We start from the raw sequence: 49,621 nt of genomic DNA on the forward strand, positions 1-49,621 counted from the left end.
TTTGCAGGTTCAGATTCTGGTCATCTGTTGAAAATTCGGGCATAACCTATTAACATACTTTGAACCCTTAACAAGTACATATACTCGTTACTTAACAGGGTATGTTGACTTTGATATAATTACCGAGTTTCGTTACTAAACTTGATTCGGTTTCTGGTTTGCAATCTGGGTGGTCATAACAGTTAAAAAACGACCGTTTATTTGACCTTATAGTTGCAATTAATTCTGGTTCAAATTTTAATATATTTTTGTAAAGTTGAAGCAGTTTTTAAGTAAACTCCCAAACTCCTGTTTGACAGGACTTTGGCTTAGTTGCAAATAATCCTGGTTGAAACCGATGATTGCAGGTTGGTTGCAGTTAATCCTGGCTCAGTTGCAATTAATCCTGGTTGAAGTGTAATTATAGTTGCAAATAATCCTGGTTTGGAAATGCGTTGATTGCAGGTTTGAGTGATTAGTATTGCAGGTTATTACACCTAGCCTCGCTTTTTCAAGACGGACTGGAGATTTCTGCTGCTCCCGTGCTGGGAACCAGCAACCGCTCGCAACATCTAGAAAAAGTCTACGAACCAATTTTAGCGACCAAAGGCGAAGAAATTGAAAAAGGAGCAACACATCCAGCATGGCGTTGGTTTAGTCCAGTCTGCCCCTTATTAGCGTTAGTGCAATCAGAGGATAAGTGGGAGTTTGGTGAGGAACCTTGTCACAATCTTTACCAAAAACAAGCCACTACTACCAAAAATGGCAACGACCGTATTGACGATGATGAGGAATTGGATGCTTTGGAGGAGGGCGAAACTGAAGATAAATATACCTGTCCCTTGTATTACAAATGTCCGCGTCATCAATTAGAACGAGACATTGCTACAGCTTTGGTGTGGGTGTTAACCCCAGCCAGCTTCATCCATACCCGCGTCCCCCCTCAAGTTTTTGCAGAAAAACTTACTTTTGCAGAAGCTGTTTACCGCGAATGTGACTTTCTGTTCGTTGATGAAGCCGATAGGGTACAGGTGCAGTTTGACGAAGCTTGCGCCCCAGATGAAGTTTTAGTCGATGCCTCTGGAAACTCCTTATTAAATAAGCTAGGACTAAAATTCGCCACATCTTTTTACAATTCAGATCGTCGCAGCATGGCAGTTGAACTCGTAGCAGCAGCAAAAAAAGCCAACGACTACGCTCAAATTGCCACCGACCTGATTCTCCCTCGACTCTACAACCACCCAAAACTTGTGGAATGGTTGGGACAAAATCCCTTTACAGGTCGTTCCCTTTTCGCCCATATTATCCGCGACATTTTGGAAACACCGGAAACAGAAGACGACGAACTATCTCCAAAACTCACCCGTGCCAAACGCAGTCAGGAAAGACGCAAGCGGATTGAGGCAGGTTTACCCCCTGAAGAGGAACGCCAACGCCGCAAAATAATCATGCAAACGCTCTCAGGATTTTTGCAGGCTCCCCTCAATCCTCGGAAGGGAAAAGAACTTTCAGAGCTTGCCCTTACGCTACTGAGTGCCGACTCGGATGCAAGGGCATTAGCTGATGTTGCTGATTGGTTACGCAGATGGTTGGAATCTCTGGGAATATCGCTTGCTGATAAAGCTAAGTTTGATGAAGCCACGCACCATATATATTTGGCAATTCTCGTGACGGTACTCAACGATAGACTGGGTTTTCTGGTGGACAACCTAAACGCACTCATGCGAACCCGCGTTCTCGACCTACACGACACCAGTCTTGCTCTTGTGTATCGTCCACCCCGCGATTATCTTCCGGTTGTGCCATCCTCCCCAGTAGGAAATATTTTGGGCTTCAAATATACACGCGATGGGCGTAGCCCCTTAGGAGGCGATCGCACTAACAAATTTGGTGGCAAGCTGGAGTATTTTCGCTATGTTGGGGTTGGTCGCTATTTACTCCTTAATTTCCCCAATCTCTTTGCGGTTGATGGTTGGGATGGTCCCCATACAGTACTGATTTCAGGAACCAGCTACGCTCCTGGCACACCCGCTTATCATATCCGGAAAAACCCTACTATTTTACTAGAATCTGCTAGCAATAATCACACGGCAGGCGATGCCGGAATTGGCGAAAGTGATTTTTTCTTCAGTCCCCAGCGTAATGAGAAAGGAAAGTACATTGCTTTATCAGGAAAGCCACCAGATGAGAGAAGAAAAGCTGCTGACGAGATGGTCAAAGCTATTTGTCACAGTCCAGGACAAGCCAAAAGCTTTCTTACTGAATTATTTGATACTTTAAAAGACCTACAACAGAAAGACCCAGAAAGATGGGGCGATCGCCAACGCTTGCTGCTAATTACTAACAGCTACGACGAAGCCGAATTGGTTGAGTCAATTTTGAAACCTCTTTACCGCGTAGAACATCTGGATGGCATTGCCACCCTGCGCCGTGACAACGCTCCAGCTCACTTTGATGGCATTGCCACCCTGCGCCGTGACAATGCTCCAGCTCACTTAAGCGGTATTCGTCGGGGTAAAATCCGTGACATCGGTAAACTCCCAACCCAAATTGTTATAGTTCCTCTGATGGCACTGGAAAGGGGTCACAATATTCTGAACGAGAACCGGATAGCAGCATTTGGAGCAGCAGTGTTCTTAAGCCGACCGATGCCAGTTCCCGACGATTGGCAAACTACCGTCCAGCAACTCAACAATTGGGCACTGGAAAAATCTTCAGATTTTAGTCTTTATGAAGCACTACAAAAACGAGGCGACGCTCTGACGCTAACGAAGGTAGAAAACGAATTTTATCAGTATGCGGTAGCAAAAATGCTTGACTTGAACTGTCGGGCGATGTCCTTCAAGCAACTGACCTCGGACGAACGTTCTGTACTCTGTTGGACTCAGTTGGTGAGTATTTGGCAAATTATCGGACGTTTGGTACGGGGTGGCGTACCCTGCATTGTCCATTTTCTCGATGTTAAGTTTGCACTCCTATCAGTCGAAAGCAAACTCGACAGCGAAGTCACCTCACTTTTAGTTGGCATTATCAAGGAACTGCAAATCGCTATCGAGGCTGAAGGGAAACAACCTTGGGAAACAACAAGTGCGCGATCGCTTTACGGCGCTTTCTTCAACGCACTCAAACAAACAAAGGAATTACGCTATGAGCTTTAAATATATTCTTCCTGGAGCTTGGGAACTAACTGCTGACATCCAATACGAGCTATTTTCTCTGCTTGTTCCTACTGCATGGCAGCAAGTTGCTAAATCTCTCGCTCAAAAACGAGTCAAGCTCTTAGGCAGGGGTTATCCCTCCGTTCCCGTTTACTCCCTCGACTCCATCATCGGTGGTAGCTTTCCAAGAATTATTAAGACAGAGCGTAACGGTTGGCAACGTACTGGTGTGCCTTGGTTGCTAGCGACAGAACGCGCCGACCTTTCTGATTTACCACATTTTATCAAAGATTGGTTGCGTGAGGAATTTAGCAGTTGTTTGGGAGATGATGAAGTCGAGTCCATTCTGGAAAAGCTTGACAATGATGCTTGGGAGTGGGAAGAAAAACCAATAATCTATCCGTTACGACTTCAAACAAAAAACCCGAACAACATAGATATTCGCTTTCAAGCGATACCAGATTTCCTGGCTTTTGAATTTCTCAAAAAACCACAAATCAATTTTGGCGCTAATAATCAGTACCAACTAACTTTTTACCAAGTGGTCAGCCTCAACAAAGGAGCCGAACTGATGTCGTGGCCTCCCTATCCGGTTCCACTTATTAAATATAAAAAACAAGTCGGTACAGCAGACATCTCGTTTGTCATCCGTTTCAAATTGCAAACAGTTTCTTGGCGCAATGAACCGATAATTTACCACCAACTTTCAATTCGGCGATGGGTCGCCGAGCCTATGGAACGCCTACCATACCGAGGTGCTACTGCTTTTATTGGCGATAATCGACGCTGGTTGGATGGCAAAAATCAACCATTTTGCTTTATTCCTCTTGATATGAAACGTCCCGGAAGGGAAGCAAAATGGCCTAAAGCCATTAGCGAATTACTTAAAATTAACGACTCCCCACTCCCTGACCCTAACACCTTAGCTGGTGAACCACTTTATAACTGGTCAGCAATTGGTGAAGACCCTAGTAGGATACAAGCAGCTATCGCCTACGACTCTCGACATCGTGGTGCTGTACCTTGCCTTCCCGGTGTTAGCCCGCTAGATTTAGCCAGTTTAGATAGGGCTATTCAAAATAATATAGAGCAAGAAAATTGCCCTGTTCGCAGAGTTGGTGAAGCAGTAAAAAAATCAGGTTATGTGCCTTTTTGGGAACCAGGGAAGCCACAAAAGAAAGGTAGTAAAGAAGCTAAAAACCGTGACGATTTATCTACACCAATGCAGCGATCTAAAATCGCTGCACCCGCGACATTTCGTGTTCTTAATAAACAAGCAGGGGAGCCACTTGCACTCAACGAGGAAACCTCTGCAAAGCAGTGGCGTGGAGCAGGGGAAGCAAGAAAAATAGGGGAAGCTAGGAAAGTTGTTTCTTTCAATAATGACGAAGTAGCGGAAGCAGGGGAAGTTAGCAGAGTTACTTCTTTTAATAATGATGAAGCCACTCTTTCCCCTTCATCAGATGTTCCTAAGAATTCTCCAAACACAATACTGATTTTGTGGGAAACCCAAAAATGTCGGGATGAACTGATTGCTGAAATTTGCGAGTTACTTTTATTGTCACAAAAAGGAGAAACAAAAACATATACAACCCCTAGTGAGGTACAAGGAGAAGAAACTATTTACAAAGGTTCTTATGGTTGCCTGTGTATCAAAACTCAGCACGTCTTAGACCTTACACAAATATTCGATTTCGATAATCCTTCTGTAGAAGGCAATAGCCGACAGCAAAAACGCATTAATTGCATGGATCAGCGCATTGATCAAATTGTCTCATCCTTACCCAAACCACAAGAACTGAGTGGTGCCTTAATCGAAATTAAGCCCAAACCCTTAATATCAGAGTCCGACCCCAAGCTAGCATTGCGAATTGGAGCAATGAGAGCTGGCTATGTCAATCAACACATCCACGCTTTAACAAAGATTAAAAAGGACGGCGAAGAATATGTAACCAAAGATGCTCCCAATCGAGTACAAAAAGCTGTATCCGACTTGCTGCGTCAATTTGGGATTTTACCTGCTCCTTTAATCGACCCCGAAAAGGATGGCATTAATTCTGATACTTGGCTGACCTGCTTTCACGTATTACGCCGAACCCGAAAAACAACTGCCAGTAATGCTCCTTCCATTGTAGCGCTGATGATACGAGTTAACCCAGTGATAGGAACAGTGCAGGTTACTACCCCTTCCTTATTTAACACACAAGGCTGGGTATCGTATCCAAAAGCTCTAGGGCACCTGCTTACAGAAAAATGGAACCCTGATTCCTTGAAGAATGAAACCATTGGTGACATTGGCGACCAACAACAGTCGAGCGATATCAAAAACGAACAACAGTTACTCAATAAATTTATTACCGATTGCTTACGCGATTGCTTGAGTACCCCCATTGAAGGGGAAAAACCTCCGCGAGTGCTATTTATGGCAGAAGCACAAAACGCTCGCAGTATGCTGACGTGGCTGAAAAACCCCGAACTACCAGCTAACGATTTACCTGATGCACTAAAACGGCACATGACAGAATCAGAAATAAATCGTTTGTTGGTTGTGCGGTTGCGAGTTGCTGGTGATAGAAGCGAAGTTCCTGTAGCCATTGTCAAAGATTCTCCTGGTAGCAGAACCAATGGTTTATTCTGTTGGCAGGATGTTTGTGATGATAAGGCAATAGCACTTTACTTAAGCATTAGAAAGCTGTTAAATACAGAACCAGGTACAAGCACATTACAACGGAAAGAATCCCGGCTCGATAATGGTAGCTTGCAAGCAGGGAACCCCAAACCATTAGAAATAGCTGTTATTCATCACCCAGGAATTGACCGCGATAAGTTGGCTTGTTTTGTTCATCATCTCAGAGATCGGTGGCCTTATTTTGCAAACGAAGTTTCTTTACCGTTACCTTTCTCGTTTGCAACCTTAGCCAAAGAGTATGCGGTTAGTGCCAAGGATGTAGCGGAATCAGAAGATTTAGAAGAGTCGGACTCGGAGTAAGGAATCTCTTGACTGACACTTAGACTTCCCTGACTTTTTGATGGGATTTACACGCTTTACTCTCTTTAGTACATATGTATTAAAGAGAGTGGTAAATTAATTAAGCCGGAATTGGAGTAGCAGGCAATGACAGACCTAGAAAAAGCTCAACACGCAGCATCCGTATTCGCCAATTACGAATTTCAGGGCATTGCGGTATGGATGATTGAAGAAACTCAAACAAATTACCAGGTGTTTGGTCAACCTTCCTCACCAATTGACCTAGACAGGATTAGCCACAAGAGCAAGCAGAAGTACATTGTAAATGTTGTAGGCGGTCTAGGTACGCGGTATACAGCGGAAGAAGCTTACTTGATGGCGCGTTCTCTAGAGAGAGGTGATTAAACAATATCAACTACCCTGTCCTAAAATGGGACGGGGTATCTTCAGCAGTTTAATAAAAAAGTAATTTGAGTAGAATTTATTCTTCTTCTTGTTCCTCCTGTAAAATATTTAATTGGCTCTGATAATTAATGTATTCTTCATGATATTCTCGCTGCTTTAGTAGGCTTCCTACTCCATCAAGATTAATATGGAGTAGGATATCTCTCGCTTCTTTCATTCCTTTTTTAGTCATGGTGAGAGTTTTTCTCGTTGTTGAAAGTTCTAATAATCCTTCTGCCTCTAAACGATTAACTATCTCAAAATTAAATCCGTTCCAAAAGCTAATTCCGACAAAATTATCTTTGCAGTGTTTATTCTTGGGGTTGACAAGATAAGGATTATATTCATCCCAACCAGAAAGATATATAAGCATTAGATATAAAGGTTTTATAACTTTATAATTTTCCATAAATAGTCTTAATTGGTCTTGCCTTATTTCAAATTCATCTACAAGGCTACAGGCTTGACTATAGGAATCACCAGCAGTATTTGAAAAATAGGTAGTCTGTTGCAATTCTGCTTCTTTAGTGCATTGTGCAACAAATTTATTTCCGTATTTATCTGATTCTGGAAGCTCAAAAACAGTAATTGTCCATCCTTGCCTATTTTTACTGTAAAGTTCTTTCTTGTTTGCTAGTAGTCTTTCTCTTTCTGCTTGTTTTATCGCTTTTTCTTCTGCTAATTTTCGTTCTTTTTCTGCTTGTTCCCTAGCCTGTTTTATTTCATAAGCATCATCAGTAACGTTTAGCTTTTTGTTGACAAGACGCCATAATTCATCGTGTTTGGCGTATATGCCTTTGACTGTTAAACTATCAATAAAATCTTGACCGCAGAGTTGAATAGCATTTTTTTTCAAAGCTGGTAAGGAGCGTGAATGCTTCAAAATTTTTCTTCTCCATTTTTAATTCCAAACATCTTAACTAAAAAGTTACCACGGTTCATGAGTCGTGAGCGTTTAATTCCGAGATAAGATAACTTGGTTTTAATTTATTCTATCCAACCCGATGTTGTATATCATGCAGATGGTTATGAATAAACCAAGAAGTATTTTGACATGCATTCTTCTGTGGAAGTAGATTAATTTGATTACTGCTTAATTACCTTTACCCCGCCCACTGTAAGGTACATCCAACAAATCAACCGCCCGTTTCTTCGCCGCTTCCCCACGCCGATCGTACTTACTCGTAGTGTTTGGCGACGCATGACCTGCAAGGTGAGCTACAGTGACAATATCCGCCCCTGCATCTAATAAATTACCAATAAAAGTTCTTCTAAAATCGTGGGGCGTAAACCCCTCCACACCCGCACGTTCCCCACGTCGTTGCAAAGCCCGCAATACCCCTTGCTCGCTCATGCGTCTTGGTATAATTTTATGTCCCTTGTCCAACGGATAAAACAACGCTCCCGCCTCTTTCCCCCTGATAAGTAACCAATCTTGCACAGCCCGTACACTAGCTAATGGTAAGTATACAATTCGCTCCGAACGCCCCTTAGCTTCGCGGATAGTCAGCGATCGACTGCGCGGCTTAAAATCGGTCAAATCAAGGTGCGCGATTTCACTACGGCGCAACCCAACCGTCAAAACCCCCAGCAGCGCCGCATCCCTCGCCCCTAAATTTGAGTTATCCCGTATACAATCATCCCATAATGCAGTAATTTCCTCCGGATCGAGCGATCGCCCTTTCAGCAAACTCTTCCCCCGCACAGATTCAATATCAGTCGCTCGTCCATACTCATCCGTGGACATCAACCCCAACCGCCATGCCTCTTTTAGCGTTCGTCGCAACGCACATAACATCTTGTTCGCCATCGCCGGACTGTATTTTTCCATCAGCACCGACCTAACCGCAGCCGTGTGTTGGTATCTTAGTTTCGACCAATCAATAGTTGTTGCATCGCAAGCATCGTTAGTGAGGAGTTTCGCTATATTATTGAGAGCTTCGCGCATCGTGCGTCGGGAACCTTCACCTAGCGATCGCAAGTAAACCTCAGCTGGGTGTAAAGTTAGCGGTACCGGTAAGGGATACGCCAGCGATTCAGGAGAAAAATTGGAATTTGCGTAGACACTTTGCGGCTTGTCGTCAGACATCGCATCTTTTGGTCACGAACGAATTGGGCGGAGTTACTTAACATATCCTCCACCAAATGAAGCACCCAAGAGCAATAATTCTGTAGGTGAATAAAACAATTAGACAACTATAGCATCTCAAACCCTTAAGATTATCGTACATAGCTTTTATTAAACAATTTATAAAAAGCCTTTTGTCGCAATATTTTAGTTCTAGAGAGCCGATCCACTAATATATGTTGACAAAAACAAACATTTTATGCACTATTTCAAAATGTCCATTTTAGCCTCAATACCTAAGGGATGATTTTTAGCGATGTTCCATAGAAACCGCTACATCGCCCAAGCGCGTTGCAATCTTTGTGTCCGCCCTTCCCTTTTTCTCCCAGGCGATCGTAGCGATAAGCCATTCGGCTTAAGGGCTTTGCCCTATCGCATTTAAACTTCGGCTTAAATGTTGCGAAGCCGGGCACACACATATTCCACATGTGAACGTCAACTCCTTCTACTGGGCTGGCTCTCTAGTTTGTCATCCACTAGTTCATAGCGGTTATCAGTGATATATTAGTACAAAAGAACTATTACCCGAGTTTGCAATTTCTGCTTTCCTGCAACAGTCATTAATAAGAACGCACTCGTTTTCCTCCGTCGCTTTCATCCGCACAGTTTCCAAACTTCATGAGAGGTCTAGATGACAAATTCTGATTCCCTACTTTCTGGTTATCAAGCATTGGTGCAAAATCATGCCTTTTCGTTCGACCCAGAAATTACAGCCCTCAAACAGCTAGTAGAAGCACGAATGCAAGAACTTCGTTCAAGAGAACAGGCACTGGTGTCAGCACAGGCAATAGAACTGAAACGCATCACCGATGCCCTGGCTACGGATGCGAGGTGTTTGCTGCCAACACCAGAATTGAGCGCGTTTGTGCAGGAGTTCAAGCGAATGTCTCGCCCTTGGTACTCTCAGAAACCAGAGTCTCCCATCGCAGACGACCCAACTACTTGGTTATTGGCAACACTCTCACTACCGATAAGTTTAAGCAACTACCAGACCTCTGTTGACCCTAACGCCTATGATGACGAACGCACCCATATCCTGTACAGCTATTCTCTGTCTTTGAGGTTAGGCAATGCTGAACGTGTTGTTGAGATACCTTACAAACGTACCTACAACCTCAACGAACACAGAGATTTTTCTCTAAAAGAACAAATTGATTTCTACATCGCAGGTGATGTGGATGACTTGCTCAGAGAGATAAAGCACCCAGAAGCAGAAATAAATCAATTGACGGCTGAATTAAGCGCTTTGGTGGGGTATGCCACTTCATTGTTTGCCCTCACGCCGAGAACTGCAAACTTTGAATATACATCAACGCAGGAGGACTAATGGAGTTGTATCTCAGTTTGTCTGCTTACGGTGGAGTGTCAACCCGTGAAGCATTGACGGTGTTTTGGGAAGCAGGAATTCGGCATGTTGAACTGGCAATCGGTCCCTTGCCCGATACCGATGCAGTGCAGGCAATCCAGGATTTTAGGCAACAAGGAATGGTCTATCGAGCGCACCATGCCTTCGTCTGGGGCGATCGCCACTATCCTTTTAATTTAGCGCGTTCACAAGACTGGGATTATTTCGAGCGACTAACAGACTTCTTAGCTTATGAAGGCATCACAGCTTATTCAGTGCATGGTGGGAATTTTCCAACGGTCAGCGATCGCGCCAAAGCCTATGCAACATTTCTCGAAAACGTCCATTGCCTCCACCAGCTTTGCCAAACGCGAGGCATTGTTCTCGGTGTCGAAACGATGTATCCCACACTCCCTACTAGCACTAAAGAGAACCTTTTGGACAATGCCTCGGAAGTTGCCCAGTTTTGCCAAGATGCCCCTCAAATCAAGATAGTTGTTGACTTAGCACACCTCAATATTTGGCATCACCACAGCAATTCTTCAAAACTACAATGGTTGAAACTCCCACGCCTAAGACTTTTAGAGATTCACATCTCCGACAATGACGGGCGGCATGACACCCACTCCCGCATTACACAAAAAACTTGGTGGGTATCGCAGATTACTCAATTCCCAACGGTCGTTCCGCTTGTGCTAGAGAGTCGATTGAATCGGTTGCCTGTGTCGGTTGTGCAGCAAGAGTATGGTCGCATTGCTGCCCTGATTAGAGCCGCGCACTTTGAGGGCGGACGATGGAATATTTGAATCAAAACTCCTGGAAGCAATTTGAAGATATGTTGTGAGAATACCTTTTCTCTCCACCCATTTGGGGTAAAAGTCTCGTAGCGCTGAAATTTTGGAAAGAAGAAGTGAAATCGGCACTTGCCTCCACGAGATAGTTTATAAGCAGGCAACTTAAAATAAACAAGTGGTATCGGTTAGGCTGCTTTCACTCCACTTATATTTACTGAGTAAATCTTTGCACAACCCGCTTGCTGCAAGGCATCCATCAACTCTCGGTTATACCCCAATCAACTCTAGTAACGCCTCTGTCGATATCTTGCCACTGATATCAGTACCTTCCAGCAGACTGTCTGCCAAATCTCGCTTGTGCTGATGCAAGTCCACAATCTTATCTTCAATAGTATCTTTCGCTACTAGGCGATAGATAGTCACCGGGCGTTGTTGACCGATGCGATGGGCACGGTCTGAGGCTTGGTCTTCGACGGCGGGATTCCACCAGGGGTCCATGTGAATGACGTAATCAGCGGCAGTAAGATTGAGACCAGTACCGCCCGCCTTCAGGCTAATCAAAAACACATCTCCTGACCCAGCCTGGAAAGCATCCACCCGTTTTTTACGCTCTGGAGCTGGGGTACTGCCGTCTAAGTATTGATAATTAATACCTTGCTTATCCAGATAATCGCGGATGATGTGCAAATGGTCAACAAACTGACTAAACACAAGGGCCTTATGGCGATTCTCCAGTAAATCTCCTAGCACCTCAGCAAAAAGGTGCAATTTCGAGCTGGATAGTTCAGTGTCAGGCATAACCAAACTAGGATTACAACAAGCACGGCGCAGTCTCATAATTTCTGCCAGCACTTGCAGGTGTTTGTGACCAGCAGTTGCCTCACTTTCGGTCAGTTTAGATATTGCCTCACGGCGCAACGCTTCATAGAAAGCCATTTCCTCCCGACTTAACTCCACATGTAACAGAATTTCGGTACGATTCGGCAATTCTTCCAGCACCTGATTTTTCAGACGCCGCAACAGAAATGGTTGAATGAGTTTTTTCAGTTTGTTGCGTGCAAGTTTATCTTGAAATTTCTCAATGGGGATAGCAAAGCGTTGATTGAAGCTTTCAAAGGAACCCAGTAACCCAGGATTAATAAAGCGGAACAAATTCCACAGTTCGCCGAGGTGGTTCTCAATCGGAGTCCCGGTGGTAATCAGTTTGAAACTACCTTTGAGGTTCATTGCAGCCTGAGAACGTTTGGTAGTCATATTTTTGATTGCCTGGGCTTCATCCAGCACAATTGTTTGCCACTGCACCTGGGATAGCATTTGGGATACTTCTTCCTGTTGCAACAGACCGTAGCTGCACACCAACATATCAAATGGTTGCAAGTTGTTAAGTAATTGCTGGCGACTCCCCGTAGACGATGCTTCTTTACGGGAGGTTTCTCTACGAGAGGTTTCACCAACACCAACGCGATCGCTCCCACCAAATTGAATAATATTAAGAGTAGGAGCGAACCTCTGCGCTTCACTCACCCAATTCATGCACACCGAAGTGGGGGCAACAATCAGGGTTGGCCCCTCATGAGCGTTTCTGAGGATAACAGCCAATGCCTGCACGGTCTTACCGAGTCCCATTTGGTCTGCCAAACAAGCTCCCACACCCCAATGAGCTAACCGCGCCAGCCAACTAAACCCCTCCATCTGGTAATCACGGAGTTCTGCTTGAAACGTAGATGGAAGTTCCGGTTGGAGGCTTTGCACTTCCTTGAGACGCTCGATGTGTGCCTTCCAGTGTTTGTCTGCTTTCTGGATGCCTACCTCCTCTACCAAATCCTCTAAGCCTAATGTTGCCAAGGGGTGAAAGCGTATACCTTTACTATGTTTTTCTGAAAATGCCCGCAATTCATCAAGGCGTTTGCGAAACGCTTGGGTTAAAGCCAGGAATTGACCGTCACCAAGAGGGATAAAACGACTTGGGGTTTTATCCAATAGTTCTAGTAGTTGCTGCATATCCAGCACTAAATCTTTATCCAATTTCAACTCGCCAGTAGCAGCAAACCAATCTTGCTGGCGTTGAATGGACATCTGAAAATCTTTGAGGTCAGCTTGGTGCTTGACACGCAGTTTTTCTCCTTCCGGCCATTCCAGTACTACAGTGTCCAAGAGTGCTTGGAGTTCTAGCAGCAGTTCCAAACAGTCTTCTGGGTCTTCTATGAGCCATTCACCATCTTGTGCTTCAGCACGAGTCAAGGTGGGACAGGCTTTTATGGCGGCATTGGCAAGTTGCTTTTCTTCATGCAGATTTCGTCTGGTTTGCAGACGCTTGCCGTCAATCTCTGCAATCACAGTTTCGCCCCCCGCACCAGGACGGTAGTAGGGGCCACCTTGGGCAAAGGGACGAGATAGCAGGGATACTTTCAATCCGGCATTGGCAGGCAACAGGTGAATATGGGGTATAGTCTGGGCTGGTACTTCTTCAGATCCGGCCATTCCACCACCGATATCAGAATGCACGGTGACGATTCCAGAGACAGCATTGATGGCGGCTAAGACTTGCTTAGAGGCAGTAGCGGGTACGTTGAGCCGATTTTCTTTACCGATAATCTCGGCAATGCGTCGGTGTTCGGCACTAATTTCAATCACTTTGATGCGGGTTGGGGTTTCCTTGACAGCGAGGATATTCTGTGATGCCTCTAGTTTGGGAGAAAATTCCAAAGTTAAGCGTTCTCGCTTGCCTTTTTTAACAATTAGTTCTGGTTCTCCCTTGACAATTTCCACGCGGGTGGTTGGTGCATCTTCCCAAAATACCAAGGGATGTCCAATTAACGCAGAGATTGCCTTGGCGCTGAAAGTATACTCAGTTTTGCCGTGATATCCGTAGTCGTAAGAAGTAAATGTTTCAATGCAGCCACATACCCGGATATCCTGGGGCGTGAGATAATCAAACTCACCCAGATTGCCGCTTAAACGCTTGATGGCTATCGGGCGACCCTTACTCCACTCACCTTTGGCGTTAACCTTTTGCTCGCGGGGTTGCAGGATACATTTGCTGGGATAGAAAGTAATAAACCATGCCAAGCGCAGTTCTGCTTCAGCTTTTACAGCTGCTTGGGGTTCCTTCTGGAGATTTGCCAGTGCGTTTAAGCACATCTCCCAAGGTTCTTGTGGCTGCATTACGTCAATAATGCTGTCGATACCGATATCTTCGCCCAGGATTTCTGCCTGGGTTTCATAGCTGCTGTTCGGTTTGAGTCGGGACAAGAGTTCTGCACTCTCCATCGCCAACCAGTGATAACCAGATGTTACAGCTTGCTGGTAAAATTCCTCTAACAATCTGGGCAGGTGCTTTTTGGCTCTGTCGGCATCTACCCAGTAATGGCACAGAGCGAAAAACAGGGTTTCTAGGCTGTTGTGTTCTTCAGGGAATAAGATACGGTTGCTGAGGATGAATTCTTTTTGCGCGATGTCGCCTAATTGGACTTGCAGCAAGATTTTCAACTGTGCATAAATCGACCTCAGCCAATGGTCTGACTGACGTGCAAGCAGACTGGTGTAATCAAGTGCTTCTTGGAGACTGTCCCGCGAACCATCTTTTAACAGTGCCAAAATAAAAAACAAGCCGCCCATAGTGCTAAAATACACTTGACGCTTGCCTGTGGCTTTTTTGAGGGCTTTGAGACCAGCAGTGTAATTTGCGATCGCTTGCTGATTATTGCCACGTAAAAAATTCAACCAACCCTTGTATACGGCGGCTTCCGCTTGATAATCGTCGGATATGCACTCCAAACTCTCTTGTGCTTCTTGTATACAACCTCGTAGCAGCAGTTGTTCTGTCAAAATTAGGTGCAAGTAATCTGAGGAATGTCCACTCGAAGTAGCGCATTCTTCTTGAAGTAGGGCAAAGGCAACATCTGCGGGAGAACATAAGAGCGCTGCATTGATGAGGATGATAGATATGCAGCTGTCATACAATTCTTGTGGCAGGGTGCGAAACCAATCTGCATCGAATGGGTTAGTGCATACTTGCTCGAAGATATTTTCTATGGATATCTTGTCTTTGCTGTTATTGTATCTGTTGTAATCTTCAATCTGTTTGTTAATGAAACTGAGGTTCTGGCTGTAAAGACCAATGCGGATTTCTCGGATAAATTGGCTCGCGCTCTGGAAATACAGTGGCCCATCTTGCCAACGAGCTTTTACTCCTAACTTATCATGCACGGTTTTTGCCATGACTTCAAAACATCCGGCTTTCACTGCCGAGCGAGTAGCAATCTCTACCAGTAACGGATGGCACTGAGGCCCCTGTCCTTGTTCTTGAACCAGCAAGCCTGCTGCTAGCAATCCATCAATATAGGGCTTTAATGTAGCGTTAACGAAAGGCTTGTAGTTGCGATCGCGCGCACCGATGTAATTCAAACAGTCTAAGAACGAAGTTCTGTTGATCGGTTCGTAAATTACCGAGAACAATTGGACAATCTTTTCTTCCAGTGGTAGTAGCTGACGGTACGTTTGGGCGAGTTGCGTTTGTAGTTTTTGGTTATCAGCCTCAGAATCGGTCATGGTAATCATCGGGCGCGTTACATCCACTCATGATAAATTTTTGTACCGTTAGGGTATTTTACATCCATAACGTACCAGTTGTTCTTAGGCGATCGCAAAACGATATCCGCATCACCACACTTTTTGAGCTAGACATTTTAGGGAAAACCGTACCCAATAAATTCGTATTGTTACTACCTTTTATTCAGTCAAAATTTAGGTGCGGTAATCCTGAATTTAATAAGTGCGATTAACCGTATTTCCAGTCATGATAATTCGCAATATACTAATAATCAAAGCAATGATCAAGCCTGAATAAAGTAAAGAAAGACTTACAAATTGGAGAGAGTTCTGGTATTAGTACGCTACAAACCCTGGCAATAATTGAACGCACTGCAACGTCAAATCGACTCCTTATTTGAAGATTTCCAAGCACCCACTTTGGCTAGAGCCATAGCAGCCGAACTGCTTTAGTTGTGAAATTTCCGGCAACAGGCTTAACCCAAGGCTACCAAACTTCAGATCCAAACTGAATTTCCCAACAAATAGGTACTAGATAACTTTTCAGTACCTATTTAATAGGTATCGTACCTATTTATTCCGCCAACGCGCATCCGGACCTCGCCCCAAACATTATCGGCTTTGTGATGATTTTTACATGGCTCTAAAGCTTTATTGGTAATGATTTGAGCCTTTTCATCTTTTTCGATCACGTACAATTTTTGCTAAATGTTACGTTCTCTCCTTTTTCAGCAGTCACGTTGCCAATAACGTTATTGGCAAATTCACTCTTCATTCAGTAATTTGATGGCGATAATTGCCAATAACGTTATTGGCAGCTGAAAATGCATGAAGTGATTTGATAAGGATGGGGTGGTCAAGGGACGGACACATGGTGGACTACACATGGTGGACTAAAAGAATTACGAACTCACGGAAGGAATGAAATTTTCTCTAACGAGCCTTTTTCCATAACCGCATCCTTCTTCTAGGCTCCACTCCTCTTGATTTCAATAAGTTCCAGCTTTAATGGGTAGCTGTAGCGATGCCTTAGTTGTGCGTCGGCTTCACTTCTCAATCGCGGAGACGCTGCGCTCTCCTGGACGCTCCTTGATGTGCCAACGGCGGTAGTCTCCCTGACCATCGCCTGCTGGCGCCTGAACATCCAACAACCCATTAAAGCTCCATTCCCCCACCACCAATAGATTTCTGTTTCTGTTGCGCTTGTCTATTCATCTGCTCTCGAACTTGCTGTTGACTAATTCGTAGCTGCTCATTCCAAGTTTCACCCTGTTGGGGTTTAACTCTGGTTGCTTCAGGCAGTTGCTCCATCACTTGTTGAGCTAGCTTTTCCCCCGACTCACCAGCACCATAAGCCACAAAGATTTCACCGCCACGCTCCATTGAGGAGTGCATTAACTCCATTGGCAGGGCATCAGTTCCATTTGTTGCCAAATAGAGAGTGGGGACTTTGGGATTGGGATACAAGGAAACTATTGACAAAACCTCAATAGGAGACTCTACTAGTGCAATTCTTTGTAAGTCTCCCTGACCTAATCCTACCCCAAACCAGCCTTCGTCTCGACTTGAACCGAGTGCTAACCCATTAAAGCCACTTCCCTTCATACTGGCTCCCGTGACACTACCGCGCCTAAGTTGTCCATCAGTGCAGTGCATAGCCTGTTGCAAGAATACAGCATTTCCTTGGGCATCAGCATAGATGCGCCCTACCGAGTGCGTCTTGTCCACCAAGTTTTCTCTCAGTCCACAAGTCTCGACCAGGTGGTGTCTCAAGAGCGACCACTTATCTTCATCCGGTGCTGGTGGTTCAAACTGTGGAACTCTTTTGGTGGCAATAATATCCTCTGCTTGTCGTTGGGACTTAGCTGTAGTGGCAGCGATCGCTTTTGTCTCCCCAAATCTATCAGCTAACCAAGCAACACTTGAGGGGTAGTCATAGTCCATAACGTGCTGCACCAGTTCTATCGCACCCTCACCATTGGTTTGTGTCCCAGAGTCGGAGAACTTAGTTGCGTTTATTTCCAGCACAATCCCTGCACCAATCCAGCGATTCTCCAAATCATTATTGCCTGACAACCCAAGTTCATAAGCCACATCTTCTAGAGGGATGTCTTGCAGCTGTTCTGATTGTTGTGCCAGTTGCTTCTTGAGCTTGCGAATTTGTAATTGCAACCGCTGGTTTTGTTGCCTCAATCGGTCAGCTGACGCTTGTGCTGCCTTAGCAGTAGCTTCCATCTCCCTACGCTGACGTTCGGCTCTATCCCTGTCTCTGGCTTTGTCGAGCAGCACGTCCATATCCAACGTATGGTCAGCGTTAATATTGCTGTAATATTGCTGGATGTCGATGTGCGTAGCCTTACTGCCTCGTATCCCCCGTTCTAAACCGAGTGGCTGCATGGCTTCAGCATAATCATCTTGCCATTTCCTCAAAATTTTGGGAGAGCCAAAGATGCCATTACAGTTGAGCTTGCCTTTTTCATCAATGGGAACCAAGTGAGCCTGAATATGGGGAGTGGCTTCATCTCGGTGCAGGACAGCGGACACAATGCGATCGCCAAATCGCTCACTCAACCACTGCTCGTTCAGCTTCACCCAGGCTTCTAATTTGTCATCCTCATATAACCCTGCTTCCGCTACACTGTCGTGACGAAAATATTCTGGAGAAGCAGCCAGTAACATATCTACACAAAGCACTGCATTCTTGCGAATCGTTTGCTCATTTATGCGATCGCGCACAGCCTGTACTAAATCCTGTTTAGGATTGCCAATCAGCCAGATATTTTCTTGATTGGGGTTAGCATTAGGTGTTTCTCTGGTACGCTGGGCGTGACTGGCACTGCCAGCGATTTGTCCCCAAGTTTTTTGCTTTTCAATGCGAAAGATTGCGTAAGCCATCGGCTTGTCCTTTATCAATCTCTCCTGTTTAATTGTGCTTTGGAGGAGTGTAAAAGCTGAATGATTTTACAAATTCCGTAGTAAGTATATTTATTATATTTTAATTGCTTCTTGGATAAGCCTTTCTTTAACTGACACGTCCCCACAATCGGGGTGCGCTCACGGGAACGAGCGAATTTCTCCATGCTGCCGAATATGCTCTACTAACATCTTGGTGTGACCACCTCCTTGCTCCAGATGCTCTAAATTCCCCACCAAAATAAATAATTCCCTAGCACGACTCACAGCCACATTCAGCAGATTCGGTCGGCGATTAATAAACCACAGCGAATCTTCTTTACGGCACTGGCGAGTGGATAGGAGAATCACCGATTTCTCGCCCCCTTGAAAGGTGTGAATTGTCCCAATGCTGTTATTGCTAAAATCTTTCCAGCGTGAGCATAAACGAGACCCAAGGGCGTTGGCTTGACGACGATAAGGCGAAATTACCCCAATTGTTTTTTCCGAGTCAGGCGAATCAATGCAGTAACCATACTTAAGCAGCTCCTCAATAATCGCTTCGACGGCTCTCGTTTCTTCAGGGTTTGTGTGGGATTCGTACTTGCCTTCGACGTGGTAAGCAATCAAGTTGGAACCAAGTGCAGAAGCTTTGTCGGGGGTTTTGATGATTAAGCCATAGTTACAGAGGCGATCTGAAAAAGTGATAATGGGTGGAACACAGCGGTGGTGTTCTTTGAGAATAATTCCGTTGCCCAAGTCTCCCGATTGACCACTAGCTCCTGCTGCTCGGTGATACGCGGTTGCTGTGTCGCAAGCTGTGGGACTGTAACGGTCATAGTCTGACTCGCTCAGTCCCCGTTTGAAAAAAGCCTGCGTGCAATATTGTTCTAGAGTTTGTTTGCTAAAGCTAATAACTGGCTCCAACTGCAAGGGGTCGCCCACCACAAGAGCCTTTTTGCAGCGCACGAGGGCAGGAAATAGCTGATGGACGGGAATCATCCCGGCTTCATCGACAATCAGCTGGTCAATGCAGCCACTGTCAGGATAGGGCAGTAGATTGCGGACAGAGTGCAGCGTTGAAGTGATAACTGGAAACAGCAGGCTGAGGTCAGAGTAAATATTTCGCCAGTCACGCCCAAAGGAGCGGTAAGCCTCCCATTCGCCACTCAAAACACTAATGTAAGTCTTTAAAGAGGCAATAACTTCATGCTTGCGTTGTAGTGCTTGGAGTTGCAGATACTGCCAAGACCACTCAAATAATTGCACAGAAAGCGGGTGGTGTTCGGTGTAGAAGCGAGTGTAAAAATCTTGAGTGGGATAGCCAGCCAACCGTTTTTCAACTTGTTGTTTCTCAGCAACAAGGTCATCTTGACGGCGTTGGAGCGAGTCTAAATGGGTTTGAGTGTCAGCCAATTTCTGAAATTTGGCGTGCCACTGGTGTGCTGCTTCTAGTTGTAAAGCGACAGAGGAGCAAGCAGCAGACAGAGATTCCCTGGTGAGAGGAATTTGAAAGGGAAAGGGTGTTGCTAGGGTAGCCAGAATCGGAGCTGAAATCTGTTTGTGCAACTTTCGTAGGATGTGTGCCTCAGTGGTTCTGGTCAGCTTTTGCCAGAATCTCGTGAGCCAGTGCCGCAATCGCACCCACCAATTACCATTTTTACGATTAAATTGGGAGCGGTCTACATGTGGAAGCGATCGCTTGGCATTGTCCAAATGCGGTTTGATTATCTGGTAGGCTTCTAGGGGGAATTGGGAGTAGTCGGGTTCGGAATATGGTAGCTGTTGTTGAAGTTGCTGCTTAATCTGAGGCGTTTCTATCTCAACAGACAGAGCTTCGATATTCTCAACAAGCTCTCGAAGCAGTTGTTCATCCTCTGCCCGTTGTTGAAGTTGTCTTTGGTCAAACTCTAGTTGAGAATGCAGTTGGTTGACTCCTGCCAACAATTTTTCCGACACTTCCTGGCATTCGGTTTCGTTAAAAGTCTCCTTCTGTAACCAGTCAATGGCAGCTTGTAGTTTGGGTATAACAAGTTTTGTGATTAACTCTTTGGAGCCTCCTGATAAGTAAAATCGGTCGGTTGGAAAGTCTTGAGCTAATCGTTGCTCAACATTGGAGACAGCCCGATTATTCGTACTGGTAACAAGGGTCAGATTACTTTCATCTTGTCCCGTTTGCGCCAACTGCACAGCCCGCTTAACGACTTGCTGGGCTATTTTGTGCAACAGCAAGGTAGTCTTGCCATTTCCCGGAGGACCAATAACGGCAGTGATGGGGTTCTCTTGGGAGGGTCTTTCCGTAGACTCCGGTGGACAGCCTTGTTTTGTAGATCCGCGATTCCCCACGACATTTTTTGATGTTCGCGCTTGCGTCTTAGAAGGAGAAGGCTGTCCACCGGAGTCAAGGATTGGTGTAGCGGTGTGTTTGAGAGCCACTGCTTGAGAGTCAGTGGGGGGATGAGTTGGAAAAGCTCCCAGAAACAGTATCTCGTGGTGTTGTGGTTGGGGTTGCCCGAACAGATATTCACAAGCGGGATGACCATCATCTGCCCACTCCCACTGCGGCTGCTCTAATATTTTCTGTAAGTCTTTTTTGAGATTGTAATTGTAAGCAACGAAGTCGAAGTGCAGCAGATAGGGAGCGCGTTTGGTTGTGTAAGGTTTGACTGGCAAGTCAACAAGGTCAATAAAGTCTTGCAGATTGGTGAAAGATTGCTTAAAGGTGGTTTCTAAGAAGACCTTGAGACCTTCTTTTATGACTAAGGCTTCGATTTCTTCTTCGTCAAGCTGATACAATTCCATCAAGTTTGGGGGAACGGGTTGGAACTCAAAAGAAGTCAAATCCCAACCTTTAGCGCGGTAGTTGCCTTGAAAGATGCTAGAAATATCAATCTTGAATAGGGGATAAAATCGGCGACTGCCTTCAATTGCCCGCCAAATCTGAGGCAAAGCTACAGCCATTTGAAAGTCATTATTTTTCCCTTTCTTCTTGAGCGCAAGGAATTGTTGTTTGAGTTGTTTAAATAAGGATTCTTCTATAAGCAGATTATCGCCGACCAGGGAGATGCCTTTGTCAAAGATTTGGTTATCATCGTCGGCAGCATCAACTTCAGCATGGGAGAGGTTTTCCAGATAAAAGAAATCCAACCAAGCGTTCAGTAGCTGATCAATCTTATGCTTATCTAGCATTGTCAGGAAAGGGCGATCGACTTTGGCTTTAAATGCTAGTGTAGTTTATTAATTTTGCTTTTGTGGTTTGTTATACACTCTCGAATACAGCAATGGTAAGGGTTTTACGGATTATGGGTGTTGTTTTTAGTGGCGTTTAATCGAGAGTGAGAAGCCTTAAGGGAGAATACTTCCTCAAAGGTAAAACGACGTAGGTTTTAGTGGCGTTTAATCGAGAGTGAGAAGGGTTTCCGGTTCAGCCAGGTTCGTAGTTGCTTATACACTGTACAATGCACTAAGGGTAAGGGTTTTACGGATTATGGGTGTTGTTTTTAGTGGCGTTTAATTTTCAGTAAGAAGGGTTTCCAGTTCAGCCAGAAGTGTTTCTAGACGAGTTTGCTTGTTGGGGTCATCCCAAATCCGGGCTTTCTTCACCTGACGGATTGTGGCATCTAGACGAGACTTGAGAGGCGTTGGTGGTGGCGTAGTGGGTGATAGAGTTTGGATGTGTTCTTTAATTTGCGATAGCGACCAGTTATTGGCAACGGCTTTTTCTAAGACGGTTTGCCGTGTCAAATCTTCTTTAATTTGGGCAATGACTTTGGCTTTGGTGTAGGCAATTTGTCCAGAGCGCAGCACATTGAGGATGTCTTCTGGGAGGTTTAGTAGAGGCAGGCGATTATTGACGAAGGACTCCCAGGTCATTGTCCCTAAGCCGGTAAATACTTCTTCAATAATTTTCAAATCTGGGTTGACACTTAAATTCGGGTTAGGGGATGGCGATGAACCATCCGATTCATTCTTGCCAATAACGTTATTGGCAGAGTCTGATTCCTCCGATTCATTCTTGCCAATAACGTTATTGGCAGATTTACCCTCATCAGATTCATTCTTGCCAATAATGTTATTGGCAGATTCCGGTTCATCATCCGATTCATTCTTGCCAATAATGTTATTGGCAGATTCCGGTTCATCATCCGATTCATTCTTGCCAATAACGTTATTGGCAGCGTCTGGATCTGACTCAGTTTTGCCAATAACGTTATTGGCAGATTCCATCTCATCTGATTCCCTCTTCCCAATAACGTTATTGGCAGAGTCTAATTCATTATCCGATGCTTCACTTTTGCCAATAACGTTATTGGCAGATTCCGGTTTATCCGATTCATTATCGGCAGTGTCAGGTTCATCCAAGTCATTCTTGCCAATAACGTTATTGGCAGAGTTTTGAGCCGATGCTTCACTTTTGCCAATAACGTTATTGGCAAGTTTGGCGGCTTCTTTTTGTTCGCGTTGCAGGCGATGCAGTAAGGTTGGAACTGACTCAACATTGCGCTTTAATCTGACTGCCAACAGTTGTAGGATGCCTTCAGTTTCCTCCACTGGGTTAAGGTCTTCTCGAAGCAAGTTTTCTATTAGTGCCAGTTGAAAAGCATCTTCGTTACTTAACTCGCGGACAACGACGGGGACTTTTTCAAGTCCACAATCTTTTGCGGCGCGGTAGCGTCGTTCCCCTGCCACTAATTCGTATTTACCCTCATCAATGGGGCGCACTAATAAGGGTTGCAGGATGCCATGCTGTTTGACTGAGGAGATTAACTCGTTTAGAGCTTGGGGGTCAAAGTAACGCCTGGGTTGCTGCTGGGGGAGACTTATCTGCTCTAATGGCACGTTGTGGGTGGACTCGGCGGCAGCGTTGGGAGATAAATCGCTTCTGGGGTCCCAAGGCACTTCAATTTGACTTTTGAGAGGTTGGTTACGTTTGCGGATCATTTCAAGGACTCCATGCTGCTAGCTAACTGTTTAAGGACAGCAACAGCTGGATGCTTTGGCTCATACACGGCTAAGGGCATTCGGTCTTCTGTTGCATCAACAAAGGTAGTGGAACGAGGAATGGGGGGAAAGACTTTTCCTGCGAGAGAGAGTTGTTCTTGAATTGCTCCCAAGGTGCGAGTGTCTTGGGAATTACGGGAATCGTATTTTGTAGGAACGAAACCAGCTATCTCAAGATGACGGTTGACTTTGGTGCGAATCCTGGCGACGGTTTTCAGGAGTTCGTTTGTTCCTTCAAAGGCTTTGAAATGGGTTTCGATGGGGACAAGGACATGAGTAGCGGCTACAAGAGAAATGTAACTTAGCAGTCCTAGACTGGGAGGGCAGTCTATTAAGATGAAGTCGTAATCGTCCCGGATTGGCTCAATAGCTTCTTTGAGGCGAAAGTCGCGCAGTTCGGCATTGACCAATAGCATTTCCGCTGTACTAAGGGTGGTGTTGGTGGGGGCTAAGTCCATGCCATGAATTCCCTGATGAATCGGCAGGGGTTGTTCTTCGACTATGGCATCATAGACGGTTTTGTTTAAAACTCTAGGAACTAAACCCATAAAGATTGTTAAGGAGCCTTGAGGGTCCATGTCGATGAGGAGGACACGATGTTTGAGTTGTGCTAAATGATAGCCCAAGTTTTGGGTAAGAGTTGACTTGGCGACACCACCCGCTTGATTAAATATTGCAATTATTCGGCTCATAAGTGAGTTGATTGGCTCTGCCCCATATAGAGGTAAGATAACTCAATTAGTGCTGTTAAATTGTGTTTGTCTCGTAAAAAGACTTGATGGCGTTCTTAAGAAGCGATCGCAGAGTCAAGAAGTGCGATCGCTTCTTTAGCCCTATCCCCGAATTGCCTTTCAGAGGATTCTAGCCAAGTGGAGCTTGGCTGGAACACAGAGATCCGTTTGGGGTTGGGGGACATACGGGCGATGGTCTCTTATAGTACCGCCGTTGGCGTAAAGCCTTCTCTACGAGACGCTACGCGAACGGCATAGCTGAGTCCTTCGGACACGCTACGCGAACGCTTACGGCGGAGCCTCTCGTAGAGAAGCCGACGCACAACTAAGGCATCGCTCGAAAGCTCGGCACCGCTCCAGAACGTGCTTCAAGCGCTGCCGGGAGCGCAAGTACTCTATGCCGCCCCTGAATGTTGAGTGATGCGCGGAAAATTCCGTAGTAAGTATTATTTATATTCTCAAGTGTAAAGTTGCTAGCTGTATGTGAAGATGTATCGTTTATCAATCACTGTGTCATCAAAAACTAGATATGCATTATCACTTACTTGGATAATATCTTTAACATTATCCCAAAGCAAGCGTGGGGGAGCGCTTTTCATTTTTGAGATAGCGGTTAATTAAATCAATTGCTAATCTGCTCTAAATGCTCTGCCAAATTTGTCAGAGTATAATTAATTTGACTGCTTAGTAAGTATTGGCAATAGTTAAGTTTAGTAAATCTCATTGCTAAACAAGTTTTTTGATCCACCCTCTATTAATTTTCTCATAAAATTTTCCAGTCAACTTTCCACAATTGATTAGTATTACTAATTTAAGCTTGAGGCGATCACTGAAATTCTTTCTTAGAAGACAAATGTAATACTAGATAGCGATCGCCCTGTACCAGTTACGTCAGATATGCTAATACAAAGGTACTACTAAATGGCGATCGCCTGTGCCAGTTGCGTAAGTCCTGTAACCTAAATAACCAACCAAAGCGAAATAAATCGTACTATAACAATTCACATTTGTGAGCGTTGACAACATTCAGGGGCTGAGAAAAAGTTTCTATAAATTCCACCACAACTATTTGCCATTCACTTATGAGCCAGTATATTCTCAGTAGTCTTACAGATGATGAAGAACTTAATTTTTCTGAAGAAGCAGAGGTTTTCGTTTTTCCCACTTCTTTCGCTCAACAGCGATTGTGGTTTCTTGACCAGTTAGCACCGGGCAATCCATTTTACAACGTGTCAACAGCACTTCGCCTGACAGGTTCCTTCAACTTCACCGCCTTAAAGAAGACATTTAACGAAATTGTACGTCGCCACGAAACCTTACGCACTACGTTTGTTATGGTAGAGCAGCAACCAGTGCAGGCGATCGCACCCAGTTTAACCATACCTCTTCCCCTAATAGACCTACGCCATTTCGAGAGCCAAGAACGCGACACACAAGTGCAGCAAATCGTAAACCAAGAGGCTCAACGTCCTTTCAACCTCACCACTGGCCCATTGCTGCGAGTAAAGCTGCTACAAATGGATGAAGCAGAATATCTGCTGCTGCTAAATCTACATCACATTGTTGCCGATGGCTGGTCAATTGGAGTGCTAATTAAAGAATTGGGGTTATTATACAAAGCCTTTGCAGAGGATAAGCGATGTCTGACGACAAGCGACTCCGTGTCTACGCCCCTGCCAGAACTACCCATTCAATATGCAGATTTCGCCGAATGGCAAGGGAAGTGGCTGCAAGCAGTAGGAGCAAACGGCTGTTCGCCCCTACAAACCCAGTTAGCTTATTGGCAAAAGCAATTAGACGGGATTTCGGTATTGAATCTCCCCACCGACCGACTCAGACCAGCAGTTCCTACCTACAGGGGTGCAAAACAATTTCTAGAGTTACCACACTCCTTAACTCAAGCGCTAGAAGCACTGAGTTACCAAGAAGGCGTTACCTTGTTCATGACAATGCTTGCCGCGTTTCAGACTTTGCTCTATCGCTACACGCAGCAAGAGGATATTGTAATAGGTTCACCTATTGCTAATCGCAATCGTAGCGAGCTAGAAGGATTAATTGGTTTTTTTGTCAATAGCTTGGTGTTACGTACAGATTTCTCAGGCAAGGCGACGTTTCGAGAATTGTTGAATCGAGTGCGAGAGATAACTTTAGAAGCATACAGTCATCAGGACTTGCCTTTTGAAAAGTTGGTGGAGGAACTTCACCCAGAGCGAGATTTGAGCTATCATCCTTTTTTTCAGGTTGTATTTAGCTTACAAAACACTCCTATCGAAACGCTAGAATTACCTGGGTTAACACTTTCGCTATTTGAGTTCGATAGCAAAACTGCAAAGCTTGATTTAGAATTCCATTTGTGGCAAGACTTGGAAAGTTTGAAAGGACAAATGGTTTATAGCACCGATTTATTTGATGACAAAACCATTACGCGAATGCTAGGACATTTCCAAACGCTGCTAGAAAGCATTGTTGCAAATCCAGAACAGCGGATTTCAGATTTGTCTTTGCTTACTGTGCAAGAACGACAAGAGTTATTAATTGATTGGAATGACACTAAACGAGACTATCCAGAGAACAAGTGTTTTCACCAATTATTTGAAGCACAAGTGCAGGAAACTCCCGATGCGATTGCGTTAAACGCACGCTCCGCGAACGCACTAGTTTTTGACGATGAACAACTCAGCTACAAAGAGTTAAATATACGCAGCAACCAACTTGCACATTATCTGAAAAAATTGGGGGTAGTCCCTAACGTTTTAGTAGGTATTTGCGTAGAGCGATCGCTAGAGATGATCGTCACATTATTAGCCATCCTCAAAGCGGGTGGAGCATACCTGCCTTTAGATCCGAGCCTACCTCAAGAACGTCTTAACTTCATCCTAGAAGATGCACAAGTTTCAATCTTGCTGACACAAGAAAAGTTACTCAAGCATTTTGAAGACTTCTCGAATCCAATTATTTACATAGATAAAGATTGGGAAACTATTACACAACACAGCCAAGAAAACCCAACTAACTGCGTAATATTTGACAACCTAGCTTATGTTATCTACACCTCTGGCTCAACAGGAAAGCCTAAAGGCGTTTTGCTCCAGCATCGAGGATTATCTAACTTAGCAAAAGCTCAGATTGAAATTTTCAACTTACAACCGAATAACCGCGTTCTGCAATTCGCATCATTAAGCTTCGATGCCTCAATTTTTGAGATTGTTATGGCACTACAAACAGGAGCAACTCTTTATTTAGCAAACAAAGAATCCCTTCTACCCGGACAACCTTTGCTCAAATTCTTGCGCGAAAAAGCTATTACTCACGTCACCCTTCCACCAGCAGTCTTAGCAGTCTTACCTACAGAATCACTGCCGACATTGCAAACTATTATCTGTGCAGGCGAATCCTGTACCGATGATATTGTAAAACGTTGGTGTAACTCTCAGCGTCGGTTTTTTAATGCTTATGGCCCTACTGAAGCAACAGTTTGGTCAACTGTTGCAGAGATTAGTACTATGAGTAAAAAACCGCCCATCGGTCGCCCTATTGCTAACACTCAAATTTATATATTAGATAAGTATTTACAACCTCTACCAATTGGGATTCCTGGCGAATTATACATAGAAGGTGAAGGATTGGCACAAGGCTATATTAACCGTCCAGAATTAACTACTGAAAAATTTCTTCCCAATCCTTTTAATAATAAAAAGGGAGCGCGACTTTACAAGACGGGTGATTTAGCTCGGTATCGACCAGACGGTAATATTGAATTTTTAGGACGCATCGATAATCAAGTAAAAATTCGGGGATTTCGCATTGAGTTGTCAGAAATTGAAACAGTGCTGAGTCAGCATGAAAGTGTCAAAAAAGCAGTAGTAATTGTTAAAGAGAACATATCTGGTGATAAGTATTTAGTGGCTTATATTGTTACCAATGTAGAGACGCAACGGCAGTCGCTACAACGGGGAGCCACTCCGTTGGACGGGTTCCCCGGCTTGAAGGAAGTGGCGTGGGAACCCCCGCAACGCGCTGCCTCAAATTTTGCGTCTCTACTACGCAAATTCTTAAAAGAAAAATTACCCGAATACATGGTGCCAAAAGCTTTTGTAGTCCTGGATTCTCTGCCGCTAACAGTTAGTGGCAAAGTGGATCGTTTGGCGCTAACAGCACTCGACAGTCCCGCTAGCCGCTTAATAGATAAAGCATTTATCGCTCCTCGTACTCCAACTGAGTCAACCTTGGCAAAAATTTGGGCTGAAGTCCTTAATGTTGAGCGTGTAGGTATTCACGATAACTTCTTCGACTTGGGAGGAGATTCGCTTTTAACTGTACGCCTCCTGAAGCAAATACACAAGCAGTTTGAGAACGAATTAGCGTTATCTACCTTATTTTTAAATCCGACAATTGAAAGTTTAGCAACTGCTCTATCCTCAAAAGCAGATTCTCTCCCGTGGTCTCCCTTAGTTCCGATTCAACCTGCTGGTTCAAATCCACCTTTTTTCTGCGTCCATCCAATTTTTGGTGTTGTTTTTCCTTATTACGAATTAGCTGCTAATTTGGGAAAAAATCAACCATTTTATGGGCTACAACCCATTGGACTTGACGGGAAAACTCCTCCACTAACTCGCATTGAGGATATGGCTACCCACTACATTGAAGCATTGCGGAGAGTGCAGCCGAAAGGCCCTTATTTTTTGGGAGGTTGGTCTTTTGGAGGTTGGGTTGCTTTTGAAATGGCTCAACAACTCCAAAAGTCTGGGGAAGAAATGGCTTTACTCGCTGTGCTTGACACTTTAGCGCCAATTCCAGGCAATATACCTTCTTTGGGTAGTGGTTTCAAGTTTATGCTGACGACAGTGGCGCGATATATATGGCCCTTTTTCCTCGATTATTTTTATCTGATTATTGCGATCGCCAATAACAGAATTAACAGTTTAACTTCTGGGTTAACTAATTTTAATAAAATTGTGCAAAATTCTGTTTGGGAGTCGCTAACGCGATCGCTCCAAACAAATCTATTCTCCAACTTCATCCTAAAAGAGGATGCCACAGTCAACCTTATATCTGAAGAATCCAAGTTAAGACTTTTAAGCGAGTTAGCAATTCGTCCAATGTTTCGCGTTTTTTATGCCAATAGCCAAGCAGTTCTTAACTACGTTCCCCAAGCTTACCCTAAACGAATTAATCTTTTCAGAACAAAGGTTCAATCAAGCATTGCCAAGGAAGATCCGAGTATGGGTTGGGATCAGCTAATTGTGGGAGGAACGGAAATTCATCATATTCCTGGCAATCACCTAACTATGCTCAGAAAACCCCATATCCAAATTCTCGCCGCACAGCTAAGAGCTTGTATTGAGAAAGCACAGAATTTAAAATAAGGATCGTTATGTCTTCTGAAGAAGTCTTCGTTTTTCCAGCATCTTTTGCTCAACAACGGCTATGGTTTCTCGACCAGTTGATCCCCGACAATGGTATCTACAATGTGCCGACAGTAATTCGTTTGACCGGTTCGCTGAAATTAGCCGCACTAAAACAGACTTTTAACGAAATCGTGCGTCGCCACGAAACTTTACGCACAACTTTTATTGTGTCGGATGGGCAACCCCTACAGGCTATTGCACCCAGCTTAACAATACCTCTTTCTGTATTAGACCTCCAGCAATTGCCAGATGATGAACAAGAGGTTAAAGCAAAGTGTATTATTACCGCAGAGATAGAACATCCTTTCGATTTATCCTCCGGGCCATTGCTGCGAGTAATACTCCTCGTCCTTTCTGAGACAGAACATATTCTATTATTGAATATGCACCACATTATCTGCGACGATTGGTCTATGGGGGTACTGATTCGGGAACTGGGAACGCTGTATGCAGCTTTTGCACAAAACCAGCCTTCTCCTCTATTAGAACTGCCTCTTCAGTATGCCGATTTTGCTCACTGGCAGCGCGAGTGGTTGCAAGGAGAAGTACTCCAAACCCAGTTAGCTTACTGGCGGGAGCAATTAAACGGTATTTCCATACTGCATCTGCCTACTGACAAACCAAGACCAGCTATACAAAGCTATCAAGGATCAACGCAATTTCTAGAATTACCGAAAAAGCTAATTGATGCACTAGAAAAGCTGTCACAGCAAGAAGGTGTTACCTTATTTATGACATTGGTGGCAGCATTTCAAACATTACTTTACCGCTACACACACCAAGAAGATATCGCGGTAGGTTCGCCAATTGCTAATCGTAACCGCAGCGAAATAGAAGGGATAATTGGTTTTTTTGTCAATAGTTTGGTGCTACGTAGCAACTTATCTGGAAACCCCACCTTTCGGGAACTACTAGGCAGAGTACGCGAAGTAACATTAGGAGCATACAGCCACCAAGATTTGCCCTTTGAAAAGTTAGTTGAAGAACTACATCCAGAGCGGAACTTGAGTCATCATCCGCTATTTCAAGTGGTATTTGGTTTTCAGAATGCGCCAATGTCAGCGCTAGAGCTACCTGGATTAGTACCTAGCTTTATGAATATTGACTTGAAAAAAACACGTTTTGATTTGGAACTGCATCTGTGGAAGTGTTCTGAGGATTTTAGGAGCTTATGGGGCGGAAACTGGGAATATTCTGAAGGTTTTCGAGGCGTAATTGTTTACAACACAGATTTGTTTGATCAAGCCACTATTAGCCGGATGGTGGAACATTTTAAAAATCTGTTGTTAGCTATTGTTGTAAATACAGAAGAACGAATTGCAAATTTACCGTTATTAAGTGAAGCGGAGTTACATCAGGTATTGGCGAAATGGAATAACACCCAAGCCGATTATCCTCAAGATAAGTGTATCCATCAATTGTTTGAAGAAAAGGTACAACAGTATCCTGATTCTATAGCAGTAAACTTTGCTAACGAGCAACTGACTTATCAAGAGTTGAATACTCGCAGCAATCAACTAGCACACCACTTACAAAAAATCGGAGTATGTTCAGAAGTTTTAGTCGGCATTTGTATCTCACAGTCTATAGAAATGATCGTCGGATTGTTGGGTATTCTTAAAGCAGGGGGAACGTATGTTCCATTAGACTCAAGTTATCCTCAAGAGCGTCTAAATTTTATGCTTGAAGATGCACAAGTTTCAGTGTTGCTGACACAAGAAAACTTGCTCAAGCATTTTGCAGGTTTCTCAAAACTAATTATTTCTATAGATAAAGATTGGCAAATTATTAACCAAGAAAAGGAAGACAATCCCGAAAGCGATTTAAATAGTGATAATTTAGCTTATGTTATTTACACCTCTGGTTCTACAGGAAAACCCAAGGGAGTTGCTGTACCTCACAAAGCTGTAAATCGGTTAGTGTGCAATACGAACTATATAAAATTATTACCATCTGATAAAGTCGCCCAAGCCTCAAACGCCTCTTTTGATGCAGCTACATTCGAGATTTGGGGAGCGCTACTTAACGGCGCTCAACTTGTAGGAGTTAGTAAAGATATAACCCTCTCGCCTCACGAATTTGCATTAAAACTACGAGAAAAAGGTATCAGTATTCTGTTTTTGACTACTGCGTTATTTCAACAGATTGCCAGAGATGTTCCACAAGCTTTTACTTCGTTGCGATATTTGCTGTTTGGTGGCGAGACTGTTGATAAAAGATGGGTTAAAAAGATTCTTAAACATGGTGCGCCAAAGCATTTAATTCATGTTTATGGGCCTACAGAGAATACAACATTTTCTTCTTATTATTACGTACAAGATTTACCATTAGCCACATCTTTTCCTATTGGTCGTCCCATTACAAATACGCAAATTTATATATTGGATGCCCATTTACAACTAGTGCCTATTGGTGTTACTGGCGAATTATATATGGGTGGGGAGGGGTTGGCGCGAGAATATCTCAATCTAACTGAATTAACTGCTAAAAACTTTATTACTTATTCTTTTAGTAATAAACCGAAAGCACGTCTTTATAAAACTGGTGATTTAGCTCGCTATTTACCTGATGGCAATATTGAATTTTTAGGTCGCATTGACAATCAAGTAAAAATTCGTGGCTTCCGCATTGAGTTGTCAGAGATTGAAGCGGTGTTAAATAAACATCCAGCAGTGAGAGAAACTGTTGTCATTGTTGGTGAGGATGTACCTGATGATAAGTACTTGGTAGCTTATGTTGTTCTCAACCAGGAACAGATAGCGATGCAAGAGGTGCAAGGCTTTACATCCTTACTTCGTCAATTCCTCAAAGAAAAGTTACCACAATACATGGTGCCAAGCGCCTACGTGATACTGGAATCTCTACCTTTAACACATAATGGCAAAGTGGATCGGCGTGCTTTACCCATGCCTGATACAATTTCTTTCAATAATCAAGATTATGTGGCACCGCGATCGCAAGTTGAAGAGTTACTTGCCCAAATTTGGGCTAAAGTCTTGGGAAAAGAGCAAGTAGGTATCTACGACAATTTCTTTGAATTAGGTGGTCATTCTCTCTTGGCGACTCAGTTAATTTCTCGAATCCGCGATACTTTCCAAATAGATGTACCTGTACGCAATTTGTTTGCAGCACCAACTGTTGAACAACTTACTAAATACATTGAAACAACTTTTTGGGCGGCAAAAAGTTTAGATAAAGTTGGAACTACGGGTCAGGAGCGAGAAGAGGTAGAATTTTAAGGAGAAACACTTGAGTTTGAGCAGCCGGCACAAAACGCGCTAACCGCTTCGGCAAACTGTTGGTTTTGCTCCATTAGTGCCATGTGTCCGCCTGGGTTGAGGGTAACTCGTTGAGAGTTCGGCAATTCAGCTTTCATGCGATCGCTGGCAACAGGTTTAGTTGCTATATCTGAATTGCCGCAAACAACCAACACAGGTACTTTAATAGTTGCAAGTGTGTCTGTTTCGTCAAACTTCAACATTCCCAGTGTGCCACGAGCTAAAACACCAGGCGAACCCAATGCTGATAATAGACCTGCAAAACTTAGTTGACCCCGTGTTTCTGTACCCGTAAATCCAGATAGTTCGACGGTGATGTACAGCGAACCATTCAAATACGAAAGCCAAGTCATCAACCAAAAAATCGGCCACAGCACGATAGTCAGGTACAACACAGGTTCGAGTAGCGGTTTCTGCAATTTACGTACCAGACCGCTAAAGATACAAGTTTTGACCGGATTGGTGTAAGTAGTATCTACAAGAATTAAGCCAGCCACCCGACTCCCTAATTGCTCTGGAAACAGCCTACAAAATGTGAGGTTAATCATCCCACCCATACTGTGCCCTACCAAGATAACAGGTTTATCCCCTGCTATGGCGATAACAGCTTCTAAATCACGGGCATATTTTTCTATAGAGTGATCGTTGTTTTTCGGTTTGGCGGATTTTCCTAACCCTGGTAGATCCCAGACAATTACTCGGAAGCGATCGCTCAGTTGTCGTTTGGCATAATACCATAGAGTACTGTTTGGCCCCCAACCGTGTGACAAGATAATCGGTTGACCATCTTCAGGGCCAAAAAACTCTACTTGCAGTACACTACCATCCGGTCGTGGCAAACGTTGAACAGTTTTGCTACGCATAAACTTAGGTTCATCGGCTCCAGGACGGCGCAGCAATGGCAAACTGATAAAACGACCGCCAAAAGTCCACAGAACCATTATTAGCCCAGCCACTAAGTAAAATGTTCCTACAAGTTCTCCTTCGTACCACTCATAGAGAATGTAGCTCCCCCCGCCAATTACCGCAATCGACAGCAGTTGAACCAGCCATACAAACAGAAAATTATGAGGCATGAATATCATGAGCCTAAACCTTGCAATACGTTGTTCACTGCGTTGTCTTTTAGCTTCATACCATAGTTATAATCATGCAACTTTCACTCCCAAGAATGATTTATACAGTGTTATAAGTGTGATAAAAATACTGAGTTAGGTAATAAGCAGTGCAGCTTGGCAAAAAGAACTATCCAGTTAAAAAATGTTAAAAAGCTAATGACACAAGCAATATTCTTCCAGCATAGCTGCCTACTAACTTCTAATAAATAACAATACTTGCGAAGGGGTTTAATTTTGAATACGGTTGAGTTTTTAACTTATCTTCGCAGCTTAGATATTCAAGTTTTTATTGATGGTGAAAAGTTTCGCGCTAACGCCCCTGAAGGAATTATTACACCAGAACTGCGTGCAGAAATTCAAGAGCGTAAAGCAGAAATTATTGAATTTTTAGAAGCATCTAATCGTACTAATAACCAGAGTTTTAGACCTCTCGCACCTATTTCGCGGTCAGCAAATCTTCCTCTCTCCTTTGCTCAACAACGGCTGTGGTTTCTTGACCAATTAATCCCTAATAATCCTTTCTATAACATTCCACTAGCACTACATTTAACAGGTTCGCTGAAATTAGCCGCACTAGAGCAAACTTTTAACGAAATCGTGCAACGACATGAAGCTTTACGCACCACTATTGTCGTACAGACAGGGCAACCAATTCAGGTAATTAATCCTACCCTAACAATACCTTTACCAATAATAGATTTACGGCAACTGCCACAAGCCGAACGAGAAATACAAGCACGACGACTCACTACGCAAGAAGCTCAACGTCCTTTCAATTTATCAACTGATTCGTTGCTGCAAGTAAAACTGCTGTGGTTGGATGAGACACAATACATCCTGCTGCTGACTATGCACCACATTGTCTCCGATGGTTGGTCTATTGGGGTGCTGATTCAAGAGATAGCAGCACTTTACACAGCCTTTGCCAGCAATCAGCCTTCTCCTTTACCGGAACTTATAATCCAATATGCAGACTTTGCATACTGGCAACGCCAATGGTTGCAAGGGGAAATATTAAAAAAGCAACTGAGTTACTGGCAGAAGCAGTTAGAGGGCATTTCTATGCTAAATCTGCCAACCGACAGACCAAGACTAGCTGCTCAAAGTTACCAAGGTGCAAAGCAACCTCTGCAATTATCAAAAAGTTTGAGCGAAGCACTTTTAGCTCTCGGACAGCAAGAAGGGGTAACTTTATTTATAACCCTACTAGCAGCATTCAAAGTTTTACTTTACCGCTATACACAACAAGAAGATATTGCTATTGGTTCACCTATTGCCAATCGCAACCGTAGTGAAATTGAGGGATTAATTGGTTTTTTTGTCAATAGCTTAGTACTGCGTACCGATCTATCAGGAAACCCAACTTTTCGGGAACTATTGAGTCGGGTTAAAGAGGTAGCTTTAGGAGCATACAGCCATCAAGATTTACCCTTTGAAAAGCTGGTAGAAGAACTGCATCCAGAGCGTAATTTGAATCAAAATCCACTCTTTCAAGTTGTTTTTGCGCTCCAAAATGCACCTATGACAGCGTTAGAGTTACCTAGTTTAACTTTAAGAGCGCTACCATTTGAAACGGAAACAACACGCTTTGATTTAGAGTTCCACTTGTGGGAGCCAAATACCAAAAATGGGTTATGGGCAGATAGCTCAGAAGGAATTAGTGGTTTTGTAATTTATAGCACTGATTTATTTGATGACGTTACTATCGCCAGGATGCTAGGACACTTCCAAATATTAGTGGAGGGTATAGTTGCAAATCCAGAAGACCGAATTGCACATTTACCACTTTTAAGCGAATCGGAGCTACATGATTTATTAGTTGAATGGAACAATACTCAGTTAGATTATCCTCAAGATAAGTGCATCCATCAGTTATTTGAAGCGCAGATGGAGGAAACTCCCGATGCGATTGCGCTAAACGCACGCTCCGCGAACGCACTAGTATTTGGCGATAAACAACTCAGCTACAAAGAGTTAAATATACGCAGTAATCAACTTGCACATTATCTAAAAAAATTAGGAGTTAAAACCGAAGTTTTAGTAGGACTTTGTGTAGAACGTTCTTTTGATATGATAATCGGGATGTTGGGCATATTGAAAGCAGGTGGAGCTTATGTACCTTTAGATCCAAGCTATCCATCTGAACGTTTAAACTTTATGCTTGAAGATGCTCAAGTCTCAGTTTTATTAACTCATGAGCGATGGCTTGAACGTTTAGAAAACTATAATTCAAATATAATATGTTTAGATAAAGATTGCGAAATTATTGCTCAAGAAATTGAAGATAATCTTCCTATTGAAGTTGCAGCAGACAACCTTGCTTATGTTATTTATACCTCTGGTTCAACAGGAAAACCTAAAGGCGTACAAATTGAACATAGAGGATTATTAAATCTAGTTTTTTGGCATCAAAAAGCCTTTGTGGTTTCACCTAGCGATAGAGTAACACAAATAGCCGGGGTTGCCTTTGACGCTTGCAGTTGGGAAATTTGGCCTTACCTTAGTGCTGGAGCAAGCATCTATATTGTAGATGATGATATCAAGCGATCGCCTGAATATCTCCGAGATTGGCTAATATCACAAAAAATCACAATTTCCTTTTTACCAACACCTATAGCAGAGAAGCTTCTATTATTAGATTTTCCTAAGAACGCAGCTTTACGGATATTGCTCACAGGTGGAGACAAACTAAATCAATATCCTTTAGCTTCCCACTCTTTCCAAGTATTTAATAATTATGGGCCAACGGAGAACACGGTTGTAACAACTTCTGGTCATATTTCTGTTAAGAATAAAGATAATTTAGCACCTGTAATTGGTAGTGCGATCGCCAATACCCAAGTTTACATACTAGATAAACATTTACAACCACTACCCATTGGTGTATCAGGAGAGTTGTACATCAGCGGTGATGGATTGGCACGAGGTTATTTAAACCATCCTGACTTAACTGCTGAATCCTTCATTTATCATTCTTTTACTAATAATCCAAAAGCACGACTTTATAAAACAGGTGATTTAGTTCGCTATCGAGTAGACGGCAACATCGAATTTTTAGGTCGTCTCGACGAACAGGTAAAAATTCGCGGCTACCGCATTGAATTGGGAGAAATTGAAGCGGTGCTGAGTCAACATCCAGGAGTGCAGCAAACTGTAGCAGTAATTCGTGAGCATCAAGGAGAAAAGCGTCTATTAGTTTGTGTGGTACTGAAACCTGAATACAGCAGCGAACAAGAGAATATGCAATTAGGGCAATTGCAAGATGAACAAGTTTTGCAATGGCAAATGCTTTACAATGAAACTTACAATCAACCTGCTGCTGATTCAGATCCAAGATTTAATATTGTAGGGTGGAATAGTAGTTATACAAATCAGCCTATTCCAGCAGAGCAGATGCGCGAGTGGGTGAATAATCAAGTCGAGCAAATTCTGGCTTTGCAACCCCAGCGAGTGCTAGAAATTGGCTGTGGAACGGGTTTAATTTTGTTTAGGATTGCACCTCACTGCACTAAATATTGTGGGACGGACTTCTCCCAGGTTTCACTTAATTACATTCAGCAACAGTTAGAAAAGCAACAAATACCGCAAGTAACACTGCAACAAAAGATGGCTACTGACTTTCAGGAAGTAGAAACAGCAGCTTTTGATGCAGTAGTTCTCAACTCGGTTGTGCAATATTTTCCTAATATTGATTATCTTATCCGCGTACTAGAAGGTGCTGTGCAAGCAACTGCTCCTGGTGGCTTTATCTTCATAGGAGATGTGCGTAGTTTGCCGCTTTTGCAAGCTTTCCATGCCTCAGTGCAACTGTATCAAGCTGAACCTTCCCTTACCCGCTTTGAATTGCAGCAACGGGTTCAAATGCAAATTTTCCAAGAAACAGAGTTGGTGATTGATCCAGCTTTTTTCAGTGCATTAAAGCAGCATTTTCCTCAAATTAGTAGTGTGCAAATTCAACTTATCCGAGGACGCGATCGCAATGAATTAACTCAGTTTCGTTACAATGTGATTATTCATATTGGCAATGAGACGGTTAATAATACTAAAAATTCTTTAGTGCTGAACTGGTCTGAAGATAATTTAACAGTGTCAGCAGTACGTCAGCTATTAATTGAGAAGCAACCAGAAATTTTATGCATTACCAATGTAGCTAATGCACGAGTATTTACGGCAGTTAAAACAGCAAAATGGTTATTAGGGCTAGAAGATTTTAAAACTGCGGGTGAAATGCGTGAAGCTTTGCAAAAGCTCCAGAATTTAGGAGTAGATCCAGAAGATTGGTATACTCTGAATGTACCCTACAGCGTTGATATTAATTGGTCAGATTCAAGTACTCAAGGATGCTATGACATCACTTTTGTCCGGCAAGATGTAGTAAGTAAGAGAATTATTCTCCCAAATAGCACGACTTACTCTCGTCCGTGGCAATCTTATGCCAATAATCCCCTACAAGCCAAAGCTGCAAGCAAGTTAGTGCCGCAGTTGCAGACTTATCTACTACAGAAGCTGCCTGAGTACATGATGCCATCAGCTTTTGTAGTACTCAACTCTCTACCTCTAACAGCTAATGGTAAAGTAGATCGCCGCGCCTTAATTGCATTGGATGCTATTAAGCCTCAATTGCCAGAAAATTACATTGCGCCTCAGACTCCCGTTGAACAAGTGCTAGTGAAAATCTTTGCCGAGATTTTAGGACTCAAACGCGTAGGAATTCATGATAATTTCTTTGAATTAGGCGGTCATTCATTACTGGCAACTCAGCTTGTCTCTAGAGTGCGCGACGCATTGCGCGTGGAGTTACCTTTGCGTAGCGTATTTGAAGCACCGACAATTGCACAAATATCTAAGGTAGTAGAAAGTTTTAAAGAAAGCACCGCTCAAACTCAAGCCCCAGTTTTAGTACCATTATCGCGTGAAAGTCGGCGGATACGGACATCAGAGCATTTTTATCTCCCCAGAGACATAAAAAAGCGTTAATCAAATAATGCTTTAACCTTTTTCGCGGAATTCCCCATCCCTCTACAGGGTGGGGAGGATGTCAAGCATCCATTTTCTGATATTGTGATATCAATGCTATCTATTCGATATCGGTCTTCTCTGCTATCAATACTGCTATCACCATGTCTGAAACGGTCGATGATAATAAACCAAGTGCAATGGTGCGTGTCCCCACTCCCCTAATTCCCGCTGTTCGCGAATTATCCCGCTTGCACCGACAAGGACGTACAAGTGAGGTACTTCAAGGTTTGGATGAACTAATATTGGCGTTGGATAACAGCAGTGGTGGCACATACAATGCCAAAAGTAAAACTTTAGGGGCAATTTGCGAACGACTTGAGAGTTTGGAGTCACAATTGTTGGGTGAGTCGAATAGCAATGGAACACCCGAAACCAAACGTCTCGCCGATCTAGAACAAAAAATCGAGGGGATGACAAGTCGGATGACACAATTTGCTTCGGCTATTATCCAAATACAAACAGGACTTAATAACCAACCGAGGCGGAATAAATCGTACAACAATTCTTATTATCAAGGGCAAACTGTTAAAATTCAGCCATTAACAGAAGAAAATTTAGCTAAAAGATTAGGTGTGAATGTAGAAACTGTACGCTTTGAAAGAAGTAGCCAGCCACCCCCGCTTTTTGTCGGGTGGTCTAAGCGTAAGGATACTTCTGGTATTGGGTGGGAGTTTAATCAAGATACGGGACTATATCACCCAGTAACATAAAGATGTTGAAAAAATCCCATAATAGATACCCAGATAATTGGGCAGACATCGCGTTTCAAGTTAAACAATCCGCTGATTGTCCAGTGTTCTAAGTGCCACTTATCGCCCAAGAATTGCAATATTCCCTGTTAGAATGGCTGCCGCGATCGCTTTCCTTGCCGCCCCTAAATTTATTTATGAGGATTCTATGCATTACTTTTTACTTTTATCTTTTTACTTTCAGGACTTACGCAACTGGCACATTTATCTGAAAACTGTCACATGAAATTAATTTGGCTTTAACGTTTATAAATCAATGCTTACAAGCATTTACCTCAAATTGAAATATATGTGCCAGTTGACCTTATATTGTGACGCTTGCGCTCATTCCTAACTTTTTAAGGGCACGTGTTTAGGCTAAAAAGGGGTGAAATTAGTGAAAATAGCCAAGAATAATAAGCAATTTCAATTGGTAAAAAGAAGCAAGATTGACGAGCTACACGAGCCATTGAAATTAGAGAATATCAACTCCCTAGACTTTTCATCAATGTCAGCCAAAGAGTTTCAACAACAAGACAACTCTAAAACTATCACGCACTTCTCTCCCGTAACACAACCACCCTTATTTCAAACAACTGATGATGCTCCCGTAATGACTTCTCACCCTTACTTATCAGGAGCGCAAGCTTGTTTAGGAAAAACTCTTTGGGATGATATTGAAGGTGTTCCTTGTTTTCGGCGCTTTTTTGGTCAGGGTTTTATAGAACACAACATCATTAAAGAAAACCCGGAAACCAACAGACTAGAACTTATAGCTGGGAATGCAGCCTGGGAGATTATTCAGAAGTTTAACCCAGAAGTTGCTTATATGTTTTTAGTTTTTGCGTCTTGTGCCACGGATTTAGAACAACCTTGGTCGGGTGCATTTACCATCAAAGGAACTGATTTAATTAAAACTTTTGGCTGGAGTAATAGAACCGATTTAAGTTTAGGTAATAAGCTGAAAAAACTCGGTATGCTTGCCCAGCAAGTAGCCCATCTGAGTATCACCATTAATAAGCTTGACTTAAAGCGGATGAAATATTCAGCCGAAATTCAAGCTATGTGGCAACTAAAGCTTCAGTACACAGGTCAGTTGTCTTTAACTTTAGAACATAATTATCCATCCAAAATTGACCATGAATTTGATGACCCTACAGAGTTATTCATCACTGTTGGTGCTAATGACTGGGTTCGACCATTTCAGGATTTAGAAAACTACCGCTCACTATATGAGTACGGACTTTTAGCTAAAAGTACTTTACAAATTAACCCCTATCAAAATCCAATTGCTGCAAGGTTAGCAGTATTGTTAACTATTATGAGCCGAATTAAAATTGATGGTGAATACAAGGTAGGAACATTATTAAAACGGATAGGATATCTTTCAGAAACACAATTGCAGGAGCTTCAGGGTACGAGTAATCGTTATAAAAGAAAGGAACTAATTGAACAGTGGGATAATGCCCTACTAACCCTACAAGATTTAGGTTGGCAGATTGATTTTGAACCAGTTACTTATCCAGAATCAATTCAACCAATTTGGGTATTAACGTCAGATAAAAATAAAGAAGGACAGCGACGACCCAATGGGTGGCTAAATATTTGGCTAGAAGCCAAAGTAATTATTAAACCTACAGAAAAAATTCAGGAAAAGCTAGAAGCAATTAACGCTCCTGCACTTCCAGTTAGTAAGCCTAAATCTGACCCTGAGCCAAAGCTTAAAACTGTACTTACTGAAAGTAAAGATTCGCACCCTAACAAGCAAAGAATTACAGCAGTAGAAGATAGCCAAAAACTAATTCCTGGATGGGCTTTGGAAGAAGCTTTGAAACTAAGGGGATGGACTAAATCGCATTTAGCAGAGCGGTTGGGCTTGCAAAAATCGCTTCCTGGCAAGTGGATAAATGGAACCCGTAAGATTCAACCCCTTCATCTAAAACGGCTTTGGGAGTGGTTAACCCCAGAGTTAAACGAAGTTATGAGCGATTAAAACCGCGATCAATAGTCACACCCATCCTTTGTTAGTAGTCGGCTGGTGGCTTCCTAAGGGTGTTGAGTAGCCGTAAAGCTTTATCACCTTTTATTATATAGTTAGAGTGTTTAGGACTTTGAGGCTATGAAATTTTACACATCATCAGAACTTCTGGCTGAGTTGGATAATTTTAGCTTAGAACAATTATTAGAAGTCAAAGAGAAGGTTGATAAATTAATACAGTCGAAAACCTTAAATACTGCTGCTTCTAAAATTACAACTCATCTACATCGAACGGATTATTATACAGTTGTTAAACATCCTATTCCTAATAATTTCCAAGTAAGTATCAAGGGGTCTTACGAGAAAGCAACATTTGTTTCGGGTTTAGCTCAAGATATTGACATTGTTGTTTCATCAGTAAAACAGGTGAACAACCAAAATGACATGCAAGCTTTAGATTCAATGATTGCGCTCGTTTCGGAGTGGCAACAAGATGAATCAGGATATGATGAGGAAGTTTATCCGAATATAGAAGCTGCTTTAAATCAAGATTAAAATTTATCTTTTAAATGCGACAAGTTGTTTTGCTAGATGCTAATCCATTATCACAGGTTACTCATCCGAAAATCAAGCCAGAAGTAATAAATTGGATGCAATCTTTGCGAGAGAATAATATTGCTTTAAAATCTCCAGAAATTTCTGTTTATGAGGTCAGGCGAGAATTAATAAGGCTAAATAATAACAAAAGTATTGAGCGACTTAATCAATTTATAAGTTACAGTCTAATACCTATTAATTCAGAAACATTTGTACAAGCTGCTATATTTTGGGCGGAAGTACGAAACCAAGGGAAACCAACATCCGATAATAAAAGCTTAGATTGCGATGCTATTCTTGCAGCACAAGCATTGCAGCAGTTTGAATACTATGACAAGGTTACTGTTATTACGACTAATGTTAAACATATAGAACGTTTTGCAGCAAATAATGAGTTAGAGGTACTTGATTGGGTAACTACTTTGAATAATTTTGTTGATAAATATTAATCCTAAGCCTGTAATTAATTTTTAGAAGCTTCTAAAAACGTTAAAAGAGAAATTAAATACTTTGCAACAAAGTATTATTTTCACATCCAAAATTTAGCTATGTAAAAATGGGAGTTATTTCACAGCTTAAGCGTGGAAAGTTCCGAATTTTGTTGAGGAACCGGAACTTTGGCTTTTGTCGAGTACCAAGAGTGTTAATCATCTAAAAAGCTTTGTTGGCAAGGGTAAGAGCCTACTTTGCCTTGCGATCGCACAAAATCTGCCACACTACCCCTACTTGTCTACTCTCCCTAAAATCACCTTACTTCTGTCTACTCCTCTAGAATCGGGTAATAGTTTTTTTTAAATTAATCCTTACATCCAACTTCAAGAAACAGCCCCAAACCCTTGCTTATAAAAGGTTTGGGGCTGTTTATATCTTTCCAGCGCCAGCTATTCTCAATAAGCCAAAAGCTGAAACCATTGATAAACCGTTTGTCTACTTTGCTTATTGAGAATAAAAACAGTAAAATCCATATCCCATATAGCTTAGAGTAGGTAGACAAGTTTTTCTAGAATCCCCCTACGAAATCTATAGAATCGACCTACGCAATCTCTAGAATCCCCCTACGCCTTTTTTTTGAAACCTTTGTGAATCAATCGTTCCAGCTTGGTAGACAAGCCTAATTAAGTTAATTAAGTTAAGCGACCTCGATTTTTCGGGGTCAAAAAAACGGCATGGTATGAAATAAGGTTGTTCCGTACCGGATAACCTTCATGAAGATTTATATACGCAGCGCAAACATATTTAACATCCCCAGTCAGCCGCTCTCCTTAGCAGTTTGGGAGATGTGCCAAAGAATTTGTGACCAATGCAGGTGTAAAATTACTTTAAAAGAAATAGCCCCCCCTGTAACTAGCAGGGGAGGCGAATCAATTTCAATTTTAAAAATGTTGTTTAAATTGTACCCCGTTTTCCTCTTTTTGTACAAGCAAGGGAAGAGATTATTTCCTGAAACCAGCTCAGGTAGCCAAAAGCAACACTCTCCTTGTCTCCCGCTTTACTTAGATAGATGTAGTGCTTCATACCCACACTCCCGCCATACCAGCTTCAAAGGGGGTGAGGGATGATGAACGACAATATCCCAAACCTATACCCCAACGACCTCACAGTCGCCGAGTACCACGAACTCGCCGACAAGAGCGCCATTCACCCCGCGCTAATCGAGGCTAATTTCATCCACATCGAAGGCGTATTAGTTTACTCGTACTTATTCATTTCCGAGCAAATAAAGCGCAAAAATGCCGGTCGAGTCACCGACAGCTTCTTAAAGCAGTACCAACACGCCGAATTGGGTGGATTATGGATTAGCGGACTCGACCCTCAAAACAACTGGCAACCGATGGAATGGGGGCGCTTTAAGCCCACTAACCCCCGAATTAATGCAGAAAAAGGCAAACTCGTCAAATACGAGTCACCACCCAAAACCCCCAACCGCGTCACTTACTTCGATATCCCCGACTGCATTTGGGATTTAGTCCGAAAGCGGTATAATATCAAGTGCAATAATTCTCCCCTCTCGTCGCGCCTTAGTGATAGGCTACATCCGCTCTTATTTTGGGAATGGGTTATTCGTCACCCAGAAATCCCCATAATCCTTTGCGAAGGGGAAAAGAAAGCAGCCTGTTTGTTAAGTCTTGGGTTTGTAGCGATCGCACTCCCCGGTATTTGGAACGGACGAGTTGGTAAAAAAGACTTCGACGAACGCCTCCACCCCGATTTGCTGCCTTTAGCACAAAAGGGACGCAAATTTATCATCCTCTTCGACCACGAAACCAACCCCAAAACCCGTTGGTCGGTCTTTCAAGCCACCCTACGTACAGGTAAGGCAATAGAGGCATCTCTATGCGCCTGTGAGGTGGCTCAACTCCCCGGAATGGAGAAAGGGGTCGATGACTTCGTAGTAGCCCGTGGTGACGATGCTAGCGCCCTATTAACTGCCATCGTTGACGACGCCAAAAGCCTCACAGATTATCAGCGATCGTTCTACCTCAGCCAGAGAGGACTAAGCAACAAATACAAACCAGACGTTCGGGTAAATGTCAAGTATTTATCTGGAGCTGTTGAATTACCAGAATCAGGACTGGTAGCATTAGAAAGTGATATGGGAACCGGCAAAACCGAGTTGCTCTCAAAATGGCGTGACTCACATCCCCAAGCGCGATTCCTCAACAACGGGCATCGAGTTAACTTGCTGAAAAACCTGGCTAATCGTCTCAAAACCGAGATGTACTCAGATTTGGGTTATACGGGTTTAGCTAAAGCCAATGCCCTCAGCATCACCATCGACAGCTTGCACAAGCTTTGCACCGATTCCCTCACCTACGGCTGCGTGTTTATCGATGAAGCTTGCCAGTATCTGACTCACCTGCTGCACAGTAAAACCTGTAAAGAACATCGGGCAGAGATTTTAGAAGTTCTGGAATATATCGTGTATAATGCGCCCTTGGTTGTAATTGCCGACGCGCATATGGACGACGTGACGGTGGACTTCTTCCGGGCAATGCGTCCACCAGAGGAAAAGCCGTTTATTATCAAAAACGAGTGGAAAAATGGCGATCGCCCAATTTACTGGTACGAAGGAGATAATTCTTCTGCCCTAGTAGCCCAGATTTCAGCAGCGCTGATGCTGGGTAAGAAAGTCATGGTGGTTTCCGACTCCAAGCGCTTTATTAAGAAACTTGAAAAGTCGCTCTCTATGCCCCTTGTTGTGGAGGGTAGCAACGCAGATCCTAGTTTGCAGGCGGTGATTGCAAATGACAATATTTCTGACGTTCCCTCACAATTACCCCAAAAGACAGATGACAAAAAAACGTCAGGTGTTAAAGCATCGCAATTACCCCAAAAGGTAGATGACAAAAAAACGTCAGGTGTTAAAGCATCGCAATTACCCCAAAAGGTAGATGACAAAAAAACGTCAGATGTCAAACAGCCGCTACGCATCTGGGCGATCCACTCGGAAAACTCCGGCAGTGAAGAAAACGTTGCCTTCATCAAGGACATAACTAACGCTGTAAAGAGCCTAGATGCCCTTTTAGCGTCTCCTAGCCTGGGAACTGGGGTGGACATACCTGAATATCATTTCGACGCTGTTTTTGGCGTTTTTCACGGGGTTTCGCAAACGGCTACCGAATGCGCCCAACAACTTTGGCGTTATCGTCCCAACGTCCCGATTCATGTTTGGGTAGCTCCGCGTCCGCCTTTTGGCTATAAAGATACCAATGCCAGTAAAATTAAGGAGCGGTTGCTGCAAACCAACGAAATGACGGCTTTCCTGATCAGGATTGACCGTGAAACAGGACGAAGAGGTGCTGAAAAAGACTCTTGCCTTGATGCGTACTGTCAAATTCAAGGGAAGCGACACCAATCTATCAACAACTTGCGGGCTGATTTACGCAACTTGTTAACGGAGATGGGTAACGTAATTATCCCAGTGGGTGTGGAGGAAAATAAACTAGCCCAAGAGCAACTAAAAAATGCTGGCATTGCCCTAGACGCTGCGTATTATACTGCGGTTGCTTCTTCCAACCAGATTTCGGCTACTGAGTATCGCTCAAGGCAAAGTAAAGATTATCTATCACCCGAAGAAATTTATGAGTGCGAAAAATTCCGCATCAAAGATGCTTACGGGATGGAGGTGACAGAAACACTGGTGCAAAAAGATAACAGTGGGAAATTAATTCGGGCGATCGCTGACTTGGAGGCTATTTTATCTGAGCCAGATGGTACAATTGTTGACCCAAATACTGGTTCATTATACCCAGCACCACCAACAATTGTGGCAGACAAAGACCGTCAGGAGCGCTTACATCTGCCGTTCTGTATGGACTGGGGGAATTATTCGGCTTCTTGGCTGGCTAGGTTTAATTTGGGACTGCATGGCATTCTCAAACGTCTAGTAGCGGGTGTTGAGGTTACGGCGAGTGACCCGGATTTGGTGAGAATGACGGAAATAGCCTATAATTGTGCGTCTCATGTTAAGGCGATTTTAGGGTTTACGGTTCCCCCTAAGTGCAAACCTATATGGTTGTTGGGAACGCTGCTTGACCAATTGGGGTTAAAACTAGATGACCATAAAAAAGGTCCACGGGGGAAACAAGTTAAATATCACTTGCTATCTCAAGAGGAATTGGACTTTGCGCTATCGGTAATGCGATACCGCGATTACAAGCGACAAGCAAAAGAAGAACGGATTAGGCAAGTCGAAGAAGAACAACGGCGATATCAAGCCAGATTGCAGTTACAGTATGGGATTGCACCGCCAAACTCACCCGTATCCACCCCCCCCCCTAATTCTATAGTTCCACCACTAGGGGAGGGGGTGGATACCGAAGTTGAAAACATCGATTTTGTCGATTTGGAACCCGAAGATGGCGATCCTACACCAATTAGAGATTGTGTCCAACAACTGCGCTCTGGGATTAAGCATGGGGTTGATGCCATTAAAGATATCCTCCAACGTTGGAGTGAAGATCGTCGGTGGTGTGCTGTGCTACTGCTGGAGAAAATTGCAGCTTCAGAACTACGTATATTAGAACAAATGATGCCACAGTTTTATACGTGGTTGAGTTTGTAACTATCTAATTGCTCTCGAAATTACGGCATTGTCGGTCGAGTCACCGTCGCGGCACAGTTTCTGCTGTCAATACTTTTTTATGTACGCCCCGCGCTTATTGCCTTACAGAATAAAAAAGTTGAGGAGCGCGTGAAATAAGGGCACACTTCATGAGGAATTTATACAGAAAGCTCGATTGGGTTTTGATTTATTTGAACCTAAAAATCAAAGTAGTATTTTGCTTTTTGCTTTTGTTAATCCGGGAGCAGTACGTCCAACATTTTTTCTCGTTTCTCTTTTCACGGGGATTCATAAAGGCAGCCCCGATCGCTCGTCTCTTGGCACTTCTGATCCCATACTTTTAAGTATGGGATTGAAGTAAGGAGCGTTATGGATTGAGTGCTACGCCATGATGCCACAAATCTTTTTATGAAGCATGTTCCTTATACCCACAACGTGCAGTTTTTATTGATACATATGTATTTCTGCCCTCTGCCCGAGCGCATAGCTGCCTTTCTTTGTAAGTTATATGTCGAACAGCTTATTATCTTTTTTTGACATAAATTCGGCTTCTTCTTCAGCAGTAAATTGCCGACAAATTTGTATCCACTTATTTGATTCTGAACGGTAGATATAAGAATCTTCAGCAGTTGCTGCATATAAACATTGCAACCACACGTCTTGGTATTTCGGATTTTTCTCAGATTCTGTCAGAATAATATTTAAAATTTCCGGCAACGTTAAATTACTGCGAATAATCCTATCTGAATCGTTCAGTTTTTCAACTTCTAAACTAGAAAGAGTAGGACAAACAGTTGCTTGCGAATTACAATAGTAAATATTACCGCCCGGTACTTTCACCATCATCCATACTGGTTCGTATGGATAAGGAGATGTACAAGTAAAATCCTCATATTGTTCAATCATCCATCCAGAAGTTTCCTCCGATCCAAACATATATTCGCCATCGGTTAAGCAAGTTAAGCGAACTTTTTCTCTATCGGATGAATCCAAAAAACCAAGTTCTATCGCTCGGTCTAAAGCTTTTTCAATACTCCAAGGTTCAAAACTACCCGCCCCTTCCCAGTGCTGGTCACTATCTGGTTCATTCCACCCTTTCTTCCAATATCCAAATTCCCAAACAGTCATCATTGGGTCAAATTTAAATTCTGTGTTTTTCATATTTTTGATGATATAAAATTTGTCTTTTTAATCCCACCAAGCCCGCAGGTAATTTGACTTAATATCAAGTTCATCCGGGGAACCAACAAATGCTTCAAAATCTGCAAGAACTTGATTTGTGCAAATACCATTAAACACAATTCCATCAATAGTAACTCGATAATCTTCACGAAATTTATCCCAAATATTTTGTATGCGAATTATTTTTCAGTTATACCAATTCGTCAAAATTTGACTACATATGCAGAAAGTGCGAAAATGACATGACGCACGATAATTGTATATCCCGAGTCGTGCGATCGCATGGTTGTGAATAAACCGAAAGGGATTTTGACATTAGAAGTAGTGGAAGTAGATTAATTTTATTGCTGGTTAATTGTCTTAAATATTGCCAATACGTAGTGTCTAGCTGTCATATAGCAATCCTAAATGAGTTGTGAAAAAAATGAACCATACATAAATATCTTCGGGAAATCAAAAACTTGATGATTAGTAACGAGTTCAAATAATCTCTTGATCTGAGGAAACGATTTACATAAGTGGTAAAACTCTCGAATAAAGTTTTTAGCGTACAACCAGATGTCCTCTACAGGATTTTGCGTTGGGTCATTGGGCGCAAATCGAATGCAAGTAATTTTCCATTTATCTTCACTTAACCCTTGATTAAGAGTATCTAAGTAAGCTTTAAATTCAGCAGAACGATGATAACTAGCGCCATCCCAAATCAAAGCAATACGGCTTTTTGGATACTGGGAAATTAAATATTTTACCCTGCGCGATCGCGTTACTAGAATCACCTTTTTTACAAGGCTTAATTAGAAACTCTTGTGTGTAATAATTTAGAGCGCCGAAATAAGTTTGTCGTTGTCTTTCATTGATAATTGGCGCGGACAGAGGATTCTGTCCGTCCACACGCCGCGAATTTCGGTCTTTGACCTTCTGTGACACCTCTGCTGTTCTTAGATTTAATAGGGTTTGGTTTTGCTCACGAGTCAAAAATACTCTTAGACGAGCGCCCATACTTTAAATTACCTCGGTAGATGCCTTCTCCGTATTTATTTGATCTTTACATAGTTTGGTTTTTTTCTACCTACCTACTTATTTCGTTATTTCTCTTCGATTAAAGTCAGCGACTCCATCACGAGAGCCGCTGCTCTACAAAACCGTGCTTGAAACTTTTGCTTCACACGGCTCCTCAATGATTTGGTGTATGTCAAACATACCTCATTACCCATCTTCCTTCAACTATTTCTAGTTTTCTGGGGGCTTAGGCTCGAC

Annotated in this window: 24 protein-coding genes and 2 pseudogenes; 15 read left to right on the forward strand and 11 right to left on the reverse strand. The window is 43.1% G+C overall.

What is annotated here, in order from left to right; translation table 11 throughout:
* Nucleotides 1-521 precede the first annotated feature (521 nt).
* The 3 genes from TOL9009_RS50715 to TOL9009_RS50725 all read left to right on the forward strand — a co-directional run bounded on the left by TOL9009_RS50715 (nucleotide 522) and on the right by TOL9009_RS50725 (nucleotide 6,510).
* Nucleotides 522-3,137: a hypothetical protein gene (locus TOL9009_RS50715; RefSeq protein WP_029631618.1), complete on the forward strand. Its 2,616-nt coding sequence runs from the start codon at nucleotides 522-524 to the stop codon at nucleotides 3,135-3,137.
* Complete coding sequence (locus TOL9009_RS50720; protein ID WP_029631616.1) at nucleotides 3,127-6,126, forward strand: pPIWI_RE module domain-containing protein; 3,000 nt, start codon at nucleotides 3,127-3,129, stop codon at nucleotides 6,124-6,126. The genes TOL9009_RS50715 and TOL9009_RS50720 overlap by 11 nt, the downstream gene beginning before the upstream one ends.
* A gap of 126 nt (nucleotides 6,127-6,252) precedes the next feature.
* Nucleotides 6,253-6,510 (forward strand): hypothetical protein, encoded by a 258-nt coding sequence (locus TOL9009_RS50725; RefSeq protein WP_029631614.1) that lies wholly within the window; start codon nucleotides 6,253-6,255, stop codon nucleotides 6,508-6,510.
* A gap of 76 nt (nucleotides 6,511-6,586) precedes the next feature.
* Here the strand turns inward: TOL9009_RS50725 and TOL9009_RS50730 are convergent, their stop codons facing one another.
* Both TOL9009_RS50730 and TOL9009_RS50735 read right to left on the reverse strand, forming a co-directional pair.
* Entirely contained in the window at nucleotides 6,587-7,432 is an 846-nt protein-coding gene (locus tag TOL9009_RS50730; protein ID WP_029631612.1) for a DUF6429 family protein, read from the reverse strand.
* Nucleotides 7,433-7,642: 210 nt separating this feature from the next.
* Nucleotides 7,643-8,638, reverse strand: coding sequence for a tyrosine-type recombinase/integrase (locus TOL9009_RS50735; RefSeq protein ID WP_029631611.1), 996 nt, complete (start codon nucleotides 8,636-8,638; stop codon nucleotides 7,643-7,645).
* Between the two features lie 670 nt (nucleotides 8,639-9,308).
* Between TOL9009_RS50735 and TOL9009_RS50740 the strand changes: the two genes are divergently transcribed.
* Nucleotides 9,309-10,004 (forward strand): hypothetical protein, encoded by a 696-nt coding sequence (locus TOL9009_RS50740; protein WP_029631609.1) that lies wholly within the window; start codon nucleotides 9,309-9,311, stop codon nucleotides 10,002-10,004.
* Nucleotides 10,004-10,828, forward strand: a complete 825-nt coding sequence (locus TOL9009_RS50745) for a sugar phosphate isomerase/epimerase family protein (RefSeq protein WP_051502806.1) — start codon at nucleotides 10,004-10,006, stop codon at nucleotides 10,826-10,828. The genes TOL9009_RS50740 and TOL9009_RS50745 overlap by 1 nt, the downstream gene beginning before the upstream one ends.
* A 255-nt stretch (nucleotides 10,829-11,083) precedes the next feature.
* Here the strand turns inward: TOL9009_RS50745 and TOL9009_RS50750 are convergent, their stop codons facing one another.
* Nucleotides 11,084-15,376 (reverse strand): DEAD/DEAH box helicase, encoded by a 4,293-nt coding sequence (locus TOL9009_RS50750; protein ID WP_199341492.1) that lies wholly within the window; start codon nucleotides 15,374-15,376, stop codon nucleotides 11,084-11,086.
* 20 nt (nucleotides 15,377-15,396) lie between these two features.
* On the opposite strand from TOL9009_RS50750, the gene TOL9009_RS50755 reads away from it, so the two are divergent.
* A complete protein-coding gene (locus TOL9009_RS50755) occupies nucleotides 15,397-15,600 on the forward strand; it encodes a hypothetical protein (RefSeq protein WP_144238156.1) in 204 nt (67 codons plus the stop codon).
* A gap of 922 nt (nucleotides 15,601-16,522) precedes the next feature.
* Here TOL9009_RS50755 and mobV read toward each other — a convergent pair.
* The 5 genes and pseudogenes from mobV to TOL9009_RS50780 all read right to left on the reverse strand — a co-directional run.
* Nucleotides 16,523-18,262 carry a MobV family relaxase gene (mobV, locus tag TOL9009_RS50760; protein WP_029631604.1) on the reverse strand — a complete coding sequence of 580 codons (1,740 nt, stop codon included), beginning with the start codon at nucleotides 18,260-18,262 and terminating at the stop codon, nucleotides 16,523-16,525.
* Nucleotides 18,263-18,421: 159 nt separating this feature from the next.
* Nucleotides 18,422-21,448: a DEAD/DEAH box helicase gene (locus tag TOL9009_RS50765; RefSeq protein ID WP_029631602.1), complete on the reverse strand. Its 3,027-nt coding sequence runs from the start codon at nucleotides 21,446-21,448 to the stop codon at nucleotides 18,422-18,424.
* Between the two features lie 321 nt (nucleotides 21,449-21,769).
* On the reverse strand, nucleotides 21,770-23,200 hold the full coding sequence (locus TOL9009_RS50770; protein ID WP_029631600.1) for a ParB/RepB/Spo0J family partition protein: 1,431 nt from the start codon (nucleotides 23,198-23,200) through the stop codon (nucleotides 21,770-21,772).
* Complete coding sequence (locus tag TOL9009_RS50775; RefSeq protein WP_029631598.1) at nucleotides 23,197-23,952, reverse strand: ParA family protein; 756 nt, start codon at nucleotides 23,950-23,952, stop codon at nucleotides 23,197-23,199. Before TOL9009_RS50775 ends, TOL9009_RS50770 begins: the two co-directional genes overlap by 4 nt.
* A 530-nt stretch (nucleotides 23,953-24,482) precedes the next feature.
* A pseudogene (locus TOL9009_RS50780) lies at nucleotides 24,483-24,715 on the reverse strand (IS701 family transposase); the annotation flags it as partial.
* A 358-nt stretch (nucleotides 24,716-25,073) separates the two neighbouring features.
* Here TOL9009_RS50780 and TOL9009_RS50785 point away from each other — a divergent pair.
* Nucleotides 25,074-29,357, forward strand: coding sequence for a non-ribosomal peptide synthetase (locus tag TOL9009_RS50785; RefSeq protein WP_029631596.1), 4,284 nt, complete (start codon nucleotides 25,074-25,076; stop codon nucleotides 29,355-29,357).
* 8 nt (nucleotides 29,358-29,365) lie between these two features.
* On the forward strand, nucleotides 29,366-32,638 hold the full coding sequence (locus TOL9009_RS50790; protein WP_029631594.1) for a non-ribosomal peptide synthetase: 3,273 nt from the start codon (nucleotides 29,366-29,368) through the stop codon (nucleotides 32,636-32,638).
* Here TOL9009_RS50790 and TOL9009_RS50795 read toward each other — a convergent pair.
* Complete coding sequence (locus TOL9009_RS50795; RefSeq protein ID WP_242055542.1) at nucleotides 32,635-33,753, reverse strand: alpha/beta fold hydrolase; 1,119 nt, start codon at nucleotides 33,751-33,753, stop codon at nucleotides 32,635-32,637. The genes TOL9009_RS50790 and TOL9009_RS50795 overlap by 4 nt on opposite strands.
* Before the next feature lie 276 nt (nucleotides 33,754-34,029).
* Here TOL9009_RS50795 and TOL9009_RS50800 point away from each other — a divergent pair, with 276 nt between their 5' ends.
* From TOL9009_RS50800 to TOL9009_RS50830, 7 genes are all read left to right on the forward strand, one after another.
* Complete coding sequence (locus TOL9009_RS50800) at nucleotides 34,030-38,772, forward strand: non-ribosomal peptide synthetase (RefSeq protein WP_038296138.1); 4,743 nt, start codon at nucleotides 34,030-34,032, stop codon at nucleotides 38,770-38,772.
* Between the two features lie 143 nt (nucleotides 38,773-38,915).
* On the forward strand, nucleotides 38,916-39,524 hold the full coding sequence (locus tag TOL9009_RS50805) for a hypothetical protein (RefSeq protein WP_029631591.1): 609 nt from the start codon (nucleotides 38,916-38,918) through the stop codon (nucleotides 39,522-39,524).
* A 415-nt stretch (nucleotides 39,525-39,939) separates the two neighbouring features.
* Nucleotides 39,940-41,535: a helix-turn-helix domain-containing protein gene (locus TOL9009_RS50810; RefSeq protein WP_260675846.1), complete on the forward strand. Its 1,596-nt coding sequence runs from the start codon at nucleotides 39,940-39,942 to the stop codon at nucleotides 41,533-41,535.
* Between the two features lie 126 nt (nucleotides 41,536-41,661).
* The gene (locus TOL9009_RS50815; protein ID WP_029631589.1) at nucleotides 41,662-42,075 is read left to right on the forward strand and encodes a hypothetical protein; all 414 of its coding nucleotides are present in this window, start codon (nucleotides 41,662-41,664) and stop codon (nucleotides 42,073-42,075) included.
* 14 nt (nucleotides 42,076-42,089) lie between these two features.
* Nucleotides 42,090-42,566: a type II toxin-antitoxin system VapC family toxin gene (locus tag TOL9009_RS50820; RefSeq protein ID WP_029631587.1), complete on the forward strand. Its 477-nt coding sequence runs from the start codon at nucleotides 42,090-42,092 to the stop codon at nucleotides 42,564-42,566.
* A gap of 1,109 nt (nucleotides 42,567-43,675) precedes the next feature.
* A complete protein-coding gene (locus TOL9009_RS50825) occupies nucleotides 43,676-47,182 on the forward strand; it encodes a DUF3854 domain-containing protein (protein WP_029631585.1) in 3,507 nt (1,168 codons plus the stop codon).
* A gap of 175 nt (nucleotides 47,183-47,357) precedes the next feature.
* Entirely contained in the window at nucleotides 47,358-47,543 is a 186-nt protein-coding gene (locus TOL9009_RS50830) for a hypothetical protein (protein WP_144238155.1), read from the forward strand.
* Between the two features lie 143 nt (nucleotides 47,544-47,686).
* Here TOL9009_RS50830 and TOL9009_RS50835 read toward each other — a convergent pair whose 3' ends face one another.
* Entirely contained in the window at nucleotides 47,687-48,343 is a 657-nt protein-coding gene (locus TOL9009_RS50835; RefSeq protein WP_029631584.1) for a hypothetical protein, read from the reverse strand.
* Nucleotides 48,344-48,768: 425 nt separating this feature from the next.
* Nucleotides 48,769-49,023: pseudogene (locus TOL9009_RS50840) on the reverse strand (IS630 family transposase); the annotation flags it as partial.
* Between the last annotated feature and the right edge of the window lie 598 nt (nucleotides 49,024-49,621).

Origin of the sequence: [Scytonema hofmanni] UTEX 2349 (assembly GCF_000582685.1) — a bacterium.
Taxonomy (GTDB): domain Bacteria; phylum Cyanobacteriota; class Cyanobacteriia; order Cyanobacteriales; family Nostocaceae; genus Hassallia; species Hassallia hofmanni.

Excerpts from the sequence above, each read along its gene's own strand:
- TOL9009_RS50720 (WP_029631616.1), top strand. The coding sequence starts at position 3,127 with ATGAGCTTTAAATATATTCTTCCTGGAGCTTGGGAACTAACTGCTGAC.
- TOL9009_RS50725 (WP_029631614.1), top strand. The coding sequence starts at position 6,253 with ATGACAGACCTAGAAAAAGCTCAACACGCAGCATCCGTATTCGCCAAT.
- TOL9009_RS50735 (WP_029631611.1), bottom strand. The coding sequence starts at position 8,638 with ATGTCTGACGACAAGCCGCAAAGTGTCTACGCAAATTCCAATTTTTCT.
- TOL9009_RS50740 (WP_029631609.1), top strand. The coding sequence starts at position 9,309 with ATGACAAATTCTGATTCCCTACTTTCTGGTTATCAAGCATTGGTGCAA.
- TOL9009_RS50745 (WP_051502806.1), top strand. The coding sequence starts at position 10,004 with ATGGAGTTGTATCTCAGTTTGTCTGCTTACGGTGGAGTGTCAACCCGT.
- TOL9009_RS50750 (WP_199341492.1), bottom strand. The coding sequence starts at position 15,376 with ATGATTACCATGACCGATTCTGAGGCTGATAACCAAAAACTACAAACG.
- TOL9009_RS50755 (WP_144238156.1), top strand. The coding sequence starts at position 15,397 with ATGATAAATTTTTGTACCGTTAGGGTATTTTACATCCATAACGTACCA.
- mobV (WP_029631604.1), bottom strand. The coding sequence starts at position 18,262 with ATGGCTTACGCAATCTTTCGCATTGAAAAGCAAAAAACTTGGGGACAA.
- TOL9009_RS50765 (WP_029631602.1), bottom strand. The coding sequence starts at position 21,448 with ATGCTAGATAAGCATAAGATTGATCAGCTACTGAACGCTTGGTTGGAT.
- TOL9009_RS50770 (WP_029631600.1), bottom strand. The coding sequence starts at position 23,200 with ATGATCCGCAAACGTAACCAACCTCTCAAAAGTCAAATTGAAGTGCCT.
- TOL9009_RS50775 (WP_029631598.1), bottom strand. The coding sequence starts at position 23,952 with ATGAGCCGAATAATTGCAATATTTAATCAAGCGGGTGGTGTCGCCAAG.
- TOL9009_RS50785 (WP_029631596.1), top strand. The coding sequence starts at position 25,074 with ATGAGCCAGTATATTCTCAGTAGTCTTACAGATGATGAAGAACTTAAT.
- TOL9009_RS50790 (WP_029631594.1), top strand. The coding sequence starts at position 29,366 with ATGTCTTCTGAAGAAGTCTTCGTTTTTCCAGCATCTTTTGCTCAACAA.
- TOL9009_RS50795 (WP_242055542.1), bottom strand. The coding sequence starts at position 33,753 with ATGCCTCATAATTTTCTGTTTGTATGGCTGGTTCAACTGCTGTCGATT.
- TOL9009_RS50805 (WP_029631591.1), top strand. The coding sequence starts at position 38,916 with ATGTCTGAAACGGTCGATGATAATAAACCAAGTGCAATGGTGCGTGTC.
- TOL9009_RS50815 (WP_029631589.1), top strand. The coding sequence starts at position 41,662 with ATGAAATTTTACACATCATCAGAACTTCTGGCTGAGTTGGATAATTTT.
- TOL9009_RS50820 (WP_029631587.1), top strand. The coding sequence starts at position 42,090 with ATGCGACAAGTTGTTTTGCTAGATGCTAATCCATTATCACAGGTTACT.
- TOL9009_RS50825 (WP_029631585.1), top strand. The coding sequence starts at position 43,676 with ATGAACGACAATATCCCAAACCTATACCCCAACGACCTCACAGTCGCC.
- TOL9009_RS50835 (WP_029631584.1), bottom strand. The coding sequence starts at position 48,343 with ATGAAAAACACAGAATTTAAATTTGACCCAATGATGACTGTTTGGGAA.